At 72.3% G+C, this 42,795-nt stretch carries 38 protein-coding genes; 17 read left to right on the top strand and 21 right to left on the bottom strand.

The annotated features are described in order from the left end of the window. A partial coding sequence (gene scy, locus IE172_RS11085; RefSeq protein ID WP_229885947.1) for a polarized growth protein Scy occupies positions 1-2,673 on the bottom strand: 2,673 nt, incomplete at its 3' end. 227 nt (positions 2,674-2,900) lie between these two features. Then, entirely contained in the window at positions 2,901-3,341 is a 441-nt protein-coding gene (gene mce / locus IE172_RS11080; RefSeq protein ID WP_190097001.1) for a methylmalonyl-CoA epimerase, read from the bottom strand. Between the two features lie 147 nt (positions 3,342-3,488). Here mce and IE172_RS11075 point away from each other — a divergent pair, with 147 nt between their 5' ends. Both IE172_RS11075 and meaB read left to right on the top strand, forming a co-directional pair. After that, positions 3,489-4,712 (top strand): acetyl-CoA C-acetyltransferase, encoded by a 1,224-nt coding sequence (locus IE172_RS11075; RefSeq protein WP_190097000.1) that lies wholly within the window; start codon positions 3,489-3,491, stop codon positions 4,710-4,712. 50 nt (positions 4,713-4,762) lie between these two features. Then, the gene (gene meaB, locus IE172_RS11070; RefSeq protein ID WP_190096999.1) at positions 4,763-5,737 is read left to right on the top strand and encodes a methylmalonyl Co-A mutase-associated GTPase MeaB; all 975 of its coding nucleotides are present in this window, start codon (positions 4,763-4,765) and stop codon (positions 5,735-5,737) included. 56 nt (positions 5,738-5,793) lie between these two features. On the opposite strand, the gene IE172_RS11065 is transcribed toward meaB, so the two are convergent. Then, complete coding sequence (locus IE172_RS11065) at positions 5,794-6,480, bottom strand: PepSY domain-containing protein (protein WP_190096998.1); 687 nt, start codon at positions 6,478-6,480, stop codon at positions 5,794-5,796. Between the two features lie 120 nt (positions 6,481-6,600). Here IE172_RS11065 and IE172_RS11060 point away from each other — a divergent pair, with 120 nt between their 5' ends. Further along, entirely contained in the window at positions 6,601-7,320 is a 720-nt protein-coding gene (locus tag IE172_RS11060; protein WP_190096997.1) for a response regulator transcription factor, read from the top strand. After that, positions 7,317-8,774, top strand: a complete 1,458-nt coding sequence (locus tag IE172_RS11055; protein WP_190096996.1) for a sensor histidine kinase — start codon at positions 7,317-7,319, stop codon at positions 8,772-8,774. The genes IE172_RS11060 and IE172_RS11055 overlap by 4 nt, the downstream gene beginning before the upstream one ends. Positions 8,775-8,795: 21 nt before the next feature. Here IE172_RS11055 and IE172_RS11050 read toward each other — a convergent pair whose 3' ends face one another. The 4 genes from IE172_RS11050 to IE172_RS11035 form a co-directional block, all read right to left on the bottom strand. Further along, positions 8,796-9,272 carry a MarR family winged helix-turn-helix transcriptional regulator gene (locus tag IE172_RS11050; RefSeq protein ID WP_190096995.1) on the bottom strand — a complete coding sequence of 159 codons (477 nt, stop codon included), beginning with the start codon at positions 9,270-9,272 and terminating at the stop codon, positions 8,796-8,798. Between the two features lie 97 nt (positions 9,273-9,369). After that, complete coding sequence (locus IE172_RS11045) at positions 9,370-10,158, bottom strand: AIM24 family protein (RefSeq protein WP_190096994.1); 789 nt, start codon at positions 10,156-10,158, stop codon at positions 9,370-9,372. Then, on the bottom strand, positions 10,155-10,805 hold the full coding sequence (locus IE172_RS11040) for an AIM24 family protein (RefSeq protein WP_190096993.1): 651 nt from the start codon (positions 10,803-10,805) through the stop codon (positions 10,155-10,157). Before IE172_RS11040 ends, IE172_RS11045 begins: the two co-directional genes overlap by 4 nt. A 1-nt stretch (position 10,806) precedes the next feature. Continuing rightward, entirely contained in the window at positions 10,807-11,439 is a 633-nt protein-coding gene (locus IE172_RS11035; RefSeq protein ID WP_190097329.1) for an AIM24 family protein, read from the bottom strand. 204 nt (positions 11,440-11,643) lie between these two features. Here IE172_RS11035 and IE172_RS11030 point away from each other — a divergent pair, with 204 nt between their 5' ends. The 5 genes from IE172_RS11030 (at position 11,644) to icmA (ending at position 15,029) form a co-directional block, all read left to right on the top strand. Next, positions 11,644-11,988: a DUF3817 domain-containing protein gene (locus tag IE172_RS11030; protein WP_190096992.1), complete on the top strand. Its 345-nt coding sequence runs from the start codon at positions 11,644-11,646 to the stop codon at positions 11,986-11,988. Then, complete coding sequence (locus IE172_RS11025; protein WP_190096991.1) at positions 11,985-12,308, top strand: MTH1187 family thiamine-binding protein; 324 nt, start codon at positions 11,985-11,987, stop codon at positions 12,306-12,308. Before IE172_RS11030 ends, IE172_RS11025 begins: the two co-directional genes overlap by 4 nt. Positions 12,309-12,351: 43 nt before the next feature. Continuing rightward, a complete protein-coding gene (locus IE172_RS11020) occupies positions 12,352-12,861 on the top strand; it encodes a MarR family winged helix-turn-helix transcriptional regulator (protein WP_190096990.1) in 510 nt (169 codons plus the stop codon). A gap of 43 nt (positions 12,862-12,904) precedes the next feature. Further along, positions 12,905-13,243 (top strand): DUF3817 domain-containing protein, encoded by a 339-nt coding sequence (locus tag IE172_RS11015; RefSeq protein WP_190096989.1) that lies wholly within the window; start codon positions 12,905-12,907, stop codon positions 13,241-13,243. Between the two features lie 85 nt (positions 13,244-13,328). Beyond that, positions 13,329-15,029: a coenzyme B12-dependent isobutyryl-CoA mutase large subunit gene (gene icmA / locus IE172_RS11010; protein WP_190096988.1), complete on the top strand. Its 1,701-nt coding sequence runs from the start codon at positions 13,329-13,331 to the stop codon at positions 15,027-15,029. 66 nt (positions 15,030-15,095) lie between these two features. Here the strand turns inward: icmA and IE172_RS11005 are convergent, their stop codons facing one another. From IE172_RS11005 to IE172_RS10985, 5 genes are all read right to left on the bottom strand, one after another. Further along, a complete protein-coding gene (locus IE172_RS11005; protein WP_190096987.1) occupies positions 15,096-16,136 on the bottom strand; it encodes a YeiH family protein in 1,041 nt (346 codons plus the stop codon). Further along, on the bottom strand, positions 16,136-16,726 hold the full coding sequence (locus IE172_RS11000) for a cysteine dioxygenase family protein (RefSeq protein ID WP_190096986.1): 591 nt from the start codon (positions 16,724-16,726) through the stop codon (positions 16,136-16,138). Before IE172_RS11000 ends, IE172_RS11005 begins: the two co-directional genes overlap by 1 nt. 89 nt (positions 16,727-16,815) lie before the next feature. Then, positions 16,816-17,721 (bottom strand): LysR family transcriptional regulator, encoded by a 906-nt coding sequence (locus tag IE172_RS10995; RefSeq protein WP_190096985.1) that lies wholly within the window; start codon positions 17,719-17,721, stop codon positions 16,816-16,818. A gap of 60 nt (positions 17,722-17,781) precedes the next feature. After that, positions 17,782-18,594: an SAM-dependent methyltransferase gene (locus IE172_RS10990; protein ID WP_190096984.1), complete on the bottom strand. Its 813-nt coding sequence runs from the start codon at positions 18,592-18,594 to the stop codon at positions 17,782-17,784. A 113-nt stretch (positions 18,595-18,707) separates the two neighbouring features. Further along, entirely contained in the window at positions 18,708-19,325 is a 618-nt protein-coding gene (locus IE172_RS10985) for a TetR/AcrR family transcriptional regulator (RefSeq protein ID WP_190096983.1), read from the bottom strand. 238 nt (positions 19,326-19,563) lie between these two features. Here IE172_RS10985 and IE172_RS10980 point away from each other — a divergent pair, with 238 nt between their 5' ends. From IE172_RS10980 to IE172_RS10965, 4 genes are all read left to right on the top strand, one after another. Then, positions 19,564-20,538 carry a tetratricopeptide repeat protein gene (locus IE172_RS10980; protein ID WP_190096982.1) on the top strand — a complete coding sequence of 325 codons (975 nt, stop codon included), beginning with the start codon at positions 19,564-19,566 and terminating at the stop codon, positions 20,536-20,538. A 663-nt stretch (positions 20,539-21,201) separates the two neighbouring features. Beyond that, positions 21,202-21,834, top strand: a complete 633-nt coding sequence (locus IE172_RS10975) for a DUF6230 family protein (RefSeq protein ID WP_190096981.1) — start codon at positions 21,202-21,204, stop codon at positions 21,832-21,834. Between the two features lie 117 nt (positions 21,835-21,951). Then, the gene (locus tag IE172_RS10970; RefSeq protein WP_190096980.1) at positions 21,952-22,554 is read left to right on the top strand and encodes a DUF6114 domain-containing protein; all 603 of its coding nucleotides are present in this window, start codon (positions 21,952-21,954) and stop codon (positions 22,552-22,554) included. Beyond that, positions 22,544-23,866 carry a hypothetical protein gene (locus IE172_RS10965; RefSeq protein ID WP_190096979.1) on the top strand — a complete coding sequence of 441 codons (1,323 nt, stop codon included), beginning with the start codon at positions 22,544-22,546 and terminating at the stop codon, positions 23,864-23,866. Before IE172_RS10970 ends, IE172_RS10965 begins: the two co-directional genes overlap by 11 nt. A gap of 84 nt (positions 23,867-23,950) precedes the next feature. On the opposite strand, the gene pyk is transcribed toward IE172_RS10965, so the two are convergent. The 3 genes from pyk to pta form a co-directional block, all read right to left on the bottom strand. Continuing rightward, positions 23,951-25,378: a pyruvate kinase gene (gene pyk, locus IE172_RS10960; RefSeq protein WP_190096978.1), complete on the bottom strand. Its 1,428-nt coding sequence runs from the start codon at positions 25,376-25,378 to the stop codon at positions 23,951-23,953. A 73-nt stretch (positions 25,379-25,451) separates the two neighbouring features. After that, on the bottom strand, positions 25,452-26,663 hold the full coding sequence (locus tag IE172_RS10955) for an acetate kinase (RefSeq protein ID WP_190096977.1): 1,212 nt from the start codon (positions 26,661-26,663) through the stop codon (positions 25,452-25,454). Further along, positions 26,660-28,768, bottom strand: coding sequence for a phosphate acetyltransferase (pta, locus tag IE172_RS10950; protein ID WP_190096976.1), 2,109 nt, complete (start codon positions 28,766-28,768; stop codon positions 26,660-26,662). Before pta ends, IE172_RS10955 begins: the two co-directional genes overlap by 4 nt. Before the next feature lie 202 nt (positions 28,769-28,970). Between pta and IE172_RS10945 the strand changes: the two genes are divergently transcribed. Both IE172_RS10945 and IE172_RS10940 read left to right on the top strand, forming a co-directional pair. Continuing rightward, a complete protein-coding gene (locus tag IE172_RS10945) occupies positions 28,971-29,996 on the top strand; it encodes an ATP-dependent 6-phosphofructokinase (protein WP_190096975.1) in 1,026 nt (341 codons plus the stop codon). 193 nt (positions 29,997-30,189) lie between these two features. Continuing rightward, positions 30,190-30,681: a hypothetical protein gene (locus tag IE172_RS10940; RefSeq protein ID WP_229885944.1), complete on the top strand. Its 492-nt coding sequence runs from the start codon at positions 30,190-30,192 to the stop codon at positions 30,679-30,681. A gap of 22 nt (positions 30,682-30,703) precedes the next feature. Here IE172_RS10940 and IE172_RS10935 read toward each other — a convergent pair whose 3' ends face one another. The 3 genes from IE172_RS10935 to IE172_RS10925 form a co-directional block, all read right to left on the bottom strand. Next, positions 30,704-31,387, bottom strand: a complete 684-nt coding sequence (locus IE172_RS10935; RefSeq protein ID WP_190096973.1) for a helix-turn-helix domain-containing protein — start codon at positions 31,385-31,387, stop codon at positions 30,704-30,706. Positions 31,388-31,688: 301 nt separating this feature from the next. Continuing rightward, entirely contained in the window at positions 31,689-32,375 is a 687-nt protein-coding gene (locus tag IE172_RS10930; protein WP_190096972.1) for a response regulator, read from the bottom strand. Then, positions 32,372-34,006 carry a sensor histidine kinase gene (locus IE172_RS10925; RefSeq protein WP_190096971.1) on the bottom strand — a complete coding sequence of 545 codons (1,635 nt, stop codon included), beginning with the start codon at positions 34,004-34,006 and terminating at the stop codon, positions 32,372-32,374. The genes IE172_RS10930 and IE172_RS10925 overlap by 4 nt, the downstream gene beginning before the upstream one ends. Before the next feature lie 175 nt (positions 34,007-34,181). Between IE172_RS10925 and IE172_RS10920 the strand changes: the two genes are divergently transcribed. Further along, positions 34,182-35,573, top strand: coding sequence for a cation:dicarboxylate symporter family transporter (locus tag IE172_RS10920; protein ID WP_190096970.1), 1,392 nt, complete (start codon positions 34,182-34,184; stop codon positions 35,571-35,573). Between the two features lie 570 nt (positions 35,574-36,143). After that, positions 36,144-38,375 (top strand): HelD family protein, encoded by a 2,232-nt coding sequence (locus IE172_RS10915; protein ID WP_190097328.1) that lies wholly within the window; start codon positions 36,144-36,146, stop codon positions 38,373-38,375. Between the two features lie 10 nt (positions 38,376-38,385). Here the strand turns inward: IE172_RS10915 and glgB are convergent, their stop codons facing one another. The 3 genes from glgB to IE172_RS10900 all read right to left on the bottom strand — a co-directional run. After that, a complete protein-coding gene (glgB, locus tag IE172_RS10910; protein ID WP_190096969.1) occupies positions 38,386-40,992 on the bottom strand; it encodes a 1,4-alpha-glucan branching enzyme in 2,607 nt (868 codons plus the stop codon). A 34-nt stretch (positions 40,993-41,026) separates the two neighbouring features. Then, positions 41,027-42,445 (bottom strand): maltokinase N-terminal cap-like domain-containing protein, encoded by a 1,419-nt coding sequence (locus IE172_RS10905; protein WP_190096968.1) that lies wholly within the window; start codon positions 42,443-42,445, stop codon positions 41,027-41,029. A 114-nt stretch (positions 42,446-42,559) separates the two neighbouring features. Continuing rightward, positions 42,560-42,795: alpha-glucosidase C-terminal domain-containing protein (locus IE172_RS10900; RefSeq protein ID WP_190096967.1), on the bottom strand; the 236-nt coding region annotated here is incomplete at its 5' end.

Here is a 42,795-nt window from a genome sequence, read left to right as displayed (position 1 = left end):
CTCGGCCTCCGCGATCGCGTCCGAGGCCTCCGTGCGCAGCCGCTGGGCGTGCTCGGACACCTCCGAGCGGATCCGCTCGGCCTCCGTGATCGCCTCGGACACGGTGCGCTCGGCCAGCGCCTTGGCGGCCTCCGACTCCTCGTGCGCCTCGCGCCGCAGCCGGCCCGCGTCCTCGCTCGCCCGCTCCCGCTCCGCGTAGGCGTCGCCGCGGACCCGGTCCGCCTCCTCCTCCGCCTCGCGGCGGGTACGCTCCGCCGCGTGGTCGGCGGCGGACCGCAGCCCGGCGATCTCCTCCTGCGCCTGCTCGTGCAGGCCCGCGACGGAGTCCCGCACCTGCTGCGCGTGCTGCTCGGCCGCCGACACCATCTCCGTGGCGCGCCGGTCCGCCTCCTCGACCAGACGTACGGCCTCGGCCTGCGCCTCCTCGACGCGCGTGCGCGCCGACGCCAGCAGCTCCTCGCTCTGCTCGCGGGCCCGCTCGCGCTCCTGGTCGGCCTCCTGCCGGGCCGCGCCGAGGAGTTCCTCGGCCTCGCGGCGCCGCCGGGCGGCCTCCTCCTGCGCGGCGGCCAGCGCCTCGGACGCCTCCGCACCGATCCGCTCGGCGGCGGCCTGCGCCTCCGCCCGCATCCGGTCGGCGCTGTCCTGCGCCTCCGCCTTCAGCCGCTCCGCCTCGGCCGCGGCCTCCGACCGCAGCCGCACGGCGACGGACTCGCCCTCCGCGCGGGACGCCGACGCGTCCGCGGCGGCCTCGTCCCGCAGCCGCTCGGCCTCCGCCTCCGCCTGCTGCCGCAGGGTACGGATCCGCTCGGCGGCCTCGGTGCGCAGCCGCTCGCCCTCCTCGGACGCCTCCCGGCGGATGCGGGCGGCCTCCTCGCGCGCCTCGCCCAGCGCCTGTTCGGCGGAGGCGAGCCGCTCCTCGGCCTCCGTGTGCAGCCGCGTCAGTTCCCCGGCCGCCTCGGCGCGACGGTCCTCGACGGCCCGCTCGGTCTCCTCGCGCAGCTCGCGCGCGGCCCGCTCGGCGTCCTCCCGGAGCGCGTCCGCCTGCTCGACGGCCTCGGCGCGGTGCCGCTCGGCCTCCTTGCGGGTGCGCTCCAGCGTCTCCTCGGCCTGCCGGCGCAGCGTCGTGGCCCGCTCGATGGCCTCGGTGCGGACCTTCTCGCTGTCCGTCTGCGCGGTGGACCGCAGTTCGTCGGCGTCCGCCTTCGCCTTGGCGAGCAGCTCCTCGGCGGACTTCGCCGCCTCCTCGATCTGCGCCACGGCCTCCTTGCGGGCCTCCGCGCGGATCTTCTCGCCCTCGGCGACCGCGTCGGCGCGCAGCTGCTCGGCCTCGCCGCGCAGCCGGCGCGCCTCCTCCTGCAGCTCGACCGTCTTGGCGCGGTACTCCTTGGTGTCGTCCTTCGCCGCGCCCTTGAGCTGCGCGGCGATGTCGTGCGCCTCCGCCCGCAGCCGGTCCGCCTCGGCCTCGGCCTCCCTGCGGATCCGCTCGGCCTCCTCGGCCGCCGCCCTGGTGGTCTGCTTGGCGTCCTCCGACGCCTTGTTGAGCACGTCCTCGGCGGTCTTGGCCGCCTTGGACAGCTGGGTGGCGGACTCCTCCGCGGTGAGCGTGCGGGCCTTCTCCGCGGCCTCGGCGACGATCTTCTCGGCCTCCGCGCGGGCGTCGGCGACCAGCTGCTCGGCGTCCGCCTTGGTGGTCTCCGCCTCCTTGGTGGCCTCGCTGACCAGCCGCGCCACCTGCTCCTTGGCGGTGCGCGTACGGGTCTCGTTGGCGGACTCGGCGGAGGAGATCGCCTTGGCGGCGGCCTCCTTCGCCTCGGCGAGGACCTTCTCCGCCTCGGAGCGCGCCTCGCGCAGCGCGGTCTCGGCCTCCGCCATGCGCCGCTCGGCCGCCTTGGCGAGGTCCTGCGCCTCACGGCGCGCCGACTCCGACTCGGTCGCCGTGGACGTCCGCAGCTGCTCGGCGTGGTCGGTGGCCTCCTGCGCCTGCGTGGACGCGGCGTTCAGCAGCCGCTCGGCGTCCGTGCGGGCCCGGCGCAGCAACTGCTCGGCCTCCGCGCGGGCCGACTCGGCCTCGCTCTGCAGCCGCTGGCGGGCCTCGGACGTCAGCCGCTCCGCCTCCGCGCGGGCGGCGGCGATGGCCTGCTCCCGCTCCGCGCGGGTCTCCTCCATGAGCCGGCGGGCCTGCTCCTCGGTGCGGGCCCGCAGCTGCTCCGCCCACGACACGTTCTCGTTGACGTGCGACTCGACGGTCTGCCGGCGCTCGGCGAGCTCCTGGTCGAGCTGCTGGCGCCGGGCCACCGCCTCCTGGTGCAGCTCCGCCTGGAGCCGGGCCGCCTGCTCCGCGTGCTCCTGGAGGATGCGCTGGGTCTGCGCCCGCGCCTGGCTGAGCTCCCGCTCGGCGTCCGCGCGCAGCTGGTCGGCCTGCATCTGCGCGTTGCGCAGCATCTGCTCGGCCTGGTAGCCGATGTCACCGCCGTCGTAGGCGGGCCGGGACATGATGGTGCGCCGCGCCTCGTGCAGCTTGGCGCGCAGCACCTCGACCTGGTAGCCGAGGTCCTCGGCGTGCTGGATCGCCTTTTCCCGCTCGGTCTTCAGCCGCTTCATCTCGGCTTCGAACCGAGAGAGGTGGTCGACGTCAGCCGCCGGCTCTCGCTCCTGGCTCTCGTAGCCCCGCACTGCGCGGTCCCATCCGTCCCCTGGTCGCAAGTCTGGCCGAGCTCCGTCCAACCGCCGAACGGGGCCCCCGGGGAATGGTGTCAGATCAACGGCGGAGCATGGGCCGCTGCCCCGCGCTCGCCCCCCGAAAACCGGACCCCGGCGATCCCGTCGCCAAAGACGACGGGAAGGTCGCCACGGATCGAGCGGCGACCGGACCCAACCCTACCGGCCCTTATGTACGTGGGTCAGTGCTCGGACGACTCAACAGGCGCTGAAGTGACGAGTTCTGTCAGTACGCCATGGCAGTCCTTGGGGTGCAGGAAGGTGATCCGTGACCCCATGGAGCCGCGCCGGGGCTCTTCGTACAGAACGCGTACGCCCTTGTCCTTGATACCGGCCGCGTCCGCGTCCACATCCGCCGTACCGAAAGCGATGTGGTGCACCCCCTCGCCGTTCTTGGCGAGCCACTTGGCTACGGTGGAGTCCTCCCGGGTGGGTTCGAGGAGCTGCAGGTAGGAGGCACCGCCGTCCGAGGTGTCGTTGATCTTGAGCATGGCCTCGCGCACGCCCTGCTCCTCGTTGACCTCCGAGTGGAACACCTCGAAGCCGTACGTGGTCCGGTAGAACTCCACCGTCCTGTCCAGGTCGAAGCAGGCGATCCCGATGTGGTCGATTCGCGTCAGCATGGTTTCAGTGGAGCGCCCACCGGGCGGTTACGCAACGTGCGCGCGATCACACCGAAAGGCCGATGACGGGGTCCACCGCACGTCAGTACATTCGAAGTAAACCCTCGTTCACTCCTCGGCTGTGCAGCCGGAAGGGGATCGCAGCTCATGTCTTCCGCAACTTCCGCATCATCCGCAACGAACGGCACGACCTCCGTCATCGTCGCGGGCGCCCGCACCCCCATGGGTCGGCTGCTCGGCTCGCTGAAGTCCTTCTCCGGAGCCGACCTCGGCGGCTTCGCGATCAAGGCCGCCCTGGACCGTGCGGGGATCGGCGGCGACCAGGTCCAGTACGTGATCATGGGCCAGGTGCTCCAGGCCGGGGCGGGGCAGATCCCGGCCCGCCAGGCGGCCGTCAAGGCCGGCATCCCGATGAACGTCCCGGCGCTCACCATCAACAAGGTGTGCCTCTCCGGCCTCGACGCCATCGCGCTGGCCGACCAGCTGATCCGCGCCGGCGAGTTCGACGTGGTCGTCGCCGGCGGCCAGGAGTCCATGACCAACGCCCCGCACCTGCTGCCGAAGTCCCGCGAGGGCTACAAGTACGGCGCGGTGCAGATGATCGACGCCATGGCGCACGACGGTCTGACCGACTCCTTCGAGAACATCGCGATGGGCGAGTCGACCGAGAAGCACAACACCCGTCTGGGCATCGCCCGTCCGGAGCAGGACGAGATCGCCGCCCTGTCCCACCAGCGGGCCGCCGCCGCGCAGAAGAACGGCATCTACGAGGCCGAGATCACCCCGGTCGAGATCCCGCAGCGCAAGGGCGACCCGGTCCTGTTCAGCAAGGACGAGGGCATCCGCGGCGACACCACCGCCGAGTCCCTCGGCAGGCTGCGTCCCGCGTTCGCCAAGGACGGCACCATCACCGCCGGTTCCTCCTCGCAGATCTCGGACGGCGCGGCGGCCGTGGTCGTGATGAGCAAGGCCAAGGCGCAGGAGCTGGGTCTGGACTGGATCGCCGAGATCGGCGCCCACGGCAACGTGGCCGGACCCGACAACTCCCTCCAGTCGCAGCCGTCCAACGCGATCCGGCACGCGCTGAAGAAGGAAGGACTGGAGGTCTCCGACCTCGACCTCATCGAGATCAACGAGGCCTTCGCCGCGGTCGCCGTCCAGTCAATGAAGGACCTGGGTGTTTCCACCGAAAAGGTGAACGTCAACGGGGGTGCCATCGCCCTCGGTCACCCGATCGGCATGTCCGGCGCGCGGCTCGTGCTGCACCTGGCGCTGGAGCTGAAGCGGCGCGGCGGCGGCGTCGGCGCGGCGGCGCTGTGCGGTGGCGGCGGTCAGGGCGACGCGCTGATCGTGCGGGTGCCCAAGGCCTGAGCCGGGCCTCCCGGCGGTGTGCTGATTTCCCTCTCGTGAACGGAGCTGTGATGCAGGACGTCTCCTCGCTGGTCGCCCAGGCCAGGGAAGGCAGGCCACGGGCCGTGGCCCGGCTGATCTCCCTGGTGGAGGGGGCGTCCCCGCAGCTCAGGGAGGTGATGGCGGCCCTGGCGCCGCTCACCGGCAACGCGTACGTGGTGGGCCTCACCGGCTCCCCGGGCGTCGGCAAGTCCACCTCGACGTCGGCCCTGGTGACCGCGTACCGCAAGCAGGACAAGCGGGTCGGCGTCCTGGCCGTCGACCCGTCCTCGCCCTTCTCCGGGGGTGCCCTGCTCGGTGACCGCGTCCGCATGTCGGAGCACGCCTCCGACCCGGGCGTCTACATCCGCTCCATGGCCACCCGCGGCCACCTGGGCGGTCTCGCCTGGGCCGCCCCCCAGGCCATCCGCGTCCTGGACGCGGCGGGCTGCGACGTGATCCTCGTCGAGACGGTGGGCGTGGGCCAGTCGGAGGTGGAGATCGCCTCCCAGGCCGACACCTCCGTGGTCCTGCTGGCCCCCGGCATGGGCGACGGCATCCAGGCCGCCAAGGCCGGGATCCTGGAGATCGGCGACGTCTACGTCGTCAACAAGGCCGACCGCGACGGCGCCGACGCCACGGCCCGCGAGCTGAACCACATGCTCGGCCTCGGCGAGTCCCGCGCGCCGGGCGACTGGCGCCCCCCGATCGTCAAGACGGTCGCCGCCCGCCAGGAGGGCGTCGACGAGGTCGTCGAGGCCCTGGAGAAGCACCGCGCCTGGATGGAGGAGCACGGCGTCCTGACGACCCGCCGCCTGGCCCGCGCCTCCCGCGAGGTCGAGACCATCGCCGTCACCGCCCTGCGCGAACGCATCGGCGACCTCCACGGCGACCGCCGCCTGGACGCGCTCGCGGAACGCATCATCGCCGGCGACCTCGACCCGTACCGGGCGGCGGACGAACTGGTGACGGGGCTGACCTCGACCGACCAGCCGTCCGGCGGCTGACGAAAGGGAAGGGGCGGCGGGGGCGAGGACATCCCCCCGCCGCTCCACCACATCGGTCAGTCGTCGTCCGAGTCGTCGTCCCGGTCGGCGGTGACCTTGCCGTTCCTCAGGTCCACCCGCCAGTCCCTGTCGTCGTCGCCGGAGCCGGTGCGCGTCTCGGCCTCCCAGCCCCGGTCGTCGTCGTCATCGAGCTCCAGGGAGACCACCGTCCCCTTGGCGGCCGCCGCCTTCGCGGCCTGCTCGGCGGTCACCGAAGCGCCCTTCAGCGCGGCCCGCACCTCGTCGGCGTCGTCCTCGTCGTCCTTCTCGGCGCCCAGCACCTTGCCGGTCCCCGGGTCGACGCGCACGCTGCGCCAGTCGTCGCCCTTGCCGAGGACGTCGACCTCCCAGGCGCCGTCGTCCAGCTCGGCGGAGACGGCCGTGCCCGGGGTGTGCTTCAGCGCGGCGGCGACGGCGTCGGCGGCGGTCACGTCACCGGAGGCGCCGCGGTCGCCGCGGTCGTCGTCATGTCCGTCGGCGTCGCGCCCGTCCTCGTCGCGGTCGTCCCGGTCGTCGCCGCGGCTGTCGTCGCGGTCGTCCCGGCCGTCGTCGTCCCGTGCGTCGTCGTCCCCCGCCCGCGACTCCGTCCGCGCCACCGGCGAGGACCCGCCGTCGTCGTCCCCCGAGACCGCGAGGGCCGTCGCGGTCCCCCCGCCGACCAGGGCCGCGGCCGTGACGACGGCGATCACGATGTTGCGCTTCATGTGGGTTCCTCCCGGGTCGCTGCGTTTCGCGCTGTACGCCATCAATCTCGCGGACCGACGCTGAGAGGAACCTGAAGCCGCCTGAAGCGATCTTCAGGTTCGCTTTGCGACCCTTGGCCCATGTGTCCGCCCGTCTCCCACCACCACCCCGCCGGAGGCGCCCCGCGCCGCCCCTTCCGACTCCTGATCGTGGAGGACGAGAAACGCCTCGCCCTCTCCCTGGCCAAGGGCCTGACCGCCGAGGGCTACGCCGTGGACGTCGTCCACGACGGCCGGGAGGGACTGCACCGGGCCACGGAGGGCACGTACGACCTGCTGATCCTCGACATCATGCTGCCCGGCATGAACGGCTACCGCGTCTGCGCCGCCCTGCGCGCCGCCGGACACGACGTGCCGATCCTGATGCTCACCGCCAAGGACGGCGAGTACGACGAGGCCGAGGGCCTGGACACGGGCGCCGACGACTACCTCACCAAGCCGTTCTCGTACGTCGTCCTCGTCGCCAGGGTCAAGGCGCTGCTGCGCCGCCGGCGGGGTGCCGGGGGCTCCCCGGTCCATGTGCACGGGGACCTCAAGGTGGACACCGCCGCCCGCCGGGTGTTCCTCGGCGAGGAGGAGGTGACGCTGACGGCCAAGGAGTTCTCGGTGCTGGAGCACCTGGTGCTGCGGGCCGGCGAGGTGGTCTCCAAGGCCGACATCCTGGAGCACGTCTGGGACTTCGCCTACGAGGGCGATCCCAACATCGTGGAGGTCTACGTCAGCGCCCTGCGCCGCAAACTGCGCGCCGGCCTCATCCGTACGGTGCGCGGTGCCGGCTACCGGCTGGAGACGGCGCCGTGAGCCGCCTGTTCGGCTCGGTCCGCGCGCGGGCGACGCTCGCCGCCACCCTCGTCGTCGCGGTGGCCCTCGTCGCGGCCGGCACCGCCGTCCTGATGTCGCTGCGCTCCAATCTGATCGGCGAGGCGGGCACCCAGGCGGAGCAGTCCGCGCGGGCGGTCGCCGCCGAACTCGCCGCCCGGACGCCGTACGACCAGCTCTCCGGGCTGGACGGCGACGACAGGCCGGTGCAGGTCGTCGACCAGGACGGCACGCTCGTCGCGGCCTCCGAGGACCTGCAACGGATCGACGGCACGGCGACGACCGAGGTGACGCCCCGCCCGTCGGCACCCGGTGACGACGATGACGACCCCGGCCGTCCCGGCGACTCCGACGACGCGGACGACTCCGACGGTGACTCCGACGACGACTCCGGCGCCGGGCCGGCGCCCGGAGAGATCGGCAGCGGAACGACCTTCAGCAACGGCTCGGCGACGATCGACGGCGACGCCGAGGACTACCGTTTCGCCGCCGTGGACGTGGGGACCGCCGACGGGGGCCGTCTGACGGTCACCGCGGGTGCTCCGCTCGCCGCCGAGCACAGTGCGGTGGACACCACGCTGACGGGCATGCTCATCGGCCTGCCCCTGCTGCTCGGCGTCGTCGCCGGGGTGACCTGGCTGGTCACCGGCCGGGCCCTGCGGCCGGTGGAGGGCATCCGCCGGGAGATGGCCGCGATCACCGCCTCCGAGGACCTCACCCGCCGTGTCCCCGAACCGGCGACGCACGACGAGATCGCCCGCCTGGCCAGCACCACCAACGAGACCCTCGCCGCCCTGGAGGCGTCCGTGGAGCGCCAGCGGCGGTTCGTCGCCGACGCCTCGCACGAGCTGCGCAGCCCCATCGCCTCCCTGCGCACCCAGCTGGAGGTGGCGGCCGCCCACCCCGAGCTCCTCGACGTGGACGGCGCGGTGGAGGACACCGTGCGGCTCCAGCGCCTCGCCGCCGATCTGCTGCTGCTCGCCCGGCTGGACGCGGGGGAGCGGCCCGCCGACGCCCGGGTCGACCTCGCGGCGATGGCGCGCGAGGAGGCCGCGGGACGTACCGGCGTGACGGTGGACGCGGTACCCGCGGAGGTCACGGGCTCGCGGGGGCAGCTCGGACGCGTCCTCGCCAACCTGCTGGACAACGCCGGGCGGCACGCCCGCGAGCGGGTCACCGTGACCGTGCGGCGGGAGGGCGCCCTGGCGGTGCTCGCGGTGGCCGACGACGGCGAGGGGGTGGCGGAGGCGGACCGGGAGCGGATCTTCGAACGGTTCGTCCGGCTGGACGCGGCCCGCAGCCGTGACGACGGCGGCGCCGGACTCGGCCTCGCGATCGCGAGGGACGTCGCCGTACGGCACGGAGGAACGCTCACGGCGGGCACGGCGCCGGCAGGCGGAGCCCTGTTCGAACTCCGCCTGCCGCTCGCCGGCTGAGGCCGGAGGGGACCGGGGGCGTCAGGGACGCCCCCGCTGCCCCCGCAGGTGCTCGGCGATGGGCTTGAGGGCCTTGTCGAGCTCGGTGAGCGCCTCGGGCGAGAGCAGGTCGATGAAGTGTCTGCGCACGGACGCCACGTGGTGCGGCGCGACCTTCCGCATGGTCTCCAGACCGTGCTCGGTGAGGACCGCGTACAGGCCCCGGCGGTCGGACTCGCAGTTCTCCCGCCGGACCAGGTCCGCGTTCTCCATGCGGGTGATCTGGTGGGACAGCCGGCTCTTGGACTGCATGGTGGCGGAGGCGAGGTCGCTCATCCGCATCCGCCGGTCCTCGGACTCGGACAGATTCACCAGGATCTCGTAGTCGTTCATTGTCAGGCCGAACGGCTGGAGGTCCTTCTCGAGCTGGTACGTCAACAGCCTGTTGACCTCCAGGTGGGTGCGCCAGGCGCACTGCTCCGCATTGGTCAGCCAGCGGGTGGCCGTCTCGGTCTCCATGAATGAAGTCTACCTAAGAAAGTTGAAAGACGAACTAATGAGGCTTTCGAGTGACATCACGTGCAGGCGTTCGATGTCACACCCCGCACATTACCGCTCACAGTCCGAAGCGGCGCTGGAGGTCTCCCAGTTGTCCGGGAAGGCGCGGTGCGCCTCCCGGCTGCCCCTGCCCGCCCCCGGGCACCCCCGGCTCGGCCGGGGGGACCCCCGTGGCCTGCTCCGTCATCAGTGCCTCGGACGACTGCAGCAGCACCGTGCCCGCCCCGACGAACTCGAACTGGTGCTCCTCGCCGGAGGCCCCGCCCAGGCCGGTCATCGCACGTAGACCGCCCATCACGCCGGTCAGGTACCCGTGGTCGTAGTGATGGCACGGGGACGGGCAGTCCGCCCAGCCGACCAGCGCCTGCGGGTCCACCCGGATCGGAGGCTCCATGAAGACCACCGGACCGTTGGAGGCGGCCACGAACTTTCCGGTTCCGATCAGCGTCAGAAAACCCGGCACGATCGACTGCTTCAGCGACAGACTTGGCTGAAAAGCTAGCAAGTTGCCCGAGCGAATGGTCAGGTTGCCGTCCTCGAGGTCGTACGCGTTCACATCGAAGGCCCGGTCGGCGAGGAGCATCTTGCCGGAGCCCTCCGCCACGACCCAGTCGCTCGCGTGCAGAGGCGAATGGAACGACGTGCGGACAAGTCGGTCGAGTCGCCCGTGCCCGATGCCGTTGAAGTCGATCGACCCGTAGTAGGCGATCATCTTCCCCTTCTGCATGAACCACTGGGTGCCCTTGAGCTCCACGCAGAAGGTGTAGTGATCGACGTTGTCGTCGGCGGGCAGCGTCGTCGGGTCGTGGACCACGGGTCCGGCGGCCGGCGTTCCGTACGTGCTCACAGCTTCTCCTCCGACGCCTGGACGTACACGGCACCGCTGCCGCTCAGCTCCAGCTGGAAGGCCTCGCCGGAGCCGCGGCCCACCATGTCCCGCCAGCCGAGGGCGGTGGACAGCTTGTTGCGCACGTCGCCGTGGTGGGCGACGTAGGCCTGCGGGTCGACGCGGACCGGGCGCTGCGGGGTGATCGGGACCTCGATCACCCCTCCGTGCGCCATCACGGCGACCGAGCCGTGCCCCTTCAGCGTCGTCGTGAACAGCCCCTGTCCGGAGACCTGCCCCCGGACCATGCCCATCACCCCGCCCTGGGAGCCGAGGAACACCGTGCCCTGCTCCAGCGTGCCCTCGAAGGCGAGCAGCCGGTCGGCCTCCACGTACAGCGTGTCGCCGGAGAGGTCGATCACCTGGATGTGGTGGCCGCCGTGCCCGAACAGGACGGTGCCGCTGCCCTCGACGGTCATCAGGGGCGTGTCCTCGCCCGCGGCCCGCCGTCCGATCATCGACATCACCCCGCCCTGCCCGCCGCGCAGGTTCGGGGTGAAGGCGACCTCCCCCTTGTAGGCGAGCATCGCGCCGCGCTGACTGAACAGCCGCCGGCCGGGCGTCACGGTGGCCTCGATCATCTTGGAGTTGATCTCCCGGAAGCCCATCTCAGACGTCCCCCGCGATGGTGTTGCGCTCACTGGGCTGGACGTAGACCACCCCGTCGCCCTCGAACCGGATCTGGAAGGCCTCGCCGCCGCCCTCGCCCATCAGTGTGCGGAAGGTCACACCCGACTGGAACGACTGCCGCAGGTTCCCCTGGTGGGCCACGTAGGCGCCCGGGTCGACCGTCAGCGGGTACTGCGGGCCGACCCGCAGCAGCACGGCCGGCCCGTCCGACAGGATCGCCGCCTGGCCGTGGCCCTCGATCGTGGTCGTGAACAGCCCGTTGCCCTGGGAGGCCCCGCGCAGCCCGGTGAACGTGGTCCCGGTGCGCAGCCCGGCGTCCGCCGCCAGCAGGTTGCCGGCCTCCACGCAGAGCTTGTCGCCGCGCAGCCCCACCAGGTTGATCTCGGAGGCGCGGTCCGCGAAGAAGCAGGTCCCGTGCCCCTTCACCTCCATCAGCGTCATCTGCTCGCCCGTGAGCCTGCGGGTCACCATCCCCCGCAGGCCCTCACCACCACCGCTGAGCTTCTTGAAGGCCATCTCGCCGTCGTACGCGACCATGGAGCCGTTCTTCGCCTTCACGGCATCCCCGGTCATGTCGACGGCGAGCACCTTGCTGCTCTGAAGTCGGAACATCGCCACGGTTGCGACGGTAGTCGCCCCTTTGCCCCGACGAACAGATCCCGGGGCCCGAGTCGTCCCCGGATCCGCACCCTGAAGGACCCTGAGGACCCGCTCCTTCGACCCCGTACGGGGTTTGCCACAATGGACGCGCTTGTGCGTGTGTTCACAAGCCGTCCGAACCGTCGACGCCGACGTCTCTCCCACCGAAGGTGACCCGTGGACATCAAGACCGCCTCCGCCCTCCGCCGCCTCCGCCTGGTCTCGGGCCCCGAAGCGATCTCCTTCCTGCTGCTGCTCGTCTGCTCGGTCCTGAAGCGGACCACCGACTTCAACGCCGTCCCGGTGATGGGTGCGGTCCACGGCTTCCTCTTCGTTCTCTACGTGCTCTTCTGGGCCGACGCCTGGAACCGTGCCAAGTGGCCGCTGAAGACCGCCGCCTTCTACTTCCTGATGTCGGTCCTGCCCGTCGGCGGCTTCTTCGCCGAGCGCCGGCTCAAGCGCGAGGCCGACGACGCGGTGATCGCCTCCCGCGCCCGCACCGAGGGAGTCGTGAACGCGTGATCGTCGCCTTCTCGGTGACACCGCTCGGCGTCGGCGAGGACGTGGGGGAGTACGTCGCCGACGCCGTGCGCGTGGTCCGTGAATCCGGGCTGCCCCACCGCACCGACGCCATGTTCACCTCGCTGGAGGGCGACTGGGACGAGGTCATGGACGTGGTCAGGCGTGCCGTGGCCGCCGTGGAGGCGCGCGCCCCGCGCGTGTCCGTCGTCCTCAAGGCCGACATCCGCCCGGGTGTGACGGACGGCCTCACGTCGAAGGTGGAGACGGTCGAACGGCACCTCGCGGACCGTCCGCCGCGGACCGCGCGGACCGATGAGTGAGACAGGGCTGACCGACATATGACCGGCCGGTAGGGTCTGAGCCGTGCCGAAGCCGCTCAGTCTCTCCTTCGACCCCATCGCCCGCGCCGACGAGCTCTGGAAGCAGCGCTGGGGCAGCGTGCCGTCGATGGCCGCGATCACCTCGGTCATGCGCGCGCACCAGATCCTGCTGGCCGAGGTCGACGCGGTGGTCAAGCCGTACGGGCTCACGTTCGCGCGGTACGAGGCGCTGGTGCTGCTGACCTTCTCCAAGTCGGGCGAGCTGCCGATGTCGAAGATCGGCGAGCGGCTCATGGTGCACCCCACGTCGGTGACGAACACCGTGGACCGCCTGGTGAAGTCGGGTCTGGTCGCCAAGCGCCCCAACCCCAACGACGGCCGCGGCACCCTCGCCACCATCACCGACAAGGGCCGCGAGGTGGTCGAGTCGGCCACCCGCGACCTGATGGCGATGGACTTCGGCCTGAGTGCCTACGACGCCGAGGAGTGCGGCGAACTCTTCGCCATCCTGCGGCCGCTGAGGGTGGCGGCGGGGGACTTCGACGCGGACTGACCCCGGCCGGGATCTCGCCGGACGGCCGGTTACGCTCGATGGCATGAAGAAGAGCGTGTTCACCCGCTACCGGGTCATGGCCTACGTCACCGGTGTTCTCCTCGTCGCGCTGACCTTCGGCATGATCGGCAAGTACGTGCTCGACCTGGGTGGCGCGGCCGACTTCACGCAGGTGGTCAGCATCGCGCACGGCTGGCTCTACGTGGTCTACCTGATCTTCGCCTTCGACCTCGGCTCCAAGCTGAAGTGGCCGGTGAAGAAGCAGCTCTGGGTGCTGCTGGCCGGCACCGTCCCCACGGCCGCGTTCTTCGTGGAGCGCAGGATCAGTCGCGAGCTGGAGGGCACGATCGCGGACGAGGCCCCCGCGGTCGCCAAGGCCTGACGTTTTCCCAGGTCACCGCCGTACGGAGTAGCGTGCGGCGGGTTGCCGTCGACATTTACTTGGACGTCCTAGTAAATTCGGGGGTATGGACGCTGACGCCATCGACGAGGGCCGCCGACGCTGGCAGGCCCGGTATGACGCCGCGCGGAAGCGCGACGCGGATTTCACCACGCTCTCCGGCGATCCCGTGGAGCCGGTGTACGGACCCCGGACCGGGGACACCTATGAGGGCTTCGAGCGGATCGGCTGGCCGGGGGAGTACCCCTTCACCCGCGGGTTGTATCCGACGGGCTACCGGGGGCGGACGTGGACCATCCGGCAGTTCGCCGGGTTCGGCAACGCCGAGCAGACCAACGAGCGCTACAAGATGATCCTCGGCAACGGCGGGGGCGGGCTCTCCGTCGCCTTCGACATGCCGACGCTCATGGGCCGCGACTCCGACGACCCGCGCTCGCTCGGTGAGGTCGGTCACTGCGGGGTGGCGATCGACTCGGCGGCCGACATGGAGGTCCTGTTCAAGGACATCCCGCTCGGGGAGGTGACGACCTCCATGACGATCAGCGGGCCCGCCGTGCCCGTCTTCTGCATGTACCTCGTCGCCGCCGAGCGCCAGGGCGTCGACCCGGGCGTGCTCAACGGCACGCTGCAGACGGACATCTTCAAGGAGTACATCGCGCAGAAGGAGTGGCTCTTCCAGCCCGAGCCGCACCTGCGCCTCATCGGCGACCTGATGGAGCACTGCGCGGCGGGCATTCCCGCCTACAAGCCGCTCTCCGTCTCCGGCTACCACATCCGCGAGGCCGGGGCGACGGCCGCGCAGGAGCTCGCCTACACCCTCGCGGACGGCTTCGGGTACGTGGAGCTGGGGCTCAGCCGCGGGCTCGACGTGGACGTCTTCGCACCCGGGCTGTCCTTCTTCTTCGACGCGCACGTCGACTTCTTCGAGGAGATCGCCAAGTTCCGCGCGGCCCGGCGGATCTGGGCCCGCTGGATGCGGGACGTGTACGGCGCCGAGAGCGACAAGGCGCAGTGGCTGCGCTTCCACACCCAGACCGCCGGTGTCTCGCTGACCGCGCAGCAGCCGTACAACAACGTCGTGCGGACCGCCGTCGAGGCGCTGGCCGCCGTCCTCGGCGGGACCAACTCGCTGCACACCAACGCCCTCGACGAGACCCTGGCGCTGCCCAGCGAGCAGGCCGCCGAGATCGCCCTGCGCACCCAGCAGGTGCTGATGGAGGAGACCGGCGTCGGCAACGTCGCGGACCCGCTGGGCGGTTCGTGGTACGTCGAGCAGCTCACCGACCGCATCGAGGCGGACGCCGAGAAGATCTTCGAGCAGATCAAGGAGCGGGGCCTGCGCGCCCACCCGGACGGCAGGCACCCGATCGGGCCGATCACCTCCGGCATCCTGCGCGGCATCGAGGACGGCTGGTTCACCGGCGAGATCGCCGAGTCCGCGTTCCGCTACCAGCAGGCGCTGGAGAAGGGCGACAAGCGGGTCGTGGGCGTCAACGTCCACACCGGATCGGTCACCGGCGACCTGGAGATCCTGCGGGTCAGCCACGAGGTGGAGCGCGAGCAGGTGCGGCTGCTGGGCGAACGCAAGGCTCGGCGGGACGACGCGAAGGTGCGCGGCGCGCTGGACACCATGGTCGCCGCGGCGCGCTCCGGCGCCAACATGATCGAGCCGATGCTCGACGCCGTACGCGCGGAGGCGACCCTCGGCGAGATCTGCGGCGTCCTGCGCGACGAGTGGGGCGTGTACACGGAGCCCCCCGGCTTCTGACCCCCGGCCGCCCGGCGGGCACCGTGTCCACGGACACGGTGCCCGCCGGACCCGTATGCGGCCGGCTCAGCCGGAGAGCAGCAGCACGCCCCCGTACGACAGGCCCGCCACGGTCACCCACGCGCACAGGCCGAGCACCGCCACGCGGCCGCCCGTGCGGGCCAGGGCGGGCAGGTCGACCGCGCTGCCCAGGCCGAACAGGGCGGCGGCCAGGAGGAGTTCCTGGACCGTGTGGGCCGTGTCGAGGGCCGCCTGCGGCAGCAGGCCCGTGCTGCGCAGCGTCACGGCGGCCAGGAAACCGACGACGAACAGCGGCACGAGGGGCACCCTGGGCGCGCCCGCGGCCCGGGCCCGCCCGCGCCGGACGCCCAGGGCGACCGCGGCGACGATCGGGGCGAGCAGGGCCACCCGCATCAGCTTCACCAGCACCGCCTCCCCGAGCGCCGCACCTCCCGCGGTCTGGGCCGTGGCGACCACCTGCCCGACGTCGTGCACGCTCGCTCCGGCCCAGCGGCCGAACTCCGCGTCGGACAGGCCGAGTACGCCCTGCAGCAGGGGCAGCACCGCGATGGCGAGGGTTCCGCAGAGGGTCACCAGGGCGACCGAGGTGGCGGCGTCCCGTTCGTCGCTGCCCCGCGCCTCGCCCACCGCGCCGATCGCGGACGCCCCGCACACCGCGTACCCGGCGGCGATCAGCAGCGGCTGGTCGCCGGGCAGCCCCAGCCGTCGGCCGAGCCACCAGGTGCCCAGCAGGGTGAACGTCACCACGCCGACGACCATCAGGACGGTGCCCCAGCCCAGCGCGCGGATGTCGTCGAAGGCGAGATTCAGCCCGAGGAGCACGATCCCGGCCCGCATCAGCCGCCTGCCCGCGTACGACAGCCCCGGCCGCGCCGTGGTCCGTACGAGGGTGCGCAGCCGGGGCAGGTGCGCGGCCGCGACGCCGAGCACGACGGCGGCGGTGAGCATCGGGACGCCCGGCAGGAGCCGGTGCACCGACCAGGCGAGGGCCACGCCCAGCACCGCCAGGGCGAGGCCGGGCCGGCGGGCCGGGGCCGGGCGGCCGGGCGCCGCCGGCGCGGCGGACCGTTCCCTCAGCAGCGCCATCAGCGGTCGGCCGGCTGCGCGTAGACGCGGCGGACGCTGGTGCCGGAGCGGGATATGTCGGCGCCGTAGACGTGCAGGGATATCGCCGTGCCCGGCCCGCCGTTCCACACCCGGTGGATGTCGCCGGGCGGGGCGAAGCCGCAGACGTCGCCGCGTTCGCTGACCACGTCGGCGGTGGCGACCAGCCGTGCGCCGGTGCCGGGCCCGGCGGCCGGCAGCAGCCGGTAGCGCCGCTCGTGCTCCCGGCCCTCGTGGACGCCGGTGGTGCACCAGGCGATGTGGTCGTGCACGGAGGTGCCCTGGCCGGGCAGCCAGACCAGGGCGACGAGGGAGAAGCTGCCGTCGTGCTCGGCGTGCAGCAGGTGCTGCCGGTAGCGGGCGGGATCGCTCTCGCACTGCTCCGGGGTGAGCAGGTCGGGGGCGCCCAGGTGCGGGGCGAGGCACTCGCCGACGAGGTGGGCCGTGGGGTCGGGCGGCAGTCCGCGGCCGACGGTCGCCCCGATGTCCGCGATCAGGGCGGCGAGGCGTGCGGTGGGGCGCGGGGCGGTGAAGGCGCCCGGGAGGCTCGTGGCACTGGGTGCGGGAGGCATACCGGGAGCGTCGGACGGACACAGGCATTACGTCCAACGAGAGTTTCTTGGCCTTTCCCAAGCCCTGCTTATGGGTGAGGCCCGGAGGCTCAGCAGCCGTCCTTGGCGGCCCCGACCGCCTTCAGCCGGTCCAGCACCCGTGCCGCCGCCGGTATGCGCAGGTGCTCGGGCAGGACGTAGGCGGAGATCTTGCGGCGGGAGACGGGCCGGAGCGGGCGCCCGGTGACCTTGGGGTGGCGCATGAAGTTCAGGACGAGCGAGGGCAGCATGGCGACCCCCAGCCCCTCCGCGACGAGGCTCTGCACGGCGAGGTTGTCGTCGGTCATGAAGGCGATGTCGGGGACGAAACCTTCCTCCGCGCATTCGTGCAGCAGGTTGGCCCGGCAGCGCGGGCAGCCGGCGATCCAGCGCTCCCCGGCCAGATCGGTGAGCCGCACCGCCCGCCGCCGGGCCAGCGGGTGCCCGGCGGGCAGCAGCACGGTGAGCTGGTCCTCCAGGAGCGGGATTTCCACCAGCCCTTCCGGGACCTGTTCGTGCAGTCCGGGATAGGTGAACGCGAGCGAGATGTCGCACTCGCCGCGGGTCAGCCGCCGCAGCGACTCGGGCGGCTCGTTCTCCAGCAGGTCCACCCGGAGCGCGGGGTGGTCGGCCGACAGCCGGGCCAGCGCCTCCGGGACGAGCGTGGAATTGGCGCTGGGGAAGGCGCACAGCCGGACCCGTCCCGCGCGCAGCCGCGTGAGGGCGTTCATCTGCTCCCGCGCGGCGGACATGGCGTCGAGGATCGACGCGGTGTGCCGGGCCAGCGCCTCCCCGGCCTCGGTGAGCCGCAGCCCGCGGCCCACGCGGACGAACAGGGCGGAGCCGGTGTCCCGCTCCAGGGCCTTCATCTGCTGGGTGATCGCCGGCTGGGTGTAGCCGAGGGCACGTGCGGCGGCCGAGTAGGAACCGGTCCTGACCACCTCGTGGAACGTCCTGATGTGCCGGGAGTCGAACACCGGGGCATCATAAGCGGCTGTTGGGGGGCCGGTACCGCCCGCCCGCCGGGGCGGCGGCCCTCACGGCTTGCGGGCCACCGCGCCGTAGAGCGAGATCACGGCGCTGTCGTCGGTGCTCTCCCCCTCGGCGAGCTCGGGATGCCAGTCGGTCAGCTGGACCAGGCCGGGTTCGACGAGCTCCAGTCCCTCGAAGAACCGGGCGATCTCCGCGCGGCCGCGCGGAGCGAGCGTGACACCGCCCGCCGCGTACATCGCCACACCGCGGCCGACGCCCTCGGGGTCGAAGTCGGCGGTGAGCTGGGACAGCACCAGGTAGCTGTCCGAGGGGAGGGCGCCGACGAGCTCGGCGACCAGGGCGTACGGGTCGTCCTCGTCGCCGAGGAAGTGCGTCAGCGCCACCAGGGACAGCGCCACCGGCCGGGCGAGGTCCAGGCTCTCCCGGGCGTGCCGCAGGATGCGCCCGGGGTCGCGCACATCGGCCTGGACGTAGTCCGTGACGCCCTCGGGGGTGCTGTGCAACAGCGCCTCCGCGTGCCCCAGCACGATGGGGTCGTTGTCGGTGTACACGATGCGGGACTCGGGCGCGACGCCCTGGGCGATCTGGTGCAGGTTGGGCTCGGTGGGGATGCCGGTGCCGATGTCGAGGAACTGCCGGACGCCCGCCTTGCCGGCGAGCCACCGGGTGACGCGCTGCATGAACCAGCGGTTGGTGCGGGCGATGTGCCGGGCCGTGCCGTCGACGCCCATGATCTGCCGGCCGAGTTCCTCGTCGACGGGGTAGTTGTCCTTGCCGCCGAGGAACCAGTCGTAGACCCGGGCCGGGTGCGGCCGGGAGGTGTCGATCCGTACGGTGACGCGTTCGGTGCCGGTCATGTGCGCCTCCCTGGCCGCTCGGTGTCCCGTGTGCCCCGCTGGGGACGACCGGGATCATCGCAGGGCATCCGGGGCGGCGACAGGCGACTACCGGCCGACCGTGGCCGGTTCGCTCACCCGGGGGCGGCGAGGCCCGACAGCAGGACCCGGGTGAAGCCGTGCACCCACTCCTCGTCCGCCGGTTCGGCGCTGACCAGGGTGCGGTGCACCACCGCGCCGGCCACCATGTCGAAGATCAGGTCGACCGCGCGGGCCGCCTCCCCGGCGTCCCGCTCGGCCGGCAGCTCGCCCCGTTCCTGGGCGCGGGCCCGGCCCGCGAGGACGAGGCGCTTCTGCCGTTCGACGATGGAGGCGCGGATGCGCTCGCGCAGCGCCTCGTCGCGGGTGGCCTCGGCGACCACCGCCATCAGCCCGCTCCTGGCCTCCGGGCGGGCCAGTATCGCGGCGAACTGGAGCACCACGCCCTCGATGTCGGCGGCCAGCGAGCCGCGGTCGGGCAGCTTCAGTTCGTCGAAGAGTTCCGCGACCGCGTCCACGACCAGTTCGTTCTTTCCCGCCCAGCGGCGGTACAGGGTGGTCTTGGCGACCCCGGCGCGGACCGCCACGTCCCCCAAGGTGAGCTTGGACCAGCCGAGTTCGACCAGAGCCTGACGGGTCGCGGCCAGGATCGCGGCGTCCGCGGCGGCGTTGCGCGGGCGCCCGGTGCGACTGGCTGGGGTGCGGCTGGGCATGGCAGGAACCATAACGGGCGGATACCGCGCGGCCGGCCGTGAGGGAGATCACGGCGAGGGCGCGTCCGCGGTGCCCCGGCCGGTATTACGCTACGACCCGTAGCGAAAGCGTGCCCGGCCGGCGCGCCCGAGCGACGACCACGGGCGTGGGGTGGGGACCCGGCGCCAACACCACACGTACGCCTGGGTTTCCCGGGCGTTTTTCACACACGCGCGGGGTACGGGGGAGGATAGACGCATGCAGCCACGGAACATGTCCATGAGCGGGGTCGTCGACCTCGCCGCGGTGAAGGCGGCCCAGGAGGCCAAGGCGAAGGCGGAGCAGGCGCGCGCCGAATCGGCCCGGCAGGGCGGCGGGGGCGCCGTCTCCCCGGCCGACCTCGTGATCGACGTCGACGAAGCCGGTTTTGAACGTGACGTCCTGCAGCGGTCCACCGAGGTCCCGGTCGTCATCGACTTCTGGGCCGAGTGGTGCGAGCCCTGCAAGCAGCTGAGCCCCCTCCTGGAGCGGCTCACCGTCGAGTACAACGGGCGCGTCCTCCTCGCCAAGATCGATGTCGACGCCAACCAGATGCTGATGCAGCAGTTCGGGATCCAGGGGATCCCGGCGGTCTTCGCGGTGGTCGCCGGGCAGGCCCTGCCGCTCTTCCAGGGCGCCGCGGGCGAGGCGCAGATCCGCCAGACCCTGGATCAGCTGGTGCAGGTCGGCGAGCAGCGCTTCGGCCTGACCGGCCTCACCGTCGACCCCGACGCCGTACCGGGCGGCGCGACGCCCGCCCCGGCCGAGGCCGCCGGGCCGTACGACGCCCTGCTGGAGGCCGCCGTGCGGGCACTGGACAGCGGTGACCTCGACGGTGCCGTCCAGGCGTACAGGAACGTGCTCGCCGACGACCCGGGCAACCCGGAGGCCACGCTGGGTCTCGCCCAGGCCGAACTGCTGAAGCGGGTGCAGGGTCTCGACCCGCAGCAGGTGCGCAAGGACGCCGCCGACCGGCCGCGGGACACCGCCGCGCAGATCGCCGCAGCCGACCTGGACCTGGTGGGCGGTCATGTCGAGGACGCCTTCGGCCGGCTCATCGAGACGGTGGCGCGCACGGCGGGCGACGACCGCGACACCGTGCGCGTGCGGCTGCTGGAGCTGTTCGAGGTGGTGGGCGCCGACGACCCGCGCGTGGTCGCCGCGCGGAGGGCGCTGGCGCGCGCGCTGTTCTGAGCCCGGCGGACCCGGCCGCGGCGCCCGGTCCGTACCGGTTCGCCGGTCGGCCGGGCGCGTGGTGCCGGAGGGGTCGAATGGCTCAATGGGGGTCGATGCGGCCGCGCTTTGCCAAATCTTGGTAATCGCGGCCGCTGTTACTGCGAGTAAGTCGCAGGCGTCGATCTGTCGGATTCCGTCCTTCGATCAACGGTTTTGTACGCCCTCCGCGGTGCACCGAGCGTCGCCGGGCGGAGTCTGCGGGTCGCCGCACGGTTATCCGCCCGTTACTAGCGAGTAACGAACCCCCTTGTGCGGGGGCCGAGAATGCACCACGATCGGCGACGCTCGGTCCAATACCCCGCACCCCGACAGCCGGTCGGGCCGCGGGAACCTCTGGGTCCCCACCGGGCAGAGCCGGCGGCAGTGGCGCCGGCTCTTGGACAGGGGGGTCTTCGCCCGTCCGGCGAAGCCTGTCCAGCAGGGTTGTGCGTGATGCGTGTCAGGCGCGACCAGTGGTTGTCGCTCGGGGGTGATCGCCGGTGATTCGGGCGCGTCTCTGCGCCGCCGAGTGCGGGCGCTCTCCTTTCCGAGGACGTAGCACTTCTCCCATCCCTGCCCGGCCCGGCCGCCGTTCATGGCGGCGAGTCAGGACAGGAGATGTACGTCCGAGAAGGAGGAAATATGGAGTCCCAGGTGCGTGGCGGGACCAGATGGAAGCGGTTCGCTGTGGTCATGGTGCCCAGCGTCGCCGCCACGGCGTGCATAGGCGTCGCCCTCGCGCAGGGCGCCCTCGCGGCGTCGTTCAGCGTGTCGGGCCAGTCGTTCAAGGTCACCACGGACGAGCTCGTCGGTACCGGCTTCTCCCAGTACGGTGCCCTCGACGAGGGGTACACCCTCACCGGCCAGAAGACGGTTCACCCCGTCGCGGTCTCGGCGTTCAAGTCCGCGACCATCAAGAACATGTGTCAGTCGGTCGTCACCCCGAACATTCCGGTGCTCGGGAACGTCAGCCTGATGCTGCACGCCGGACAGAGCGAGCCGGTCGAGGCGAAGAACCTCTACATCGACGTCGCCGACCTGAACGCCGATGCGACGTTCACGAACATCGACATCGGTGTGGCCGCCAAGGACGCCAGCAAGGGTCCGGGCATGAAGGGCGGCGGCGAGCAGGCCAACCCCTACGGGTTCGCCCAGCAGGCCGAGAAGGCCGTCCTGAAGGACGTGAAGCAGACGGCGTGGGCGACCACCGCCGGAACCTTCAAGCTCAGCGGTCTGAAGATGTCGCTCTCCAAGGGTGTCAAGGAGTGCTACTAAGCACTCGCTGACGGGCGGGGGAGCCGGTGGCGCCCCCGCCCGTCCACCTTCCCGCCGCGCCTTCACGCGCGGCGCACATCACCACCACAGCAAAGCCGTACCAGGGAGCTGTTTTCCATGAGCGCCGAGACTCCTGCCGCCGCCGGCCAGTTCACCCGCCGCAGGCTGCAGTTCCGCGCCTGGCGGGGCGAGCGGCCGTTCTGGGCCGGGCTGTTCGTCATGCTCGGCGGACTCCCCATCGCCTACTTCCCGTACGCGAACCTCCAGATCGGACACCTGACGCTGGCCATGGCGACCACGGCGGGCGCCGGGTCCCTGATCATCGGTGTGCTGCTCGTCGTCCTCGGCGTCAGTCTCTGGTTCCAGAAGCACGTACGGGTCTTCGCGGGTGTCGCGGCGATCCTGCTGGCGCTGGTGTCCATCCCCGTGTCCAACATCGGCGGCTTCCTCATAGGTTTCCTCCTCGCCCTGGTGGGCGGAGCGATGGCCGTGTCGTGGGCGCCGGGCGCACCGCCCGCCGAGGAGCCGCCGGCGAACGGCGAGGGCCACGGCGCGAGCCCCGAGGGCGCGGCCGCCGGCACCACGGTCCTGGAACCCGCCGACGGCACCGTGCCGACGGGCCACGAGGACCACTCCCACGCGCCCAGGACGCCGGGAGAGAACGACCTGTCAGGAACGAGCCCGGCGAACGGGGCGAACGGGAGGCACAGTGCCGGCTGACGAGGTGACCCACGGGACTGATGTGGAGACGTCCCGTGTGAGAACCGGGCCGCGCCACGCGGCACCCAAGAAGCCGCTGTTCACCAGGTTCCACATGCCTGCCGGCAAAGCGATAGCCATCGCGGCGATGCCCACCGCGGTCCTCATGGGCATGGGCTTCACCCCCACTCTCGCCCAGGCCGACGACCAGCCGTCGTCGAAGAACCTCACGGCCGAAGAGTTCAAGGAGTGCCTGGAGGCCATCGAGGAGGCCGAGAAGGGGGAGAAGGGGGACGCCACCGCGTCGCCCACCCCGTCCGCCACGGCGAGCGACAGCGCCTCCCCGGACGACGAGTCCTCCGCCGAGCCGGCCCCGTCGGCACCCGGGCAGAAGGACACGGACAAGGACACGGACAAGGAAGCGGACTCTTCGCCGGATTCAGGTTCCGACGACAAGCCCGCACCCGAGCCGGCCCCCTCCGCGTCCGCGGCCGGACAGGCCGCCGAGAAGCCGGCCGAACCCGCGCCCGCGCCCTCGGAAACCGACCGCAACGTGCTGGAGGAGATCGGGGACGCCATCAAGGACGTCTTCACTCCGAAGGACAAGAAGGAAGAGGCGAGCCCGAACCCCACCCCGTCCGCCTCCGCCCCGGCGGCCGAGGACAGGGCCGACGCCGCGGAGGAGACCGCCGAGGCGGCGTCCGAACCGGCGAAGGACACCACCGAGGACGCCGGGGACAAGGCGTCCGAGGCGGCGGGGGACACCGAGGACGGGGCGGAGGAGAAGGCCGAGGAGGCGACCGCCACCCCCGAGGCCACCCCCACGCCGAGCCCTTCCGAGACGTCCGGCACCGACCTCGAGGACTGCCCGGTCGCCACCGACGCCGAGGGCGGGGTCGACAACAAGGTCCCGCTGCCCGACGTCCCCTGGCACCTGAACGCCAGCTCGCTGACCCTGAAGGGCGCCGACTACAAGGGCATCGTCGAGGTACGGACCGCGAACGGCACCACCAAGAAGGTGCTGAAGTACATCGTCTCCAACGGCACCGACATCGGTGACCTGCACCAGACGGTCAAGGACGAGCAGTCCGGCAAGACCTACCACGTGCAGGCCGCCAAGGGGTCGACGTCGACCATCCGCGACGGCGACACCCTGATGTACACGGAGAGCATCTCCGGCAAGCTGCTCGGGCTCATCCCGATCACCTTCGACCCGGAGCACCCTCCGCCGCTGAACATCCCGCTGATCTACTTCACCGACGTCACGGTGCAGCAGGCCGGCCAGTTCGGCGGAACCCTGCACATCCCGGGCCTGCACCAGTACGTCAGCTGAGCGTGGCGCGGGACTCCTCCGGGAGCCGGGCGAAGCACCGAGGGCGTCCCCCTTCGCGGGGGACGCCCTCGGTCGTGCGCGCGGTCAGCTGGTCGCGTCGCCCAGGTGGTGGACGCGGACCATGTTGGTGGTGCCCGGGACGCCGGGGGGCGAGCCGGCGGTGATGATCACGGTGTCGCCCTCGGCGAAGCGGTTCAGCTTGACCAGCTCCTGCTCCACCAGCTCGACCATCTCGTCGGTGCTGTTCACGAACGGCACGACGTGCGGTTCCACGCCCCAGCTGAGCGTCAGCTGATTGCGCGTCGACTCGTCCGTGGTGAAGGCCAGGATCGGCTGGGCGACCCGGTAGCGGCACAGCCGCCGGGCGGTGTCGCCGGACTGGGTGAAGGCCACCAGGCCCTTGCCGCCGAGGAAGTCGGCGATCTCGCAGGCGGCGCGGGCCACCGAACCGCCCTGCGTGCGCGGCTTCTTGCCCGGCACCAGCGGCTGCAGGCCCTTGGAGAGCAGCTCCTGCTCGGCCGCCTGGACGATCTTCGACATCGTCCGCACGGTCTCGATCGGGTAGGCGCCCACGCTCGACTCGGCCGACAGCATGACCGCGTCGGCGCCGTCCAGGATCGCGTTGGCCACGTCGGAGGCCTCCGCGCGGGTCGGCCGCGAGTTGGTGATCATCGACTCCATCATCTGGGTCGCCACGATCACCGGCTTGGCGTTGCGCCGGCAGAGCTCGATCAGGCGCTTCTGCACCATCGGGACCTTCTCGAGCGGGTATTCGACGGCCAGGTCGCCGCGCGCGACCATGACGGCGTCGAAGGCCGCCACGACGCCCTCCATGTTCTCCACCGCCTGCGGCTTCTCCACCTTGGCGATGACCGGGACCCGGCGGCCCTCCTCGTCCATCACGCGGTGGACGTCGGCGACGTCCTTGGCGTCCCGCACGAAGGAGAGCGCGACCAGGTCGCAGCCCATCCGCAGGGCGAAGCGCAGGTCGTCGATGTCCTTCTCGGACAGCGCGGGCACGTTCACCGCCGCGCCGGGCAGGTTGATGCCCTTGTGGTCGGAGATGACACCGCCCTCGATGACGATCGACTTCACCCGGGGGCCCTCGACGTCCAGCACCTTCAGCTCGACGTTGCCGTCGTTGATGAGGATCTGGTCGCCGCGGGAGACGTCGCCCGGCAGGCCCTTGTAGGTCGTCCCGCAGATCGTCCGGTCGCCCGGGACGTCCTCGGTGGTGATGGTGAACTCGTCACCGCGCACCAGCTCGACGGGGCCTTCGGCGAAGGTCTCCAGGCGGATCTTCGGGCCCTGGAGGTCGGCGAGGACGCCGACGGCCCTGCCCGTCTCCTTGGCGGCGGCTCGGACCCGGTCGTACCGGCCCTGGTGCTCGGCGTGCGAGCCGTGGCTGAAGTTGAAGCGGGCCACGTTCATGCCGGCTTCGATCAGGGCGACAAGCTGCTCGTGGGAGTCGACCGCGGGGCCGAGAGTACAGACGATTTTCGAACGGCGCATGGGGCGATCCTATCCGTTTGTTTCGCTACGGAATATTCCGTCTGGCGGAAGATACAAATGAGAAAGTCCCTGCTCAGTTGTCCTTTCCGACCAGTGCGTAGGTCTGCTGTGCGATCTCCATTTCCTCGTCCGTCGGCACCACCGCCACCGCCACCCGCGCGCCCTCGGGCGAGATCAGCCGCGCTCCGCCGCCCCGTACGGCGTTGCGCCCGGCGTCGACCGCCAGGCCCATTCCCTCCAGGCCCGCCACGGCCGCTTCCCGCACCGGAGCGGCGTTCTCACCGACCCCGGCGGTGAAGGCCACCGCGTCCACCCGTCCGAGAACGGCGTAATAGGCGCCGATGTACTTCTTCAGACGGTGAATGTAGATGTCGAACGCGAGCTTCGCCTGTTCGTCGCCCTCGTCGACCCGGCGCCGGATCTCCCGCATGTCGTTGTCACCGCACAGCCCGACCAGACCGCTCTTCTTGTTCAGCAGCGTGTCGATCTCGTCGGCGGACATTCCGCCGACACGCATCAAATGGAAGATGACGGCCGGGTCCATGTCTCCGGACCGCGTACCCATCACCAGCCCCTCCAAGGGCGTCAGCCCCATGGAGGTGTCCACGCAGCGCCCGCCCCGCACGGCCGAGGCGGACGCCCCGTTGCCCAGGTGCAGCACGATGACGTTCACCTCCTCGGGCGCCTTCCCCAGCAGCCTCGCGGTCTCCCGGGAGACGTAGGCGTGCGACGTGCCGTGGAAGCCGTAGCGGCGGACGCGGTGCTCGTCGGCGGTCCTCACGTCGATCGCGTACCGGGCGGCCGACTCCGGCATCGTGGTGTGGAAGGACGTGTCGAAGACCGCGACCTGCGGCAGGTCGGGGCGCAGCGTCATGGCGGTGCGGATGCCGGTGAGGTTGGCCGGGTTGTGCAGCGGCGCCACCGGGATCAGCCGTTCGATCTCGGCGAGCACCCGGTCGTCGATCACCGTCGGCTCGGTGAAGTGCATCCCGCCGTGCACCACCCGGTGCCCGATCGCGGCCAGCTCGGGGGAGTCCAGGCCCAGGCCGTCGGCGGCCAGCTCCTCGGCCATCGCCTTCAGGGCGGCGTCGTGGTCGGTGACGGGGCCGGTCCGCTCCCGGGTGTCGCCGCCCGACGCGAGCGGCGAGTGCTTCACCAGGGAGGTCCGCTCGCCGATGCGCTCGATCAGCCCGGTGGCCAGCCGGCTGCTGTCGCCCATGTCCAGCAGCTGGTACTTCACCGACGAGGAGCCGGAGTTGAGGACGAGGACACGGGACGGACTCACTGGGCGGCTGCCTTCTCGCTCGGGGCCGGGGACGTGACCGGCGACTGGGCCTGGATCGCCGTGATGGCGACGGTGTTGACGATGTCCTGGACGAGGGCGCCCCGGGACAGGTCGTTGACCGGCTTGCGCAGACCCTGGAGCACCGGGCCGACGGCGATCGCCCCGGCCGAGCGCTGCACCGCCTTGTAGGTGTTGTTGCCGGTGTTCAGGTCGGGGAAGATCAGCACGGTCGCCTGGCCGGCCACCTCCGAGCCCGGCAGCTTGGTCGCCGCGACCGACGGCTCCACGGCCGCGTCGTACTGGATCGGCCCCTCGACGCGCAGGTCGGGCCGGCGCGAGCGCACCAGTTCGGTGGCGGTGCGCACCTTGTCGACGTCGGCGCCGGAGCCGGAGGTGCCCGTGGAGTACGACAGCATCGCGATCCGCGGCTCCACCCCGAACCGCGCGGCGGTGACCGCCGACTGCACGGCGATGTCGGCGAGCTGCTCGGCGTCCGGGTCGGGGTTGACCGCGCAGTCGCCGTAGACGAGGACCTTGTCGGCCAGGCACATGAAGAAGACCGAGGAGACGATCCGCGCGTCCTCGCGGGTCTTGATGATCTCGAAGGCCGGCCGGATCGTCGCCGCCGTCGAGTGCACCGAGCCCGACACCATGCCGTCGGCGAGGCCCTCCTGCACCATCAGCGTGCCGAAGTAGTTCACGTCGGAGACGACGTCGTAGGCCAGCTCCACGGTGACGCCCCGGTGGGCGCGCAGCGCCGCGTACCGCTCGGCGAAGGAGTCCCGCAGGGGGGAGGCGGCCGGGTCGATCAGCTGGGTGTCGCCGAGGTCGACGCCGAGGTCGGCGGCCTTCTTGCGGATCTGGTCGACGTCGCCGAGCAGGGTCAGCTCGCACACCCCCCGGCGCAGCAGCACCTCCGCCGCGTGCAGCACCCGCTCCTCGGTGCCCTCGGGGAGCACCACCCGGCGCAGGTCGGAGCGGGCCTGTTCGAGCAGCTTGTGCTCGAACATCATCGGGGTGACGCGGTCGCTGCTGGGCGCGGAGACCCGCTGGGTGAGCTCCGCGGTGTCGGCGTACCGCTCGAAGAGGCCGAGCGCCCGCTCCGCCTTGCGCGGGGTGGCCGCGTTCAGCTTGCCCTCCAGGGAGAACAGCTGCTCGGCGGTGGGGAAGCTGTTGTCCGGCACGGAGAGCACGGGGGTGCCGGGGGCGAGCCGGTCGGCGAGGGTGAGGACGTGCTCGCCGGGCACCTCGTCCAGGGTGAGCAGCACCCCGGCTATCGGCGGGGTGCCGGCGCTGTGCGCGGCCAGCGCGCCGACGACCAGGTCGGCGCGGTCGCCCGGGGTGACCACCAGGCAGCCGGGGGACAGCGCGGCGAGGAAGTTCGGCAGCGTGGCGCCGCCGAAGACGAAGTCGAGCGCGTCGCGGGCGAGCCCGGAGTCGTCGCCGAGCACCACCTTGGCGCCCAGGGTGTGCGCGATCTGCGAGATGGTCGGGGCGGAGAGCGCCGGCTCGTCGGGGAACACGTAGCAGGGCACGGGAAGCCGGTTGGCGAGCCGCTCGGCGATCTCGTCGCGGTCCTCGCGGGCGACCCGGTTGACGGCCATGGCGAGCACGTCGCAGCCCAGGGTGGCGTAGGCGCGGTAGGCGTTGCGGGTCTCGGCGCGCACCGACTCGGCGGTCTGCCTGCGGCCGCCGACGACGCTGATCACCGAGGCGCCGAACTCGTTGGCGAGCCGCGCGTTGAGGGACAGTTCGTCGGGGAACTGGGTGTCGGCGTAGTCGGTGCCGAGGACGAGGACGACGTCGTAGTCGCGGGCGACCCGGTGGAACCGGTCGACGAGGGTGGAGACCAGTTCGTCGGTGCCCCGCTCGGCCTGGAGCGTGGACGCCTCGTGGTAGTCGAGGCCGTAGACGGTCGCCGGGTCCTGGGTGAGCCGGTAGCGGGCCCGCAGCAGTTCGAAGAGACGGTCCGGCCCGTCGTGCACCAGGGGACGGAACACGCCCACCCGGTCGACCTGCCGGGTCAGGAGCTCCATGACCCCTAGTTCGACGACCTGGCGGCCGTCGCCGCGGTCGATGCCGGTCACGTACACGCTGCGGGTCACGCGTGCTCTCCGTTTCGTCGGGGGCCGCAAGAGTCAACGCCAAGGCCACAAAAATCACTCACCGAGGTGAGCAGATCCCTCTTGACAATACCTCCGGCGCTGGCTAGCACGCCCGCCTGTCCGGCGTCGGCGCCGCGGTGGGGGGCATGAAACAATCGGGACTGGCTCACAGATATCCACAGCGACCAGGAGACACAGCGCGATGCGTATCGGAGTTCTCACCGCAGGCGGCGACTGCCCCGGCCTGAACGCAGTGATCCGGTCGGTCGTGCACCGCGCGATCGACAACTACGGCGACGAGGTCATCGGCTTCGAGGACGGCTACTCGGGCCTGCTCGACGGCCGCTACCGCGCCCTCGACCTCGACGCGGTCAGCGGCATCCTGGCCCGGGGCGGGACCATACTCGGCTCCGCCCGGCTGGAGCGCGACCGACTGCGCGAAGCCTGCGAGAACGCCTCGGACATGATCCGCGACTTCGGCATCGACGCGCTGATCCCGATCGGCGGCGAGGGCACGCTGACGGCCGCGCACATGCTGTCGGAGGCGGGCCTGCCGGTGGTCGGCGTCCCGAAGACGATCGACAACGACATCTCCTCCACCGACCGCACCTTCGGCTTCGACACCGCCGTCGGTGTCGCCACCGAGGCGATGGACCGCCTGAAGACCACCGCCGAGTCCCACCAGCGGGTGATGGTCGTCGAGGTCATGGGCCGGCACGCGGGCTGGATCGCCCTGGAGTCGGGCATGGCCGCCGGCGCCCACGGCATCTGCCTGCCGGAACGCCCCTTCGACCCGGCCCAGTTGGTGAAGATGGTCGAGGAACGCTTCTCCCGCGGCAAGAAGTTCGCGGTGATCTGCGTCGCCGAGGGCGCCCACCCGGCCGGCGGCACCATGGACTACGGCAAGGGCGAGATCGACAAGTTCGGCCACGAGCGCTTCCAGGGCATCGGCACGGCGCTGGCGTACGAACTGGAGCGCCGCCTCGGCAAGGAGGCCAAGCCGGTCATCCTCGGCCACGTCCAGCGCGGCGGCGTGCCGACGGCGTACGACCGCGTCCTGGCCACCCGCTTCGGCTGGCACGCGGTGGAGGCCGCGCACCGGGGCGAGTTCGGGAACATGACCGCGCTGCGCGGCACGGACATCGTGATGGTGCCGCTGGCGGAGGCGGTCACCGAACTCAAGACGGTTCCGGGCGACCGGATGGACGAGGCGGAGTCGGTCTTCTAGGAAGCTCCTCGCGGGCGATGCCGGGAGCGCGACGCGGAAGTGCGCAGGACCGGTGCGGCGGTGACCGCTCCTCGGTAGGTTCGGTCCGTGCCGCCTTCGCAGCGGCACGGACAGTCGCCTGCCCGGCGGATCCCTCCGCGCGGGCCTTCCTCCTGGAGCCGCTGTGTCCGTGCGGACCCGTACCACCCTCCCGATGGCCCTGCTCCTGTCGGCCGTGTGTGCGGCCGGGACGCTCACCGGCTGCACGCTGCGGGACCTCGCCGAGGACTGCGGGGGGACCGACGGACGGGTGGGGGAAGTGGCCGCGCTCGGCATCCTCGACTCCCGGCCCGCCGGGGCCACCGTCGCCCGGGGCTTCGAAGACGTCGACGCCGGCTGCTGGGCGGACAGCGGCGACGTCTCGGTGTACGCCGACCGCACCTACGCCTTCCCGGGGACGCGGGCCGAAGTGGCCGCGCACTACCGGACGGCGGCGGTACGGGACGGATGGGCCCCGGACCCCGGGGTCGTCTCCGACGACGGCCTGTGCTTCGCCAAGGAGGAGATGGCCCTGCGGATCGTCTTCCTCACCGCCGAGGGCCTGGCGGAGGACGGCCACGGCAGCCGCCCCGACCTCACCACCGGAGCCGGCTACGCGATCAACGTCGACGCGCCGGTGGACGAGGGCGGCGAGGCGGGCTGCTAGCCGCCGAGGGGCACGCCTTCCTTCAGGGGCCCGCGCCCTCGACCGCCGACCAGAAGTGGTCGACGATCCGGTCGAGGAAGTCGTCGCCGCCCCGGCTCTGGGGGCCGGCCGTGCGGTGCCGGTAGTCCCGGTGCAGTCGGTGCAGGGCCTCCTCCAGCAGGCGCCGGTCCAGTGGCGCGATCTTCGACAGCGGCCGTACGTGGGCCTGCCAGCGGGTCGTCACCGCGCCGCGCAGCAGCTCCGCGAGCTGGTCCTCCCGTCCGGTGACGGCGACGAGGCCGGCCGGGGACAGGGCGAGCACCCGGGCCAGGGCGGCCGACTGCCGCTCGGTGCCACGCCACCGGCCCGTCTCCTCCATCCGCAAGTAGGCGTGCAGTTCGTGGCCGACGGTGCGCGCCACGTCCTCGGGCGCCAGACCACGGGCGACACGGTGCTCGCGCAAGGTGCGCGGCCGCCCGATGAGTTCACCGGGCGAGCACCACAGCACACCGGCCAGCGCGGTCAGTTCGGGGTGGGACGGGGTGGCGGTCCCGCGTTCCCAGGCGGCGACGAGGACGGGCGTCACGTGCGGCAGCCCGTAGGAGCCGCGCAGGGCGTGGGCGACATGGTCCGGGCCCACGCCCAGGGCGGTCCGCAGCCGGCGGGCGGCGGAGGAGTCGAACGGCGGCGGCGGACGGCGGTCGGGACGAGCGGAGGGTCGCTGCACGGCCCCAAGCTAGGGCCGTACGCAGGGGATGACTACGGTCTGTTCGGCCAGGATCACTCATGGTGGGAAGGCGCGGCCACCGGCGGCTCCGGTCGCCGGGCCGCGGGGCGGACGGTCCCGCGGAGCCTCCCCGCGACGCGGGAAACGCGAGCTCAACGGACATGTGCACCCTCCGGCGTCGGAGCGGCGCACGCACGGACGTCCGGGACTCGAATCCGGGTGCGACCGCAATTCCCGCACGCGGCCCCCGCGCGACCGCCGCCCGCGCGGCGCAAACCGACCGCCCCGGACTCGGGGAACCTCAGCCTCCGCTCACCCACCGGTACTGGAGCTCCGGCCGCCCCACCGTCCCGTACTGCGGGCGGCGGACGGCGCGGCCCGCGTCCACCAGGTGTTCCAGATAGCGCCGGGCGGTGATGCGGGAGATGCCGACCGCCTCCGCGACACCGGCGGCCGTCAGGCCCTCACCGGCGTCCCGCAGCGCCACGGTCACCCGCTCCAGGGTGGGTGCGCTCAGCCCCTTCGGCAGCGCGGCCGGACCGGGGGCGCGCAGCGCCGCCAGCGCCCTGTCCACCTCCTCCTGTCCGCTGGCCTCGCCCACCGCCGCGTGGAACTCGGTGTAGCGCAGCAGCCGGTCCCGCAGGGTCGCGAACGTGAACGGCTTCAGGACGTACTGCACCACCCCGAGCGACACCCCCTCGCGCACGACCGCGAGGTCCCGGGCGGAGGTCACCGCGATCACGTCGGCGTGATGGCCCGCCGCCCGCAGGGAGCGGGCGAGCTGGAGGCCGTGCACGTCGGGCAGGTGCAGATCGAGGAGGAGCAGGTCGACGGGCGTGCGTTCCAGCGCCCGGCGCGCCTCCGCGCCGGTGTGCGCCTTGCCGACCGCCACGAACCCGGGCACCCGGCCGACGTACATCACATGGGCGTCGGCGGCGACCGGGTCGTCCTCGACCACCAGCACCCTGATGGGCTGCCCCGCGGTCATACGGCGCCTCCCGCGGCCCGCGCGACCGCGGGAGCGCCGAGCGGCAGCCGCACCTCGAACACCGCGCCGCCCTCCTCGCCGGAGGTCACCGACAGCGCCCCGCCGTGCCGCGTCACCGCCTGCTGGACGAGCGCCAGGCCCAGGCCCCGCCCGCCGGGACCGGACGGCTTGGTGGTGAAGCCCCGCCGGAAGACCGCCTCCGTCCGGTCCGGGTCCACCCCGGGGCCGGTGTCGGACACCCGCAGGATCAGCCGGGAGACGTTCTCGGTGAGCGCCGTCACCGTCACCCGGGGACGCAGCCCGCCCTGCGCCGCGTCCACGGCGTTGTCGATCAGATTGCCGAGGATGGTCACCAGGTCCCGGGCGGGCAGGGAGTCCGGCAGCAGTCCGTCGTCCAGGCGGCTGTCGGGCGACACGACCAGCTCCACGCCCCGCTCGTTGGCCTGGGCCGTCTTGCCCAGCAGCAGCGCCGCGAGGACCGGCTCGCTCACCGCGGCCACCACCTGGTCGGTGAGCGCCTGCGCCAGCTCCAGCTCGGCCGTCGCGAAGTCCACGGCCTCCTCGGACCGGCCCAGCTCGATCAGCGAGACCACGGTGTGCAGCCGGTTCGCCGCCTCGTGCGCCTGCGACCGCAGCGCCTGGGTGAAGCCGCGTTCGGAGTCCAGCTCACCCATCAGCGACTGGAGCTCGGTCACGTCCCGCAGGGTCACCACCGAGCCGCGCCGCTGGCCCCCGGTGACCGGTGAGGTGTTCACCACCAGCACCCGGTCCGCCGTCAGGTGCACCTCGTCCACCCGGGGCTCCGAGGCGAGCAGCGCGCCCGTCAGCGGCGCCGGGAGGTCCAGCTCCGCGACCGATCGGCCCACCACGTCCTCCTCCTGCTCCACGCCCAGCAGCACCCGGCCGCCGTCGTTGATCAGCGCCACCCTGTGCTGCCCGTCCAGCATCAGCAGCCCCTCGCGCACGGCGTGCAGCGCGGCCTGATGGTAGTCGTGCATGTGGCTGAGCTCGGCGGCGTTCATCCCGTGGGTGTGACGCCGCAGCCGGGCGTTGATGACGTACGTGCCGACCGCGCCGAGTCCGAGCGCGCCGGCCGCGACCGCGAGCAGCGCGGTGAGCTGTCCCCGGACGCGCTGGCTGATCTCCTCGACGCGTATGCCGGCGCTGACCAGTCCGACGATCCGCTCGTCGTCCAGGACCGGGGTGACCGCGCGGACCGAGGGGCCGAGGGTGCCGGTGTAGGTCTCGGTGAAGGTGCGGCCCTGGAGCGCCGGGCCGGTGTGGCCCTGGAAGACCAGGCCGATCTGGGCCGGGTCGGGGTGGGACCAGCGGATGCCCCGCGGATCCATGATCGTCACGAAGTCGACGTCGGTGTCGCGCACCACGGCCAGCGCGTACGGCTGGAGCTCCGCCGACGGGTCGGGGGTGCGGATCGCCTCGCGCACGGACGGCGAGTCGGCGACGGCGAGGGCCACCGAGGTGGCCTGGAGGCCCGCCGCCTCCTCGGCCTGGTTGCGGTCGCTGACGTAGCTGAACAGCGCGTACCCGGCCACGACGACCGCGATGAGCACGGCCTGCATGGCGAAGAGCTGGCCCGCGAGGGAGCGGGGCAGGGGGAGGGTCAGGCGCATTCCGCCAGTCTGCCTCGCCGTTCCGCGGTGAACTAAATGAACGGAAGGGTGACCGCGCTCACAGGGCGCGGCATAGTCACGGCGTTCCCCCAGGGCCGGACGGGCCCTGAACCCCCATCCCCCGGACGTGAGCCGCACGCCGGTGATGCCGACGAAGACGTCAAGGAGGGCCGCCGTGACCAGCACTGCCGCTACGGCACCAGCCGCACCCGAAGCCAAGCGGGACCGCACGCACTATCTCTACATCGCGGTGATCATCGCGGTCGCCCTCGGTATCACCGTCGGTCTGGTCGCTCCCGACTTCGCGGTCGAGCTGAAGCCGATCGGTACCGGGTTCGTGAACCTGATCAAGATGATGATCTCGCCGATCATCTTCTGCACCATCGTGCTGGGCATCGGGTCCGTGCGGAAGGCCGCCAAGGTCGGCGCCGTCGGCGGCATCGCCCTCGGCTACTTCATGGTGATGTCGGTCGTCGCGCTCGGCATCGGCCTGGTCGTCGGCAACATCCTGGACCCGGGTACGGGCCTCGCGGTCACCGACGCGGTCAAGGAGACGGGCCAGGCCCAGGTCGACGCCGAGGCCAAGTCCACCACCGACTTCCTGCTCGGCATCATCCCGACCACGATCGTGTCCGCCTTCACCCAGGGCGAGGTCCTGCAGACCCTGCTGGTCGCCCTGCTGTGCGGGTTCGCGCTGCAGGCCATGGGCAAGGCCGGCCAGCCGGTCCTGCGCGGTATCGAGCACATCCAGCGGCTCGTCTTCCGGGTCCTCGCCATGATCATGTGGGCCGCCCCGATCGGTGCCTTCGGCGCCATGGCCGCCGTCACCGGAGCCTCGGGCGTGGACGCGCTGAAGAGCCTCGCGGTGCTGATGCTCGGCTTCTACATCACCTGTGTGCTGTTCATCTTCGTGGTGCTCGGCGCGATGCTGCGGCTCGTCGCGGGGCTGAACGTCTGGTCGCTGTTCAAGTACCTGGGCCGTGAGTTCCTGCTGATCCTGTCGACCTCGTCCTCCGAGTCGGCGCTGCCGCGCCTCATCGCGAAGATGGAGCACCTCGGCGTCAGCAAGCCGGTCGTCGGCATCACCGTGCCGACCGGCTACTCCTTCAACCTCGACGGCACCATGATCTACATGACCATGGCCTCGCTGTTCATCGCCGACGCCCTGGGCACGCCGATGTCGATCGGCGAGCAGATCCCGCTGCTGCTCTTCCTGCTGGTCGCCTCGAAGGGTGCCGCCGGTGTGTCCGGTGCCGGCCTCGCCACGCTGGCCGGCGGTCTGCAGTCGCACAAGCCGGCCCTGGTGGACGGCATCGGCCTCATCGTCGGCATCGACCGCCTGATGAGCGAGGCCCGCGCCCTGACCAACTTCGCCGGCAACGCCGTCGCCACGGTGCTGATCGGCACCTGGACGAAGGAGATCGACAAGGACCGGGTGGCCGATGTCCTCGCCGGCCGTGCGCCCTTCGACGAGACGACGCTGCTGGACGACCACGGCGGCGACGCCGGGCAGGCCCCCGCCGAGCTGCCCGCGAAGGGCGGCGACAAGGAGCTGGCCAGGGCCTGACGGCCGGGGCCACTCCCCGCACACCCCGGGCGGCCGGGTGCTCCCCCGTAGCCCGGCCGCCCGGCCCCGGAGGTCCGCGGCCCCCGCCCGGACCTCCGCCACCGCCGAGCGGCCAGGCTCCCACCCCCCGGTGAGCCTCGGCCGCTCGGCTCTTTCCCGTCCCGGCCGCCCTTGCCCTGACGCCGACGTCGAGGCCCGCGTTCGTACCCATGGGAATCGGCGAGCCGGCCGCACGGGCCGCGGTACCCGCCGTGCCGGCGATTGCGCCGGTGCTGAGCGGGCCGGCGGCGGAGGAGGAGGGCCGGCCGAAGGTCGTCCGGCTGAACGTGGGCGCCGACCCGGACGCAGGCCCGAACGGCGGCTGCTCGCGGAGCCGGCGGACGTGCTCCGACCTGCGGGCAGGGCGTCGGAGGACACAAATGAACCCCCGGGCAATTGCGCTCGGGGGTTTTCCTTGCGTATATTCATTGATTCGCGACTTCTCATCAGGGAAATCGCGGTGAAGTCCAGTGAGCACAGTATATCCGGGCGGGAGTGCAATTGTCAAACACCGAATTTCCGGACGATGAATTGCGGCAGGAACAGGAATTCATCGACGGACTGTACGCACGCGTGGACGTCCTGCGCGGTGACGCCGAGGACTCCGTCACGGACGCGCTCGCGCAGGGCCACACCCCCCGGCAGGCCAGGCTGGAGCGGGACATCCTCGTCGCCGAGCGCTCCGGGCTGCTCGCCGCGCTGAACGCGGTCGACGGCTCGCTCTGCTTCGGCCGGATCGACCTCGCCTCCGGCGCGACCCACCACATCGGCCGCATCGGCCTGCGCGCCGACGACGCCGAGCGCACGCCCGTCCTCATCGACTGGCGCGCCGGGGTCGCCCGCCCGTTCTACCTGGCCACCGGCCACACCACGATGGGCCTCAGGCGCCGCCGGCACATCGCCACCGAAGGGCGGCGGGTCACCGCCCTGCACGACGAGATCCTCGACCTCGGGGACGAGACCCGTACCGGCCACGAGGACCCCACCGGCGACGCCGTCCTGCTCGCCGCCCTCGACTCCGCGCGCACCGGCCGCATGGGCGACATCGTGCGCACCATCCAGGCCGACCAGGACCGCATCATCCGCGCCCCGCACCGCGGGGTCATGGTCGTCGAGGGCGGCCCCGGCACCGGCAAGACCGCCGTCGCCCTGCACCGCGCCGCCTACCTCCTCTACGAGCACCGCGAGCTGCTGGCCCGCCGCGCCGTCCTGATCGTCGGCCCCAACCCGGCGTTCCTCGGCTACATCGGCGAGGTGCTGCCCAGCCTCGGAGAGACCGGTGTGCTCCTGGCGACCGTCGGCGAGCTGTACCCCGGCGTGCGGACCACCCGCACGGACACCCCCGAGGCCGCCGCCGTCAAGGGCCGCGCCGAGATGGCGGACGTCCTCGCCGACGTCGTGCGCGACCGGCAGACGCTGCCCGACCCGGTGATCGCGATCGAGCACGACCGCGAGGTCCTCATGCTCGACGACGGGCTGGTCAACGTCGCCCGCGAACGCACCCGCGCCACCGGGCTGCCGCACAACGTGGCCCGCGAGCACTTCGAGGGGCACGTCCTCAACGCGCTCACCGACATGGTCGCCGAACGCATCGGCACCGACCCCTACGACGGCTCCAACCTGCTCGACCCCAGCGACATCACCCAGATCCGCGACGAACTCGCCGAGAACCCGGAGGTCCGGTCGGCCGTCGACCGGCTGTGGCCGCTGCTCACACCCGAGCGCCTGGTCGCCGACTTCCTCGCCGCCCCCGAGGGGTACCTGTCCGACGAGGACGCCGCGGCCGTCCGCCGCCCGGTCACCCGGCACTGGACCGTCTCCGACGTGCCCCTGCTGGACGAGGCCGCCGAACTGCTCGGCGAGGACGACCGGCTCGCCCGGGAGCGGGCCGAGCGCGAGCGGCGGACGCAGATCGCCTTCGCGCAGGGCGTCCTCGACGTCTCCTACGCCTCACGCACCTTCGAGTTCGAGGACAAGGAGGACGACGACCCGGACTCCTCCGAGGTGCTGTCCGCGCACGACATCATCGACGCCGAACGCTTCGCCGAGCGCCACGAGGAGGAGGACCACCGCAGCGCCGCCGAACGCGCCGCGGCCGACCGCACCTGGGCGTTCGGGCACATCATCGTCGACGAGGCGCAGGAGCTGTCCCCGATGGCGTGGCGGCTGCTGATGCGGCGCAGCCCCACCCGCTCCATGACCCTGGTCGGCGACCCGGCGCAGACCTCGGAGGCGGGCGGCGTCGGCTCCTGGGCCGACATCCTCACCCCGTACGTCGAGGACCGCTGGGAGCACACCCGGCTGGGCGTCAACTACCGCACCCCGGCCGAGATCATGGACGTGGCCGCCGCCGTGGTGCGCGCCGGGCACCCCGGCTTCGAGCCGCCCGGATCGGTGCGCTCCACGGGTGTGCGGCCCTGGGCCCGCGCCACCGGCGACCTGCCCGGCGCGGTCGCCGAGGCCGTCGCCGAACTCACCCCCGACGAGGGCCGCCTCGCCGTCATCGCCCCGCGCGAACTGCACCGCCCGCTGGCCGCCCGGCTGGACGGGGTGACGGCCGGCGCCGAGCCGGACCTGACGCACGACGTCGTCCTGCTCGACCCGCACCAGGCCAAGGGGCTGGAGTTCGACTCGGTCCTGGTGGTCGAACCGGGCCGCTACGGCACCAGCGACCTGTACGTGGCGCTCACCCGCGCCACGCAGCGGCTCGGTGTGCTGCACACCGGGCCGCTGCCGGAGCCGCTGGCCGCCGCCCTGAACTGAGCGGCGGCGCTCAGGCCGGGCGCAGCCACACCGTCGCCAGGGGCGGCAGGGTCAGCCGGACGCTCGCCGGGAGGCCGTGCCACCCCCGCGGCTCCGGCTTGACCGGGTCGGGGGTGGTGACGTCACTGCCCCCGTAGCGCCCGGCGTCGGTGTTCACCGCCTCGTGCCAGGCCGGCACGTCCTCGGGGACCCCGATCCGGTAGTCCTGCCGCACCACCGGGGCGAAGTGCGACACCGCGAGCAGCGGGGAGCCGTCGGAGTCGTAGCGCAGGAACGCGAACACGTTGTCCTCGGCGGCGTCCCCGGCCACCCACCGGAAGCCGGACGGGTCGGTGTCGCCCTGCCACAGCGCCGGGGTGTGCCCGTACACGGTGTTGAGGTCGCGCACCAGGTCGCGCACCCCGCGGTGGTCGGCCTCGGCCCCGTAGTGCGGGTCCAGCAGCCACCAGTCCGGGCCGTGCACCTCCGACCACTCCGCGCCCTGCGCGAACTCCTGCCCCATGAACAGCAGTTGCTTGCCGGGGTGGGCCCACATGAAGGCCAGGTAGGCGCGCAGGTTGGCGCGCTGCTGCCACCAGTCGCCGGGCATCTTCGACACCAGGGACCCCTTGCCGTGCACCACCTCGTCGTGGGAGATCGGCAGCACGTAGTTCTCGCTGTAGGCGTACACCATCGAGAACGTCATCTCGCCGTGGTGGTAGCGGCGGTGGACCGGCTCGTGGCTCATGTACTCGAGCGAGTCGTGCATCCAGCCCATGTTCCACTTCAGCCCGAACCCCAGCCCGCCGAAGCCGCTCGGGCCCTCGTGGTGGGTGGCCCGGGTGACGCCGTCCCAGGCCGTGGACTCCTCCGCGATCGTCACGACCCCCGGCACCCTGCGGTACAGGGTGGCGTTCATCTCCTGGAGGAACGCCACCGCGTCCAGGTTCTCCCGGCCGCCGTGCTCGTTCGGCGTCCACTGGCCCGGCTCGCGCGAGTAGTCGAGGTAGAGCATCGAGGCGACCGCGTCGACGCGCAGCCCGTCGATGTGGAACTCCTCGCACCAGTACAGGGCGTTGGCGACGAGGAAGTTGCGCACCTCGCGCCGCCCGAAGTCGAACTCCAGCGTCCCCCAGTCGGGGTGGGCGGCCCGCAGCGGGTCCTCGTGCTCGTACAGCGGACGCCCGTCGAACTCGGCCAGCGCCCACTCGTCGCGCGGGAAGTGCGCGGGCACCCAGTCCATGATCACGCCGATGCCGGCCCGGTGCAGGGCGTCGACCAGGTACCGGAAGTCGTCCGGGGTGCCGAGGCGGGCGGTGGGTGCGTAGAACCCGGTGACCTGGTAGCCCCAGGAACCGCCGAAGGGATGCTCGGCGACCGGCATCAGCTCCACGTGCGTGAAGCCGAGGTCCTTCACGTACGAGGGCAGTTGGTCCGCGAGCCGGCGGTAGGTCAGCCCGGGACGCCAGGAGGGGAGGTGCACCTCGTAGACGGAGAACGGCGCCCGGTGGGCGGGTACGCCGGCCCGGCGCTCCAGCCACTCGGCGTCGCCCCACTCGTACGCCGACGAGGTGATGACGGAGGAGGTGGCCGGCGGGACCTCCGTACGGCGGGCCAGCGGGTCGGCGCGCAGGGTCTTCGAGCCGTCGGGGCGGGTGATCTCGAACTTGTACAGCTCGCCCTCGCCGATGCCCGGCACGAACAGCTCCCACACCCCGGTCGCGCCCAGCGACCGCATGGGGAAGCCGGTACCGTCCCAGAAGTTGAACGAACCGGCCACCCGCACCCCGCGCGCGTTCGGCGCCCACACCGAGAACCGGGTGCCGGTGACGCCCTGGTGGGTCATCGGGTGCGCGCCGAGCACCGTCCACAGCTCCTCGTGGCGGCCCTCGCCGATCAGATGCAGATCGAGCTCGCCGAGCGTGGGCAGGAAGCGGTAGGCGTCCTCCGTCTCCTGCACCGTCCCCTCGTACGTCACCAGCAGCCGGTACGCCGGCACCTCGCGCAGCGGCAGCAGGCCCGAGAAGAACCCGTCCCCGTCGTCGTGCAGCTCGACGGTGAGGCCGCCGGAGACGACGCTCACGGCCCGGGCGTACGGACGGAACGCCCGGAAGACGACCCCGCCGGGCACCGGATGCGCGCCGAGCAGGGAGTGCGGGGCGTGGTGGGTGCCGTTCAGCAGCCGCTCCCGGTCGGCGGCGTCGAGGGCGGGGGAGACGGCGATCTCCAGATCCATCTCGGGCGGGACGGGCGGGACGGGCGGGACGGGCGGGACGGGCGCCGGGGCGGTGGTGTCCCGCACGGCCTGCCTCCCCGCGGGGCCCTTCCCGGCCGGGGCGGCCTTCCCGGCCTTCCCGGCCTTTCCTGCCTTCCCGGCGGACCCGGCGGCGCCCTTTCCCGCACCCTTCGCCGCGGTCTTCTCCGCCGCCTTCTTCGCGGCCTTCCTCACCGTCGACTTCTCGGTCGCCGCCTTCTTGACCGTGGCCTTCGCCGCCGCGGCCGTCTTCTTCGCGGGGACCTTCTTCGCGCCGGTCTTCTTCACGGCTGCCTTCTTCCGCGCGGGCGCCGGTGGCTCGGTGCTCCGCTGGTCGGCCGGCTGCTCCGGCTGCGAACCGCTGGACGTGGGGCGGGGGGTCACGGGCGAAGCCTCCTGGGCGAAGGTCGGGGTCGGGTCAGATCCGGTCGGGCGAGGCCAGCCGGTGCGCGGCGGCCAGCGGTACGGGGAGCCAGTCGGGTCGGTGCCGGGCCTCGTAGACCGCCTCGTAGACCGCCTTGTCGGTCTCGTACGCGCGCAGCAGCACCGGCTCGGTGCGCGGATCCCGGCCCGCGGCCTCCGCGTACCCGGCGCAGTACGCCGCCCGGCAGTGCGTGGCCCAGTCCGGCTGCGGCGGGTCCGACGAACGGGCCGCGTAGTCGAAGGACCGCAGCATGCCGGCGACGTCCCGCACCGCCGGCTGCGGCATCCGCCGCTCCGCCAGCGGCCGGGCCGGTTCCCCCTCGAAGTCGATCAGCGACCACTCCCCCGCCGGGGAGCGCAGACACTGCCCGAGGTGCAGGTCGCCGTGCACCCGCTGCGCGGTCCAGGTGCGCCCCTCGGCGGCCAGGTCGTCCAGTGCCGTGTACGCGGAGCGCAGGCCGTCCGCGTACGGCCGCAGCGCGGGCACCGCGTGCACGGCGGCCTCCAGCCGCTCGGTCATGCCGTCGACGAGGGACCGCAGCTGGGCGGGGCCCAGGGTGACCGTCGGCAGCGCGCGGGCCAGCGCGGTGTGCACCTCGGCGGTGGCCCGGCCGAGCGCCCGCGCCTCGGCGACGAAGTCCTCACCCTTGGCCAGCTCCCGCAGCGCCAGCTCCCAGCCGTCCGTCGCGCCCTGCACGAACGGCTGGAGCACCCCCAGGACGTACGGTTCGGCCGCGGGCGGCGGGCCGGGCGACTCGTCGGGGTCCGCGACCATCCAGGCCGTCGGCGGGGGCACCCGGGGGCAGCCCTCGCGGGCCAGCGCCAGCGGAAGCTCCAGATCGGGGTTGATCCCGGGCACGATCCGGCGCAGCAGCTTCAGGATGAACGTATCTCCGTAGACGACCGACGAATTCGACTGCTCGGCCGTCATCAGGCGCGGAACCAGGCCGGAGCGGATCTCCTGGCGCGGGTCGCGGTCGAAACGAAGCCCGCCGATCCGGGCCCGGGTGCGCAGGGCCTCCAGGAGCAGTTCGGCGGGCCGGGTGTCGTGCAGGGCCTCGTAGACCGTCCGTCCGGCCAGCGGGCCCCGTGTCACATGACCGATCAGCGCGGGCGCGAGCCGGGGCGGCAGCGCCTCGCGCACGCCTATCAGCAGCTGGTAGCAGTCGCCGGGCCGGTCCTGGCCGGTGTGCCCCGGCTGGAGCGGCTGGTGGGCACGCACCAGCAGGTGGTACAGGCCCAGCTTGGCACTGGGCGGCAGCAGCTCGGTGGCCGCGACCAGGGCGAACCCGGTGACCGGCCTGCCCTTGCCCGCGAACCAGCGCTGCCGCGGCAGCCACTCCCTGAGCAGTGGATCCAGTGACGCAAGGAGGCCGGGCGGTGTCGTGACGGTGCGGGTGACGGCTTCCGACATGGCGTCGCGTCCTCTCCCCTCTTTTCGGCGCGCCGCACGAGGGCGCCGCCGGTGGGCGGGGTGTTACTGATGCGTGCCCAGGGCGGGCCGGTGAAAACCGCCCCGCCCCGGGTTCTACGCGGCGTCCTTGCGGAGCCGGAACCAGTAGAAGCCGTGCCCGCCGAGGGTCAGCAGGTACGGCAGCTCGCCGACGGCCGGGAAGCGCACCCCGCCGAACAGCTCGACGGGGTGGCGCCCCTCGAAGGCGCTCAGATCGAGCTCCGTGGGCTGTGCGAAGCGTGAGAAGTTGTTGACGCAGAGCACCAGGTCGTCCTCGTACTCCCGCAGGAAGGCGAGGACGGCGGGGTTGG

The organism is Streptomyces griseoflavus (assembly GCF_014649995.1).
Classification (GTDB): domain Bacteria; phylum Actinomycetota; class Actinomycetes; order Streptomycetales; family Streptomycetaceae; genus Streptomyces; species Streptomyces griseoflavus.
This window is presented reverse-complemented; position numbering and strand designations above follow the sequence as displayed.

Coding starts and splice junctions, on each gene's coding strand:
- IE172_RS11060 (WP_190096997.1), top strand. CDS start 6,601: ATGTGTCCGCCCGTCTCCCACCACCACCCCGCCGGAGGCGCCCCGCGC.
- IE172_RS11040 (WP_190096993.1), bottom strand. CDS start 10,805: ATGGGCTTCCGGGAGATCAACTCCAAGATGATCGAGGCCACCGTGACG.
- meaB (WP_190096999.1), top strand. CDS start 4,763: ATGCAGGACGTCTCCTCGCTGGTCGCCCAGGCCAGGGAAGGCAGGCCA.
- IE172_RS10940 (WP_229885944.1), top strand. CDS start 30,190: ATGGCCCTGCTCCTGTCGGCCGTGTGTGCGGCCGGGACGCTCACCGGC.
- IE172_RS10975 (WP_190096981.1), top strand. CDS start 21,202: ATGGAGTCCCAGGTGCGTGGCGGGACCAGATGGAAGCGGTTCGCTGTG.
- IE172_RS11015 (WP_190096989.1), top strand. CDS start 12,905: ATGAAGAAGAGCGTGTTCACCCGCTACCGGGTCATGGCCTACGTCACC.
- IE172_RS11065 (WP_190096998.1), bottom strand. CDS start 6,480: ATGAAGCGCAACATCGTGATCGCCGTCGTCACGGCCGCGGCCCTGGTC.
- IE172_RS10985 (WP_190096983.1), bottom strand. CDS start 19,325: ATGCCCAGCCGCACCCCAGCCAGTCGCACCGGGCGCCCGCGCAACGCC.
- icmA (WP_190096988.1), top strand. CDS start 13,329: ATGGACGCTGACGCCATCGACGAGGGCCGCCGACGCTGGCAGGCCCGG.
- IE172_RS11075 (WP_190097000.1), top strand. CDS start 3,489: ATGTCTTCCGCAACTTCCGCATCATCCGCAACGAACGGCACGACCTCC.
- mce (WP_190097001.1), bottom strand. CDS start 3,341: ATGCTGACGCGAATCGACCACATCGGGATCGCCTGCTTCGACCTGGAC.
- pyk (WP_190096978.1), bottom strand. CDS start 25,378: ATGCGCCGTTCGAAAATCGTCTGTACTCTCGGCCCCGCGGTCGACTCC.
- IE172_RS11000 (WP_190096986.1), bottom strand. CDS start 16,726: ATGCCTCCCGCACCCAGTGCCACGAGCCTCCCGGGCGCCTTCACCGCC.
- IE172_RS10930 (WP_190096972.1), bottom strand. CDS start 32,375: ATGACCGCGGGGCAGCCCATCAGGGTGCTGGTGGTCGAGGACGACCCG.
- IE172_RS10945 (WP_190096975.1), top strand. CDS start 28,971: ATGCGTATCGGAGTTCTCACCGCAGGCGGCGACTGCCCCGGCCTGAAC.
- IE172_RS10990 (WP_190096984.1), bottom strand. CDS start 18,594: ATGACCGGCACCGAACGCGTCACCGTACGGATCGACACCTCCCGGCCG.
- IE172_RS10905 (WP_190096968.1), bottom strand. CDS start 42,445: ATGTCGGAAGCCGTCACCCGCACCGTCACGACACCGCCCGGCCTCCTT.
- IE172_RS11035 (WP_190097329.1), bottom strand. CDS start 11,439: ATGTTCCGACTTCAGAGCAGCAAGGTGCTCGCCGTCGACATGACCGGG.
- IE172_RS11050 (WP_190096995.1), bottom strand. CDS start 9,272: ATGGAGACCGAGACGGCCACCCGCTGGCTGACCAATGCGGAGCAGTGC.
- IE172_RS10925 (WP_190096971.1), bottom strand. CDS start 34,006: ATGCGCCTGACCCTCCCCCTGCCCCGCTCCCTCGCGGGCCAGCTCTTC.
- IE172_RS11005 (WP_190096987.1), bottom strand. CDS start 16,136: ATGGCGCTGCTGAGGGAACGGTCCGCCGCGCCGGCGGCGCCCGGCCGC.
- IE172_RS10970 (WP_190096980.1), top strand. CDS start 21,952: ATGAGCGCCGAGACTCCTGCCGCCGCCGGCCAGTTCACCCGCCGCAGG.
- IE172_RS10980 (WP_190096982.1), top strand. CDS start 19,564: ATGCAGCCACGGAACATGTCCATGAGCGGGGTCGTCGACCTCGCCGCG.